This window comes from Mariniradius sediminis, assembly GCF_021491425.1.
GTDB lineage: Bacteria > Bacteroidota > Bacteroidia > Cytophagales > Cyclobacteriaceae > Mariniradius > Mariniradius saccharolyticus.
Map to the genome: position 1 here is coordinate 1 of NZ_JAKEVZ010000009.1, position 57671 is coordinate 57671.

Here is a 57671-nt window from a genome sequence, read left to right on the forward strand (position 1 = left end):
CTTGGTTCTTTAAACCTGTCAGCTCCAAATATCGGGATAGTGCTCTACTAAGGCTATCGATGGATCGCTGGCAGGTTTTCAATTATACCACCCTTCTTGGTTAAATACAATCGATCAAATCTAAGGTGGCTATCGGTATGTAATTCCACCCTTTTATCAAAACCATCCACGATAGAGATCGGGATGTAATTGGAGCAGATATCCAAATACCGCATTGGAATATAGTTGACACCAAGGTTAATTACAAATTCTCTAAAAAAGAAAGGCGTAATTGGATCCACGACAGCAAACAGGTATGGTTATCGTCGGAAAATCCCTCAGCTACAAAAGCCCCGCCAATTCTCCCTTATTCCTAGGACACTCTCCCGACCGTGTCTTGACCATGTCTTGACAGTGTCCCGACCTCCACCCGAGTATACTCCGTGTTTATTCCGTGTATCAACTTTACACCCTTGCATGGTTGAATCAGGTGATTCATACTCAAGATGGATAGCGCTCCCTCACTTACATATCTTCGCCATCGCATCCAGGGCCTGCTTCAAGCCTGCCTCCGCGGCCTTTTGTAAATCCCGACAGGCCTCAGCCCTTTTCCCCAAATAATGGTAAGCCAAGCCCCTTTGGTAATTGGCCTGCAGCAGGTCGGGTTGGTAGTACAGTGCCAAGGTATAGGCGGCAACCGCATCGAGGTATAGTTGCTTCTGGTACAGGATGTTTCCCTTCGAAAAATAGGCTTGGGCGTCCATGGGATTGAGTCCTATCGCCCGGTTGTACAGCTCCAATGCCTGATCCGCCCGCTTGAGCTTTTGGAGCACATAAGCCTTATACTTCAGTGCTTCGGCGTCATCGGGTTGGATTTCCAGCACTTTGTCAAAGTCTGCGAGGGCTTCAGTCCACTTTTCCGCCCGCAAGCGTTGATAACCCCGCTGTTTGTAGGATAGCGCAAAGTCCGGCTGGTCCTCGATGGCTTGGTCGTAGAATTTCTCCGCACTTTCCCAATCGCCGGTGGCATTGGCCAAGGCAGCCAGGTATTGATGGGCCATCGGGTGATAAGGATTGATCTCGAGCGCTTTCATGAAATCCTCCTTGGCCCGGGCGGTATCACCGGCCATTTCGAAAGCCCTGCCGCGATGCAGGTAGTAATCCGCGGTCCCAGGTGCCAGCGAAATCGCTTGGTCAAAACTCTTTTTCGCTTCCCGCCACTCACCAAGTGCAAGCTGGCAGAGACCAATGTTTTCGAATACATGTGCATTGTTGCCGCTTTGCTGGGTAAAAACACCCGATACACCCGATTGGTAGCCCTTACGCTGGTAGATGATGGTTTGGGTCGGTCCGGGGGGAATATGGAGCAGATTGCTGAAATCCTCCAGGGCGAGCGCGTATTGTCCCAAGCGGTAGCGCATCGTGCCACGCAGGAAGATGCCGTCGTAATGCAAGGGGTCGAGTTCGAGGAGGCTGTTCAGGTCAGTCAAAGCGCCCTCCGTGTCTCCGGCCCTGTCCCGGACCAGGCTTCGGTAGTAGTAGGCTTCGGTCAGGTAAGGCCTATCCTGGATAATCCCGGAAAGAACGGCATGAGCATCCAAATGCTGCCCCTTGTCGGAAAGCCGCATCGCCTCTTCGATCTTCTCCTCAATCCTTTCGTCCTGGCCAAAGGAGGGGGTAATGAACAAAACCCAGGCTATGAAAATCCACCATTTCATAGAATGAATATACGGGTATACGGAATCATAAGTGAACTTGATTTCCAAATTTTCCCCAAAACCATCAATGGTTAATCGACATAAACATTCAATCAAAAAAGCCTCCCGAGTATAATCCCGGGAGGCTTTGGTATGTTGTTGAATTTTTTCCTAATATCTCAAATGCGTTGGATATCCGCCCCAATCGCGTTCAAGCGCTGATCGATATGCTGATAGCCGCGGTCTATCTGCTCGATATTGTCGATGATCGAGGTACCCTCTGCCGACATCGCCGCAATCAGCAGAGAAACACCCGCCCGGATATCGGGAGAGGTCATCCGGATGCCCCGGAGGGGATATTTCCGATCCAAGCCAATCACCGTGGCCCTGTGCGGATCACAAAGAATAATCTGTGCACCCATATCGATCAATTTGTCGACGAAGAACAATCGGCTCTCAAACATTTTTTGGTGTACCAGTACCGTCCCCTTGGCTTGGGTCGCCGTCACCAATACGATGCTTAGCAGGTCAGGCGTAAATCCCGGCCAAATCGCATCCGCGATCGTCAGGATCGATCCGTCAATGAAAGTATCAATTTCGTAGTGCTTTTGGGAAGGAATATGAATATCGTCTCCCCTGAAATCCATCTTGATCCCCATCCGCTTGAAAGTATCGGGAATGATCCCTAGGCGGTGGATTTGGGCATCCTTGATCGTAATGTCGGATTGGGTCATGGCTGCCATGCCGATAAAGGATCCTATTTCGATCATATCGGGCAGCATGGTATGTTCGGTACCCTTGAGTGCTTTGACCCCTTCGATGTGCAGCAAATTGGAACCAACACCCGTGATTTTGGCACCCATGCGGTTGAGCATGTCGCAAAGCTGTTGTAGGTAGGGCTCGCAGGCTGCATTATAAATGGTGGTTTTGCCCTCTGCAAGAACCGCTGCCATGACGATATTGGCTGTACCGGTCACGGAAGCCTCGTCCAAGAGCATGTAGGCCCCTTTCAGGTTTTTGCCATCGATATGGTAAATCTCGCGCTTGCTGTCGTAGTGGAACTCGGCTCCGAGTTTTTGGAAGCCAAAGAAGTGCGTATCCATCCGTCGGCGGCCAATCTTGTCACCTCCAGGCTTAGAGAGACGCCCATGTCCAAAGCGCGACAACAAGGGGCCCAAAATCATCACGGAACCGCGCAGTGCCGAAGCTTTTTTCAGGAATTCATCCGTATCCAGATATTGGAGGTTCACGTTGTCTGCCTCAAAGCTGTAGGACTCGGGTCCGAGCTTCTCGACTTTGACTCCCATATCCGAAAGCAAGTCGATCAACTTCACGACGTCCCGGATATTGGGGATCTTGTGGATGGTGACTTTTTCGGGCGTAAGCAAGACTGCACAAAGAATCTGCAGGGCCTCGTTTTTGGCGCCTTGGGGAATGATTTCGCCCTTGAGCTTCAGGCCGCCAGTGACTTTGAAAGATGACATTTATCTACGCTTTTTGGGGTGGCCGCCGATTCTTCTTCTGTTGTGGTCAAACTTCCTGCGGTGCTTGGCTGCACGATCCGTTTCTTGCTCGGAAGGAAGCTGGAAATCACGTCTGGTATTGGTTTCGAAAAGGCCCATTTCACGGACTTTGTCCAAATCGATATGGAGCTTACCCTTGGACAAGGTTTTGATATCGTCAAGGATAATCCCGTCGTCGAAATTGTCCCTGTTCCAAGTCGAATGGAAACTCCGCATCAGCTGTCCGATATAGATGATCGCAGCTTCTTGCTCTTCATCGTCTTCGATTTCGACAGCCTTCTCGATGAGCTTTTCGATGTTTCGACCATAGTGTTTGAACTTGACTTCTCCTTTCGGATAGCCGACGCGCTTGGGCTTGCGGTCAAGAATCTCGGGTTCGGGTGCGGGATAGGGTCCATCCACATCCAACTTGAAGTTGGACATGATGTGGAGGTCGTCCCAGATTTTTTGGTCATTCTCTGCCTTCATTTGGGGGTTGAGTTGTTTGACCATTTCCACCAGAAGAAAGGCGCTTTGTGTTCTTTTATCCCTATCCTCCATACCAGAAATATGTACGGCAAGACGTTGGATGTTTTTGCCGTATTCCTTCAGGATGACGGACTGTTTATTGGTTTCTGTATTGCTCATGGGGTTGTCCCGTCTAAGTAGTGATCAAGAAAAAAACTTGTATCAGGGATTGTTCAGTCGATGATTCGAAGCTTCGCAAAGCTAAGTAATAATGTTTTCTCTCCAAAATTTTCAAATTGTATCGTGGCTTTTCTGTTAAGTCCCTCAATTTCAATCCTAAGCACCTTCCCATATCCAAACTTCGGGTGCTCCACGAGCATGCCTTCTTTCAGGTTGTTGGTGTTGGATGGTTTGAAGTCGGGACTGGGGCTATGGACTTTGGCGGTGGTCATCGGCCTCACCTGCGGACCTTTGATGCCAATAAAGCCCGAACGGGGTTCGACAGACTCGTTTCTCAATGCCCCTGAAAGCGCGGTACTCATCCGCTTGTTGACCCGGATGGTAGCCGGATCGACTTCTTCCAGAAATCGGCTTGGTTCACAGTTCAGCAATCTGCCAAACCGGTACCGTGTCAAAGCATAGGTCAGGTAGAGCTTTTCCATCGCACGGGTGGTGGCAACGTAAAACAGCCTCCTTTCCTCTTCCAGGTCCTCCCGACTTTGCATCATCATTTGGGAAGGAAAAAGGTCTTCCTCCATGCCCACCACAAACACCTGCTTGAACTCCAGGCCCTTGGAAGAGTGGATCGTCATCAAAGTGACGGCGTCGCTTGTATCCTTGTCCCGGTCATTGTCCGTCAGCAAGGCAATTTCCTGCAAAAACGCTCCCAAGCTTTTATCTTCATTCTCAGGACTATCGACGTATTCCTTGATCGCATTGAGCAATTCCTGGACGTTTTCATAGCGGTTGAGCCCTTCGATGGTCTTGTCCTCATAGAGTTCCTTCAGGAGACCGGATTGCTTGGCAATGGTATTGGCGGCTTCATAGGCATCCTTTCGCTCCACTTCGATCCCAAAACTCTTGATCATCGTGGCGAAATCATCCACGGCATTGGCTGCCCGACCGCCCAGGAAACTATTGGCATTGAGGATCACTTCCCAAAGCGGGATATCATGTTCGTACGCTGCGACGATCATTTTCTCGACCGTACTGTCTCCGATGCCCCTTTTCGGAAAATTGATGATCCGCTTAAAAGCCTCCTCGTCGTCCTTATTGACCACATAGCGCATGTAGGCCATGAGGTCTTTGATTTCCTTTCTCTGGTAAAATGACAATCCGCCAACGATCTTGTAGGTGATGTTCATTTTCCGAAGGGCTTCCTCTATGGCACGGGATTGTGAGTTGGTACGGTACAGGACCGCAAAATCCGCGTTGTTGAGCTTCTTGTTGTTCTTTTCCTCAAAAATCGTGGTAGCCACCAGCTTTCCTTCCTCATTGTCCGAGCTTGCCTTGATCAGCTCGATCTGCTCGCCATGGTGGTTTTGGGTCCAGACTTCCTTTTTGAGTTGGGCCTTGTTTTTGGCAATGATGCTGTTGGCAGCCTGGACAATGTTCTTGGTAGAGCGGTAGTTTTGCTCCAGTTTGACCACAAACAAGTCCGGGTAGTCCCGCTCAAAATTGAGGATGTTTTGGATATCTGCACCTCTGAAGGCATAGATACTTTGCGCATCGTCGCCCACCACGCAGATGTTTTGGTGCACGGCAGCGAGTTTTTTGGTGATGAGGTATTGGGAAAGATTGGTATCCTGAAACTCGTCCACCATCACATACCGAAACCGCTGCTGGTACTTGTTCAACACATCCAAATGATCCCGGAAGAGGACATTGGTATTGAACAGCAGGTCGTCAAAATCCATCGCGCCGGATTTGAAAAGGCGCTTTTGATAAGTCTTGTAGATTTCGCCCATCAGCGGCTTCATCGCAAGCGCATCTTCATTTCTGAGGTCTGCATTTCCAAGATAAGCCTCCCACGAGATCAGTCTGTTTTTGGCACCGGAAATGCGGGAAAGAACCGTACTTGGCTTGTAGACCTTGTCGTCCAGTTTCATTTCCTTGACGATTGCCTTGATCAACGACTTGGAATCGTCCGTATCATAGATCGAAAAATTGGATGGATATCCCAGCAAATGCGACTCAACCCGCAGGATTTTGGCAAATGTCGAGTGGAAAGTCCCCATCCAGGTATTCCTTGCTTCCAGTCCGATCAATTTCTCGATCCGGTGCTTCATCTCACTTGCCGCCTTGTTGGTAAAGGTCAAGGCCAAAATCTGAAAGGGGTCAACGCCTTTGGCATGGATCAAATGCGCGATCCGCATCGTCAGGACACGGGTCTTACCCGAACCGGCACCTGCGATGATCATCAGGGGTCCTTCGGTATGTTCTACAGCTTCTCTTTGGGGGGGATTGAGTCCTTTTAAATAATCCATGCAACAAAACTCCAACAGCTTCCAAAGTTAAGGTTTTTTGTCGGGGGGGAAAGGAGATAACTGAAATGTTGTCCGTCACTGCTGGAAGTTTTTAGGCTAAAAAAATTCAAATTCCAACTTCAGCGTTTGCTTTAAAACAAGGCAGTCACCTGCATCCGTCCGATGTGTACGACCCGATCCAAACCTTCCGAATTCCTACCCTCGTAGACGACATTCATCTGAAGTCCCTCGCCGATCTTTTGCAGCAAGCTCAAGGTCCAAGTAATATTATTTCCCACAGTGAGTGCATTGAGCATCTCGTAACCGACGGGGCTATTGGCAATGCCATTGTACTCGAGGTAGGAATACCTAAGATTGGCATTCAGCGTGGTCTTGATGGCCTTGGCGTAACGGAGTTCCAGTCCTGCTTGGTGCATGATCGACTCTTCGTTGAATTCAGTGTTGGCGACATTTTGCTTGAGCGTGTATTGGTATAGCAAGGTCGTTCTGAACAGACTGCTTGGTTGCCAGGCGAGTTCGGGACCAAGTGCGGATTGTTCTACCCAATAATTCCTGTTTTCCAAAAAGTCCGAGTTGGAGATTCTCCTCCCCTTTTGTCCCAAAAGCCGCAGGTTGATACTTGGGCTGAAGTTATACCGGGTATTGAGTCGCCAGTCCTTTTGTGCCAAATCATCAAAACCCCCTGCGAGCAGTTGCTTGTTTTGGTTGTCAAAGAGAGAAAGGTCGAAGCCATATTTTGCAGAAGAACGATTGAAGAAAAACGTTGAACGAATTACCTGTCGGACGGACAACAAATCCTCCGGTGCAAATCCGCCGACAAACGGATTGACCCGATCCCAAAAATCATCTGAGGTGATTTTCTTCTCAATGCTGACGCTGGTGGTGTTGGAGAACTTCTGGAGAAACTTTTGCATCATTCCCCCATCGCGCCAGTTATCGGGAAACTTGGCATTGAGTCGATAATTGAATATCGTGGTGTAGGCCTGCACAAACTCCGTGGTGGGCACAAACACCTTGATGAAGTTCTTTTCTTCAGGATTGATCGCGAGGAAAAACTCATTGAGCTGCTGGATTCCGTCACCGTTGTCGTCGCGCCATGTATGCGTTCCTTCGCCAGTTGGCACGGGCAGAAACACAAATTCGCGCCTGAATTCCCTGCCATTCCCGAGTGCATAGCTCAATTCGTTTCGGATATTGTTTTTTGCCAAAGTCCCCAAATAATCAACTTTTCCAAGTACGGTCGTCTCCCTGCCGGCTCCTGTTCTGATCAAATCCAATTCACGATAGGTAAAGGTAGCGCTGAGATCGTGGTTATTGAACCGCCGTTTGAAACCGAAGTTGGTTTGCCGCGCTTCGGTATCCCGGACCATTACGCCATCGATCGGAAAATCATCCGCACGTACCGAAGCGTTGACAAATGCTGAAAAGGGAAGCGTGTCGTTGGTCTGCAAGTAGGCGAAATGCTCCAAAAAGTTCATCGCGGTACTCACGACCGAATCGCGTTCGATGTCCTTTACGGCATTGCGATCGAGGATCAAACGGTAGCCGGGGACAAGAATCCGGGACTTGTAACGAATGTCACCTGTATAGCGGACCCAAGCCGAATTGAGGCGATTGACGTCGGCATTGAGCCCAAAGAATTCCTGTTTAACAAAAATCCTCCTGCCAATCTGTTGGTTCCACTTCGCCAGGTGCTGCGTCCCTCCGAGCACCTGACCGCGGTTTCTAAGGTTAAAACGGTAGCTAAACTGATTGTCGGCGTCCTTGCTCAATTCGACCTGGGTATTGAAAATCCGCTCATGTGCCGGGACCGACATGTCCTCCTGCTGCAAGCTCCAGTCCCTGTCAAATTCGATGTAGCGCAGGCGGTCAATAAAGCTGAAATGCTGCGAATTGTATTCAAACTCGGTCAAAGACCGAAACTTGTAACCAGAAAAAACACCCAAAACCCTGTTTTCGGATAGTATACCTGACTTTACGCCAAATCCCTGGTTGGTCTCATTCCCCAAGTCGGAGAACAGGTTTTGGTCGGTATTTGAAAATGCCAACTCGGTATAGACCTGTTCATGTTCGGTAATTTTGACTCTGGATCCGGCGGTAAACATCTGCTTTTTGTTCGGTGCCGGCAGCGGGGCAAAAATCGAGTAATTGCCCTGCGGGACGCCTTGGATCGAGGGAACAAACCTAAAGACCGGGCCATTTGACAATTGCCTTTCCCTGACGTAATCGCCTTTTCCCTGTCCCACTTCCGTAAACGCGATCGCGAAATGGGCGACCTGCGGATCTGTCGAATACTCATAGTAGACGATAGGATTGCCAAGGTCATCGACATCTTCCAACTTCCGGTACAATATCCGATTTGGGTCGAAGGCTACACTGTCTACTCGCGGCACGAGGGCACTGCCCACATCGTTTCCCACCGAGGCCAAAAGCCGCTTGTCTTCGTCTGTCATGTCAAAAAACAGCGGTCGATTGCGGTTATCCTGTTCCCGGTAGTAATTCATGTACAATGACACCCGGTCGGTCTCTTGGATATGGTTGGCAGTAAGGATGGATCTCGAATAGTTACGCTCCGCATATTCGAAATCGATCCGAATACGTGTGTATTGGGTAATCAAGACATTGGGAGTGAAGGTGATCTCGCCTTGGTTGTAGTCGATGACATAGTCGTAGTTGAATCCGCGCTGCAGCAGTCTGCCGTCATAAAACACCCGCTCCGAATTGGCCATGATGATGACGAAGCGCTCGTTTTGGGGTCCGGGAATGCGGTAGGGTCCCAAGGTTCCCTCACTGACTTCTAGGACGATGGACGCAAACTTGCCCTTGGCCACTGAAATCCCGCCTTGGGTAGAAGCCTTCCATTTATCTCCGAGGCGATAGTTGGTAGTGGCTTGTGTACCCTGCACGTTTTTGTAATAGCGTAGAAACTCAGACCTGCGTTGCGTCAAAACCACGTCTCCAGCCGCCAAATTGAATCGATCGTTGTACAATTCGACCAACACCCTGTCAAAATCCTGCAACTGTTGGGTGTTTCCTTCCGGCTGAAAGGGTACGTTTTGGTCGGTAATGCTGGCGCGGATATTGAGATTCTCGGCAAGCTGTCCGCTGAGTTGGAGGTTGAGGGAAGAATTGACGAAGAGGTTTTGGGTGTTCCCAAAAGAAACTCCTCGGGTAAGGTTCCCGGATTTGTTGAGGTTGGTACTAGGAAAAAGCTCCTCCCGAAAATCGAATGTCTGCACTGCCTTGCGCCGATTGTCCTTGAACAGTGCCATCGAATCATAATCAGCGGCCAATGTCCTGCGTGCGTATGTCTTGGAAAAATCATACGGAAAAGTCCGATAGCAAATCAGCAGTGAATCGGGGACTTGCTGTGCTTCCAGGCTAATCTTGATCTGCTTGGTAGCCAGCGAATATTGGTAAGGATAGGATTTTTGGCTTTTGTCCGTCACTCGGATACTTTCCTCTGCGACCGGAAGCGAATCCAACACAAATGCCTTTCCCACCTCCTGGGTTGAAACCCAGCGGCATCGTTCCTGCTGGGCCCAAGCGGCAGGACCCAGCAATAGCATGCAACCCAGAAGGGTGAGGAAGAAGGAGGAGCGCATCAAATGGCGAATAAACTCCCTAAGGTACTATTTTCAATAAGAACTAGGCGTGTAGCAGAACACAAAGCATTTTAACGGGTACAAAAGAAAAAAATCCGGGAGCCAAGTCCAATGCTTGCGATCAATGTGGTTCTGTATCAAGGGCTAGATCAAAAGAAAGGAAGAAAGACGTTCCTTTCCCTTCCTCGGTCTCGAACCATATTTTTCCACCCTCAGTCTCCACGCCCCGCTTCGCGATCGCCAATCCAAGACCCGAGCCTTCGGATTTAGTACTGAAGTTTGGCATGAATATCTTCTTTCTCAAGTCTTTGGGAATTCCCTTCCCATTGTCCCTTACCTCCAGGACGACTTGGTTGTCCACTTCCCTCAGAAACACATGTATTACGGGCTTTCTATTCGGGTCATAGGCCTGAAATCCATTGATAATCAAGTTGGCAACTATCCTTCCAAAAAGCTGTTTATCCCCTACGACAGGAAGGGTATCTCGATCCGTAAGATCTCCAAAAATGACCTTCTCATTTTCCCTGTTTTTGAAAAGCTCCAAAGTGCCCGTCACCAATTCCTTGAAATCCATCAATTCCTTCTTCGGCGTCGGCATTTTGGCAAAGTTGGAAAATGAGGTAGCGATGTCACTCAAGGTATCGACTTGATGAATTAAAGTTTCCACCGGTTTCTTGAGCTTTTTCGGATCGTCCAGATTGCCCTCTGCCTGAAGCCTCAGCATATGCTGCAGGGTGAGCTTCATCGGTGTGAGCGGGTTTTTGATCTCGTGGGCTACCTGCTTGGCCATTTCCCGCCACGCGGATTCCTTCTCGGACTCGGCAAGGTCCTTTTTACTTTCCTCCAACTTGTAGAGCATGTTGTTGTATTCGTTGACAAGCATGCCGATCTCATCGTTGGCAGGCCAGTACATCGGTTCGTTGTTATCGAGGCCCGTTGATTTGAGTTTTTGGGTAAGAAGCTTAAATGGAAAAGTCAGGTTTCGGGAAACAAAATAGGAAATGAACAAAAACAGCACGAAGACCAATACGAAGATATTGATAATGTTGCTCAGCACATCCGCAATCAAGAAATCCAGTTCGGTCTCGGACTCGAAAAACGGTACGGCAACAATAGCCTGTACCTCCTGTCCATCTTTGGATCTAATAGCCGAATAAACAGATTTGAAATTAAGATTGCCGATCTTCTCCTCAAGTAACGTGATATTGTTTTGCCCCTCCACCAAATCGACGATTGCCCGAGGATTGATAAACTCGGTAAGGACCTTCTTTTCGAAGATATTGGGTTGCGAAGTGGCCATCAGGTAGCCAAACCGATTGTATAAATTAATGTCTGTGTCCGCGGTTCCCGACAGGTTATTCATCACCTCTTGCAGCTCGTCACGTTCAAGCAAACCCTCTTTGCGTCGCTCGATCACAGGCGTCAGGTTATCCCGCACGAGGGATGCCTTTTGGATATACTGCCTGTGAAGTTCTTCTTGGTAAGAATTTGTGAACAGCCCCACGATGATCAAGCTGATGACGAAAATCGGCACAAAAAAGGCGAAATTCAGGTAGAGTTGGAGCTTGGTCGCATAGGTGAAGTCTACTTTTCCCCTTTTCACCAAAAGCGTCCCGAAAATCATACCGATCAGCGTAAAGATGATAAAACCCAAAAAATACAGGGAAATATCCGCAAGGATATAATAGATCGGGTAAACAGAGGAAGAGACAATCACCACCTTTTGCTCCTGCCTCACCCCAATATGGTGATATCCGCCACGGTAAATCCCCTTTTCGAATAATGCGGGCTGATTGAGCAAATCATCCAAACCCGATGCGCGGTAGTTGAACAATCCGACCCCATATTGCAGCTGTCCATCTTCGTAGACAGCAAAGTCGAACTTCTTCTCATTAATCCCACCCATGAACTTTTGGTCGATCAGCAATTTGGGGAAGACCGAGCCCGGCAGCACCCGTAGTTGGTCGAGCTCCAAGAAAATTGTTCCTAGGTACACGTCCTGCCGAAACATGGGTATAAAAGCAAAATATTGGCTTCCATCCCTTTCAGTGCCTCGTTTTGTAAAATAAAGACCGCGGACGGAAGTGGCATTATCGCTGTTGATATAGCGGCGCTGCAACTCTTCCAAGTTTGCCGTGGAACTCCGATCGAGAATATTCTCTCCCGCAGCGTTGAATGCACTGATTTTCAATAGGTACTGATCAAAATAATTGATCATGTGTATTTTCCTTATCTTTTTGTCGATGGCATCCTTTTGCATCAAAGGATCAGAAAGGGTATTTTTGATGAACAAATCATTCCCGATTCGTTGAATGATGTCGGCAAGGAAAAACTCCGCCAAAACATCGTTTTCCACCAACTGCTCTGTCCCAAAACTCACCTTTGACTTATAATTCCGCTCCAAATACACTTCGTGTGAAGCTACTCCCGTCACTATTGCGGTCATCAGGCAGCCAAAAAAGAAAATCAGAAAGGCGTTTAAACCAATCTTGAAGATGTGGCGGTACAAACTGAAGTTGACAACAACTGCCAAGAGGAGGAAATGTGCTGCGAAAGCAATTGACCACACCCAATCCCAATATGCCAGAAATACCAAAACAGGTATGGCAAATCCAACCAATAGGTAAATAGCATGGGGCTTTTTGAATGGGTTTTTATGGAAAAAAAGACCCAATACCAAAACTGAAAACAGAAAGTAGCCTGCACCTCCCAAATACACGATCGCCAAACTGATGACCATGTACTTGTCCAAAGTTGGAAGGTTCAGAATATTGAGGTCCCATTGGGAGTTGGACAGGATATCGATATACAATCCATAAAATGCTATCAAGCAAAGGGTAGACGCCGTATAGGCCAAAAGCAGGTAAATGCCGTTCTCTTGCGCTATCACCCGGTTTTTCACCCAACTCTTGAACTCATCCTTGGAAAAAAGCGAAAACACCATCCCAAAAACGATCGATGCGCAAACCATGTTCAGGAACAAATCACCCAAACTCGAATTGAACCATGACGAGGCATAACCTGATGGATCGAACAAATCGAAATTGAAGAAGCTCTGGGGAAAGCTGAAAAATATCATCAAAGCCCGAACAACCGTCAATACGAACGTTGCATAGAAGATCGCTTTCCAATAATTTCCTTTGCGCCAATTTAGCCTGACCATCCCAAAGGTAAGGACCGTCAGCAATGCCATCAGCGAAAAGAAGAAAACCAACACAGCAATCTTATTGCCAGGTTCATCGGGCATCATCTCCGGGTCAAACTGAACTGAAAACAGAAACTCTCCACGCTTACCGGTGATATCCAAAAAACCCGGTTCCTGGGTAGCGGAAAGAGTCAGCGGGGGATCATTGAAAACCGCTGAATTGAATCCCGACTCAAGGTATTGGTTTTGAAAGTCTCTTTTTTGGTACAGGGGATACCATTGTACCAACCAATATCCTTGGCTGTTTCTTGAAAACCTGCGGATTTTAGAGTAGTAGATTCCCTTGCTGTTTTCCAAAATACGCTGGGTTTCCTTTGGATTGATCATGTCAAAGGACGGCATGTGTGAAAAATCAGACCAATACACCAAGTCCCCAGCCTCGGAAAAAACATAATAAGGATGAAACGCCTCGACAGTCAGTGTGGTAAAGGTGAGTGGATCTTCGGGACGATTATCGAGCAACAGCCGCAAATAGTCCTGTCCAAATTCATCTTCGATCTTTTGGATCTTTTCGGAAATCGACGCCGCAAGTCTATCCTCCTCTTTTTCCTGAAACAGAAAAAAACTTAACATAAAAAATACCCCCAATCCGAGGAGGGCCAAAAACAAAAAAAATCTGGTGGACTGCTGCATAACCATAAGTTACGCAAAAAGCAAAATCCGTACCCCTACTTTGATCATGAATCAATATTTTTCACCGTGAAAAAGAAATTTCTTCTTCCGGCTCTTTGCATGGCGGTACCACAGGTATCCCAATACCATTGCTATGATGTAGGGCATACTCAGTAGGTACAGAATCCCCATATTCAAGCCAGCACCAATTGTCGTTTCTCCGTTACTGACGTTGTTTTCGATAGTCGTACGGCACATAGCGCACTGGGAATAGGAAATACCATGACTCATCAAAAAGACCAATGCGGAAAAGAATAGGGTTTTGAAGATTTTCATTTTTCCTTGCTATTTGTCAGAAATTATAATAAGGCCTAATCATAAGATAGACAATAACACCAGTCATGGACACATAAAGCCAAATAGGATAAGCAAACTTAACGATTTTTCTATGTTTGGCCCTTTGGTCTGTATGTCCGTAGTAATATGCCAACAGGATCGGAAAAAGGGCTACCGCCGCCAATACAATATGGGTAATGAGGATGAAGTAATAAACTGGTCGTATCCAGCCTTGCCCCCCGAAAGGCGTACTTTCGGCGGAGGCATGGTAGATCACATATGATACCAAAAAAATCGCTCCCAGTCCCATAGCCGTTGTGATAGCAGCCCTATGAAATTCGATATTTCCCTGTTTGATAAATGCCAACCCCAAAATAAGCGATAGCGATGCAGCCGTGTTGATCACTGCGTTAAGGTGTGGGAGAAAGTACACCCAGTCACTTGCTAGGTCCAACTTGGAAGGCATAAACAGTAAGATTGCTACGACAACAGGGACTGCAATCGCAATCGCCACAATCCCCCTGTAAACTTTCTTTTCGTTACCAACAGAAATAGTGCTATTCTTTTCCATGCATTAGAATTTTAATCTCCAATATCAATCTATCAACCTCATCTCGATTCGTACCGCTGTAATATCCACGAATCCTGCCTTCCCCATCTACCAATACAAATTTGTCGCTGTGCACAAAATCCTCTGCCACGCCCATCCCATCGAGCGTTGGGAGGATAAAGCCGCAGCGTGCGAGTTCATAAATCTTTGTTTTGTCACCGGTCAGAAAATGCCATTTTCCAGCAGTCGCATTGTGATCTTTGGCATAAGATGCAAGGATTTCCGACGTGTCATACTCCGGATCAATAGAAATCGAAAATATTTGCACGTCGGATTCATCCCGAAAAGCGGCATCCACACGCTCCATTTCTTTGGACATCACAGGGCATATACTCGGGCAAGAAGTAAAGAAAAAATCCACCACGGTGATTTTGTCCTTCATGTCCTTTCTACCCCGGGTCTTGGCGTCTTGGTCCGTCAGCTCAAAATCAGGAATGTAATGCTGTCCGCTTTCCACGACGTTGCATTCCTTAAAAGGATTTTCCACCCCATCTTGGTAGTAAATCGGGATATCGTACTGGTTGGTACCGAATGTCTTGAGAAACAGGATGATCAGCACTGGAATCATCAGGATACAGAGCAAAACAAGCCCCTGCAATATCCTTAGTCCTTTCATGTTTGTCGATGCTTTGAGTAGTAAACAAAAAAGTAGGTTGAAGTTCTCCCTCCAACCTACTTTTTTTCAAAATTTTATTCTAAAGACAAATCACCACCTGATGTGGAAAATGTCGGTTCCTTCCTTCACTAATGCTATCACCAACCATACCAGGAAAATCAGCGGCACGATGATGGAATAGAACAAGGGCTTAGCCTCATCTCCCAAGTGCATAAATACCATCATGATGTATTTCGCTTTCCAGATCGTCAGTGCGATGAAGATACCATAGAGGAGCAAGCCTCTCGGGATGGTAAACGCAAATACGAATTCGATTGAGGTCAAGATCAAAAGTATGAAAGCTGTTTTCCAAATTTTCTTGATTTTCTCCTCGTCTCTAGGAATTACTTCCAATGCCGGTTTATTTCCGTGTGATGCCATATACAATATATCGTTAGATCAAATAGAAGAATGTAAATACAAATACCCAAACCAAGTCTACAAAGTGCCAGTAGAGACCAATCTTTTCAACCATCTCATAGTGACCTCTCCTCTCGTACACGCCAACGGCAGATTGGTAAAACGCAAGGAACAAAAGGAAAACGCCAATGGTCACGTGGAATCCGTGGAAACCGGTAATGAAGAAAAACAACTGCGCAAATGCCGCTGGACCATATTCATTCACCGAAAGATTCGCCCCATGCACAGTCTCGGTAACCACCTGACCCAGTTTATTGACGTAGGTGATTAATGAACCACCATGAGTTCCATGGATAAAGTGGGTCCATTCCCAAGCTTGGCAGCTCAAGAAGGTAATACCACCAAGAAGCGTCCAAAGTAGCCATTTGGTGACGTCATTTCTGTCATTTCTGTGGCCTGCCTCTACTGCGAGAACCATCGTCACGGAGCTCATGATCAAAATAAATGTCATCAAGCCCACAAAAGCCAACGGAGGATGCACACTGTGGGTGAATGGAATGGCGTCAAACACCATTTCAGGCACAGGCCAGTATTCATTCGAGCCTACAAACTGGTCTGCCGGTCCAGCATACGCCGGATAACTTACCCTGATCGAGGCATAGGTGATCAAAAATGCGGCAAAGGTGAAGATATCCGAGAGCAGGAAAAACCACATCATGAGTTTCCCGTAGCTCGCTTTCAGTGGCTCGTTACCACCTCCCCAGACACCTCTTTTGGGGCTCACCCCAATCGCTGTTGCAGTCGTTGACATATAAATTCAGTTTACTATTAATGGTTCAATAAAAGGAACATAAACAAATAAATCCACAAACCTCCGAGGAAATGCCAATACGTTACCAACATTTCCATCCTATCCATACTCTTTGAATGGACTTCGTACTTGAAGGACGAAATTAATACAATAATCAGAAATATCACACCACTGATCAGGTGCAAGGCATGTAGTCCTGTGAAAACATAAAGAAATGATCCCGCAGGATTACCCACGAAGAATACATCCCGGTCAACTAAGGCGACCCAACTGTACCACTGACCAACAAGGAAAGTGAGACCGAGTACCGTAGTAATGATCATGCCGGTTTTCAAATTACCCAATTCATCCTTTTTTGCTGAAAGATACGACCAATGAAGCGTCACACTACTCAGGATAATCACCCCGGTCGTATACCAAAATATTTCAGGCAAATCAAACTCCAGCCAATTCCCCTCAGACTGTCTCACAATATATGCACTTGTCATCGAGGCGAATATCATAACCACCGTAACGATAAACAGCCACAGTGCGAACTTCTTTGGATGCATCGCTATCGGCTGCTCCGCATTCTCTACAAAGGCAAATTTTTCTTCCATCGTTCCTACACTTTATCCAACAAATATGCAATCTGCACGACAGGCAGGTAAATAAACGAACCAAACATGATCCTCAAAGCTGATTTTCTCGAGCAATCACGCATCAGTGAAAATGTCTGGGCCAAAAACAAAACCCCACAAACAGTCGCGATCACGCCCGAGTTTATCCCTGTTAAACCAAAATAGGTTGGCAACAATCCCAAGGGAAGCAAAAACAGCGTATAGACCATAATCTGTATCGCAGTATTCAGGTCCTGTCCCCCACCGCTAGGCAGCAATTTGAAACCCGCCCTTTTGTAGTCCTCATCACTTACCCACGCAATCGCCCAAAAATGTGGGAATTGCCAGATAAACTGAATCCCAAAAATGATCAGCGCTTCATGGGAAATCATTCCTGTAGCCGCAGTCCACCCCAACAAAGGCGGCATCGCTCCTGGAATTGCACCTACGAACACAGCAATTGGCCCAACCCGCTTCAATGGTGTGTATACAAACACGTACAAAACCATGCTCAGCAAACCAAGCATGGTGGTAAGCGGATTGGTGAATATCCATAGAATCGAAATCCCCAACAAGGCGGTCGCAAACGTGAAAAAGTATGCCTCTGTCAAGGAAATCAACTGTAGTGGAAGAGGACGGTTCTGGGTCCGCTTCATCAGCTTGTCAATATCCCTTTCCCAAATTTCATTCGCAGCACCCGAAGCACCAGAGACCAGAAAGCCGCCGAGCATTAGTCCAAAGAATTTTTCCCAAGAGAAGAAAGTACCAGAATCCCCAAGAATAAACCCAAACATCGCCGAAAACGTCACCAAGGCCGACAAGCGAAATTTGACCAAATCCATGTAGGCTCTCAATCGAACCGACAAATGGCTCAAGACACTTTTATCCGAAATATCAACTGTGTTCATTTCTGACAGAAACCAATTTTAAATTCTTTTGTGAATTCAGCTGCATCAATAACACAAACTGAATCCCGATAATCAAGGATCCAAACAACAAATGAATCGGCTGAAGAAATGCAGGAATCGCGAAATAAGCCATTCCTACACCAGAAACAATCTCCACCAACAACACAAGCACCAATATTTGACTCCACTTATAAATGCCAGCCCTTCTGATTGAATGCTGGTATACCTTCACAAAGAACAAAACATGAACCCCGAGAATCAGAAGGGAATAACTCCTGTGTATCAGAAACTCGAGACCGAGCTGCGCAATCCACTCTCCCCTTACCATATTCCCGAACTCAACCGCCACCATGTCAACCTGTTCCCGAACTTCCGTCCCCAACACGATCTGCCCGAGCATCAACACCAAGCCTAACATCAGCAAATTGTAAAGGAAAGACGACTTTTCCGTTTGGTGAAAAACAGGGTACTTAAGCTTGTAGGCTTTTTGATGAATGAAGAGCAACAATCCTACTATCAAGAGCGCCAACATCATGTGAACCGTAATCATCCAAGGCAACAAATTGGTGGATACTACGATCGACCCTATCCAGCCCTGAAATATCACCAACACGAGTGTAAGTATCGAGATCACCGGTATCGATTTGTCTACTGCAAATAAGGGCAATGATCTCCAAACCGTTAGAATCACCAACATCCCGATTGCGACCCCGATCAACCTGTTGACGTACTCTATCCAAGTTTTCACAGCGTTAAACGGTTGCTCAACAAGGATAGACTTGTCATTCTTGATTTGATCTGCTTTCTCGTTGAAGCCAAGACTTTCCAACTGGGCCACAAAACGGTCGTTTTTTTCAACCCTTTTTGCGGCATAAATCTCTTGATAATTTTTTGGGAGCTGGCTCTCGCTCGTCGGCGGAACCCAGCTCCCAAAACATTTTGGCCAGTCGGGACAGCCCATACCAGAACCGGTACTTCGTACGATCCCTCCGACAAATATGAGGAAATAAACAGCTATCACAGTGACCAAACTGATCCTGCGAAAGCTGCTTATCTGATTAAGATGCTTTTGATTCATTAGCGACCAACAATGTCTCTTCATCAGCGATGATCGCCTTCTCCAATTTCACAAGCTCTTGCTCATGAGGAAGATTGGACTCTGGAGTCGCAGACAAAGGCACAGTTTGAGGAATGAAATCTTCCGGCGCCCCTGGCTTTGAATAATCATAAGGCCATCTGTACACCGCTGGGATCTCTCCAGGCCAGTTACCATGACCCGGATGCAAAGGCGTAGTCCACTCAAGTGTGTTGGATCTCCAAGGATTCAAGGACGCCACACGGCCTCTGTACATGGAATAGAAGAAGTTGAACAAGAATATCAATTGGGCGGCAAATGTTACGATAGCCGCAGCAGACACAAACATGTTCAAATCTGTGTACATATTGGAAAATTCAAAGTTTGTCCAAGTGTAGTACCTTCTTGGGAACCCGGCAATTCCGATATAGTGCATCGGGAAAAACACCATGTACACGCCGATAAATGTCAACCAGAAATGCACATACCCTAGCCTCGCATCCATCATCCTTCCAAACATCTTAGGGAACCAATGATAAACGCCAGCCATCAAGCCAAAGAACGACGCCGAACCCATCACGAGGTGAAAGTGTGCCACCACGAAATAGGTGTCATGAAGTTGAATATCAATTGCCGAGTTTCCTAGGAAAATACCAGTCAGACCACCTGAAATGAAGAATGATACCAAGCCAATAGAGAACAACATACCCGGCGTAAAGATCAGATTACCCCTCCACAGCGTTGTGAGGTAGTTAAAAACCTTCACCGCAGACGGAATCGCGATAATCAAGGTAAGGAACATGAAGATCGATCCAAGGAACGGATTCATTCCAGAAACGAACATGTGGTGCGCCCATACAATGAATGAGAGGATCGTGATACCCAACATGGAAATCACCATTGCCTTGTATCCAAATATTGGCTTGCGTGAATTGGTTGCAATAATTTCGGATGTGATACCCAATGCAGGCAACAAAACAATGTATACTTCAGGGTGTCCGAGGAACCAGAACAAATGCTGGTAAAGCACGGGACTACCGCCAGTGTTTGGCAAAGGTTCGCCACCGATGTAGATATCAGAGAGATAAAAACTCGTACCAAAACTCCTGTCAAACACCAAAAGCAACGCCGCTGAAAACAGCACAGGGAAAGAAAGAAGCCCAATTACCGCCGTAAGGAAAAATGCCCAAATCGTCAACGGTAGTCTGGAGAACGACATACCTTTAGTCCTCAGGTTAATTACCGTGGTGATATAGTTGATACCGCCCAAAAGAGAAGAGGCTATGAAACATGTCATCGCAATCAACCACAAGGTCATACCCAATCCTGAACCAGGAATGGCCTGCTCCAAAGCAGATAAAGGAGGATAAACAACCCATCCACCAGCAGCTGGACCAGTCTCAATGAAGAGGGAAACGAACATAATCACACTGGACAAAAAGAAAAACCAGTATGACAACATATTCATAAATCCAGACGCCATATCCCGGGCACCAATCTGGAGGGGAATCAAGAAGTTGGAGAATGTACCACTCAGGCCAGCTGTCAACACAAAGAATACCATAATGGTACCGTGCATTGTAACCAGAGCCAAATAGAAGTCTGGGTCAAGCTTTCCCTCTGCAGTAATCCATCCACCCAAGATCGGTTTCAAGAATTCCAATTGCATGTCAGGGAAACCCAATTGAAGTCTGAAAATTACTGACAACAAACCACCAATGATTGCCCAAAAGATACCTGTGATCAGAAACTGCTTTCCGATCATTTTGTGATCCTGGGTGAAGATATATTTGGTGATAAAATTATCATGATGCTCATGCTCATGGTGATCATGGGCCGTAGCGCTGTGGGAAGCTGTATGAGCTGTTGCCATAATATTTGATAATTGTTTTACTTGTACTCGCTAATGGTAATATCAGCCAATTCTTTCACATCGGCAGGGAGATTCTCTACCAATGCAGGATTGATGACTATATAGGGTCTCTGCTCGGCCAACCACTTTCTGTATTCGGCAGGCTCAACAACATTGATTACTCTTTTCATAGAAAAGTGTCCTCTTCCGCAGATCTCGGTGCAGGCAATTTCGAATTCAAACTCAGGGTCGTTCAATTCCGCCCTCATTTCTTCTGTTGTCTTGTTGGCAACAAACCAAAATTTAGTCGGCATACCTGGTACAGCATCCATTTTCAGCCTCATGTGTGGAGCGAACACAGAGTGAAGCACGTCACGGGCACGGATCCTAAACAGTACCGGCTCGCCTTTGGGGATCACGACAACAGGAGAAGAGAAATCGTCCAACGCATTCTTGTCTGTAAAGTCAACACCCGAAACGTTCGATGCTGTGGTTAGGCGAAAATCATTTGCACCCAACACGTTATCTACGCCAGGATATCTCACTTCCCAAGCAAACTGATACCCCATCAACTCGACAATGTGAGCGTTCTCCGGGGCTGGCTTTGTGATATCGGACCAAGCTCTCCAACCACCGATCACCAACAATGCCAAAACAATCGCTGGTACCACAGTCCAGATAACCTCCAATTTGTTGTTATCGGGATAAAATGCGGCCTGTTTGTTTTCTTGGTATCTGTATTTGTAAGGGAACCAGAACAAAAGGATATGGGTCACAATGAAAATGAACCCAGTGACTGCCATGGTAATCCAGAACAACTGGTCCGTGACTGCGCCGTGTTCCGAGGCAAGCGGTGGATTGTAGTTGTCAAATTCCTTGATGGAATACCAGAACATCAAGCCGCCACCACCGATCAAGAACAAGAGGAACATGATGGCGTTAACCTTGTTACTTCCCGACGCAACCTTCTTATCACTGCCTTTGACGACAGACACAAGCGTCTGAATCCTGTACACCATCCAAATAATGGACAACAACAAGAGAACACCTACCGCAATTAGAAATCCGTACATAAACTTAGATTTTTCGGATAATTAAATATGATGATGATAACTTTCTTCCAGCATCGGATGGTTCTTAGGAACAAGATTCTGTTTAGCCAAATTGTTTAGCACCACATAAGCAACCACCGAACCATAAACCAACAGCATACCGATTTCCATCAAACCAAATCCACCGTTATGCCCCAAGGTGCCTGGCTGAACCATCAGGAAGAAGTCGAACCAATGCCCCAAGATAATCAAGAAACAAACGACTTTGAGGAAGATCGTATGCCTTTTTGCATCCCTAGTCATCAAAACCAAGAATGGAAGGAAGAAGTTTAAGACAAGGTTTACAATAATAAACGGGCTATACACGTCACTTTGCAGCCTCTCCACAAAGTAAACAGACTCTTCAGGAATGTTGGCATAATAGATCAACAAGAACTGCGAAAACCAGATGTAGGTCCAGAAAACAGAGAAAGCGAATACGAATTTTCCAAGATCATGGATATGGTTTTCATTGACCATCGGAAGGTAACCGTTGTCCTTTAGGAACACAACCACCAAAGTGATCGATGCCAAACCCGCCACGAACCAAGAAGCAAATACATACCAACCAAACATCGTGGAAAACCAGTGTGTGTCGATCGACATCACCCAATCCCATGCAGACACAGAGGAAGATACTGCAAAAAACACCAGGAATAAAGCGGACCAAGTCCTCATTCTTCTCCAATATTCTGTACCTCCATTGAGGTCTTCCGCATAAGAAAGGGACCGAAGCTTGTTGAAAAAGAACACCCAAAAGCCAAAGAAGATGACCATCCTCGCAATGAAGAAAATCGGAAAGGATCCTTTTGCCAATGGCCAAAAGAAGAAGTTACCTTTTCCATCGATTATCTTGTCATATTCCGGGTGGTTTGGATCAAACAACTCAGGATGCGTCCAATGGAAGAATTGGTGTGTAACCAAGAAAAACAGACCCGTGCCAATCATCATGATTGCCGCAAACGGAAGCCAATACCCAAATGACAAGGGAATCCTCAAAACAGGTGCTGACCAACCTGCCTGTGCCGCATATTGAATTGCAAAGAAGAACACTCCAATCACTGCGATTCCAGTAAAATAGACATTGTTGATCCAAAGGTTGGCAAATAACCTCTGATACCAATGAAAGGCGTGCCCACCGGCTTCTCCCCCATGATCATGGCTACCTCCAAACATGGCGAGCACTATACCCGCTCCAAGGATGACAGCACCAATCACCAACACTGTCATGATCGATTTCTTTACACCCGCAGAAAAATCGAATTTCTGATCCAAGTTATAATGTGTAGAACCGTGTCCCATGATTATTGCTTCTGAATTTCTTGTTTAACATAGTGGACAATCTTCCAAATGCGCTCCTGTGGAATCTGAGAGCCATGTGCACCCATTCGGCCTTTGCCTTTCATGATTACGTGAAAGATATGGCCTTCGGGAAGGTTGATGTATGCACCGCCCTTAAGATTAGCAACGCCACCTACAACCTCTCCAGCTTTGCCATCTCCTTCACCGTTGGCACCATGGCAGGCGATGCAATATTGATTGTAAAGTATTTTACCTTGAGCCAAAACCTCGGGAGTTAAAGCAACTGGGTTTTGTATCTTGGCGGCTTCTTCGAGTTCAAATGCTTTCAAGCGGTAAGGCAAAGAACCATCTTTGGTCCTAGGAACAGTGTTCGCAACCGGCTCCCTCATGTTCATCTTGTGAGGGTTGTTGATGTTGCTATTGTAAAACTCTCCCTTTCCGTCTTCACGGTTTGATAACCAACTGCCCTCCTGCTCATTATCAATCTGAGTAAGGGGTTCGTAGGCTACCGAATTGTACATTTGGGGAGCATACTCATACCCAGGGTTATCTGCCCCTGCCCCACATGAGGAAAGCCCGTAGGCTATACCGATCATCGTAAGTGCGTATATGTAATTCTGTATTTTCATAATCACTTATTCAAAGCTTTTCCTATTGACTTCACTAGCGCCAGACGTTTTCAATACCTCTGCCAATTTTGCTTCACCTATTCCACCATTAACTGCCAGATCTATCGCCATGACGTGTTTGTCGTCCGTAATCCTGAGATCGAAAATCCTGGGATTGGCCCAAGGCTTGAGGTTACTCGCAACCATGAACACGCCAACCATTCCAAACGCCGCCAAAAGTACAGTCATTTCAAAGGTTACAGGCACGAAGTCTGGTACAGCAGCGTAGTCCTTGCCACCGATAATCATTGGCCAGTCAAATTTCATCATGTAAAACTGCATGGTCAAGGCCAAAGAAGTGCCCAGCAAGCCGAACAAAAATGCTGCAATCGGTAACCGGCTTCTTTTATAACCAAGGACATCATCGATTCCATGAACAGGAAAGGGTGAGTAGACCTCGTGGATTTTCACTCCACTTTCCCTGATTTTTACTATCGCATCCAACAAAACGTCCTCGTCTTCAAACACCCCGAGGATAAAATTCTTATCTCTTTCCATTCGTTTATTTGGTTACTTTTTCTGAAGAGGATTTTACGATCGATTTAACTTCAGCCATGTTGATCACCGGGAAAAACTTCGCAAACAGGAAGAAAAGTGTGAAGAACAGACCGAAAGTGAAGAAATAAACACCGACATCAGCCCATGTTGGATAAAACATCACCCATGAAGATGGAAGATAATCCCTGTGAAGCGATGTCACGATGATCACGAACCGTTCAAACCACATTCCAATGTTTACAACAAGGGACAGAAGGAACGTTGCAACAATTGATGTCCTTATTTTCTTAAACCAGAAAAGTTGAGGAGAGATCACGTTACATGTCATCATAGACCAATATGCCCACCAATAAGGGCCAAACATCCTGTTGATGAATGCATATTGCTCAGCTGCAACACCAGAATACCATGCAATGAAGAATTCAGTGATATAGGCGATGCCAACGATCGAACCGGTGATAATGATTACGATATTCATCAGCTCAATGTGACCGATTGTGATGTAGTCTTCAAGCTTGTAAACTTTTCTCGTTACAATCATCAAGGTCAACACCATTGCAAATCCAGAGAAAATCGCTCCGGCCACAAAGTAGGGAGGAAAGATCGTTGTATGCCATCCAGGTATTACCGAAGTAGCAAAGTCGAATGATACGATTGTGTGAACTGAAAGTACCAACGGAGTCGCTAAACCAGCCAAGATCAACGCAACGGATTCATAGCGGCTCCAAGTCTTGGCAGCACCGTCCCAACCAAAGGACAAAGCACCATAGATACTCTTCCTGATTCCAGTCGCTCTATCTCTAATAGTTGCAAAATCAGGGATCAATCCAATGTACCAAAATACAAGTGATACCGAAAAATAAGTCGAGATCGCGAATACGTCCCACAATAGGGGCGAGTTAAAATTTACCCAAAGTGAACCGAAAGTATTTGGCAGCGGCAATGCCCAATATGCACCCAACCATGGACGACCCATGTGGATTACGGGGAACATAGCTGCGCAAATGACAGCAAAAATAGTCATTGCCTCAGCAGCCCTGTTGATTGCCATCCGCCATTTTTGTCTGAATAGCAACAATACGGCTGAAATCAGGGTACCTGCGTGACCAATACCAACCCACCATACGAAGTTGGTAATATCCCAGGCCCAACCGACTGTTTTGTTGAGGCCCCACATTCCGATACCCTCCCAAAGTGTGGCTGCCAAGGCTACGAAACCAAGACCCAAAGCACCGACGGATACCAAAAATGCGAGAAGCCACTGCATATTCGGCTTGCTCTCCACATGACGGGAGATGTCCTGCGTGACATCTTTAAGGGTTTTTCCGCCGGTAATCAGCGGTTCGCGTACAGATGAAGTAACCTGCATATCTTAAAATTTAAATTTATGCTTCTGATTTTTCTTTATTCCTGATCTTTGTGAAATACCACACGTTTGGACTCACATTGACTTCCTCCAATACGTGGTAGGCTCTTTCCTCATTGACCTCTTTGAGAGCGGACGTGGTATCCTCCTTGATCTGCAGCAATTGGGTAATCTTGCTGGCTGGATCGTTCATGTCCCCAAACACGATGGCCTCTGTTGGACATGCAGTCTGACATGCCATTTTGATCTCACCATCCTGGACTTTTCTACCTTCTCTCTTAGCAGTGAGCTTACCAGCCTGTATCCGCTGCACGCACATGGAGCATTTTTCAATCACCCCTCTAGCCCTTACAGTTACGTCCGGATTGAGTACCATTTTGCCCATGTCGTCGTTTTGGGCAATATTCACAGCCGCAAAATCCTTATTGTCATGGTATTTGAACCAATTGAATCTTCTCACTTTATAAGGACAGTTGTTGGCACAATATCTAGTTCCGATACACCTGTTGTAAGTCATTTGGTTGAGTCCCTCGGAAGAGTGTGTGGTCGCAGCTACTGGACATACAGTCTCGCATGGAGCATTGTTGCAGTGCTGGCACATCATAGGCTGGAATGTAACCTCAGGGTTTTCAGCAGCCTCTTCAAGTTCCTTGTTGGTAGTAGCCTCTTTTGGAGAAGAATAGTACCTGTCTATCCTGATCCAGGCCATTTCCCTTCTGTTGAGAACCTCTTGTTTTCCGACAACAGACACGTTGTTTTCTACTTGACATGCAACCGTACAAGCTCCACATCCGATACAGGAGTTCATGTCAATCGCCAATCCCCAATGGTGCTGGCTATATTTGTGTCCACTCCAAAGTGATATCTTGGAGGGTTTCACAAACTCACCTTCTTTGTAGATTTTCGGATGATACCTCCCTGCAGATGCATTCTCCTTGTACTCGCCCAAGGTAGCTTCCTGGATTACAAACTCCCTACCCATGTATGTCTGGTGGGTCTGGGTTTGTGCAATCTTATAGACATCCGAAGTTAGCTCCACTGACACACCGTCTGTGACATCATAGTTTACAAAGCCATTTGCCGCGTTCAACAAGTCGTAGGCATTTACACCCAGGCCGTTCGCAACTCTTCCAGCTTTTGATCTTCCATAACCCAAAGCCAAGCCCACGGTTCCATACGCCTGACCAGGCTGAACAAGCACAGGAACGATCAACGACTTTCCACCTACAGTTACTTTGGCTTTCTTGGTGGCACCTTCCACCATTTTCAATCCATTTTCATTGGCCCATTTCTGTGAAACTGTCAGGTAGTTGTCCCAAGTCACCTTGGATATTGGATCTGACATTTCTTGAAGCCAAGGGTTATTGGCAAATGTACCATTGCCGATGCCGACTTTTGTATAAACAGCCAGCTCAGTTCCAGCATTATCTGCTTTGTAGCTTTTAGAAATCGCCGCAGCTGCCGAAGCAACATCAGCATTTCCAACTATTGTCGCCGATTCAGAAGGAATGGAATAAACGCCATTGAAAAGCGATCTATCCCAAAACTCCTGTGCGGATGTCACTGCAGTTTGGGTTCCGATTAGGCTTGCATTCCAGTTAGCTTGTAGGAAATCATAGTAACTAGTCTCAACTCCCGCCCATTTCAAGAATGATTCTTGGGCTTGACGTGTGTCAAACAGAGGTGAAATGGTCGGCTGTGCCAAGCTGTATTCTCCTTTTCTTGGATTGAAGTCGTTCCAAGATTCCAAGAAATGGTGATCCGGCGCGACATACTGTACCAAAGAGGCTGTTTCATCCAATGTACCATTTGTGGCAAGGGAGAATTTTGCTTTGGCTATTCCTTCGGCAATTTCCGCTCCCCGTGGGTGGTCGTATACCGGATTACAGTTATAGAATATCACTCCACCAATAGTTCCCGACTTCAATTCGGAAACAAATTGATTCATGCGGGCATCATTTCCCTTCCTGAAATTAGATGGTTTCGTAAAATCAACAGAAACTCCGTTGTTGCCCAGCAGGTCATTGATTGCGTTGATTACGACTTGTACGTTGGGGTCATTTGAGCCAGAAACTACAATCGACTTCCCTTCGTTAGCCAACAATTCCTTGGCCGCCTGATCCAAATAGGCAACCTCCACTGCAGGCGCAGAAACGGTCAAACCGCCCTTTGCTTTTGCAATTGCATTGTATAAGGACAAAACGGCTAGTCCGCTTTGGGATGGTCGGATAGGCGTACGGTAGTCCGCATTGGCACCAGTAAGGGAAAGATTGGACTCAAATTGGAAATGCCGGGACATATTCGGTTTCGCCTTTGAAATCTTCCTGCCCTGCGCATATTGCTTCGCATATTCAGTTGGAGAAATCCAAGTTCCGAGGAAGTCCGCTCCAAAACTCACGATTACGTTGGCTTTTGAAAAATCATAGGTTGGCAAGACCGCAGAACCATAGGTACTTTCGGCAGCCTTGGTAATGCCATAATTTGACACCGGATCATAAGTTATTATCTCCGCACCGCCATACAGGGCCGCAAATTGCTGAAGAGCCTTCTCAGTCGAAGGTGACAAAATTGTATTGGAAACGATCTTAACCACGCCTGCAGTAGGCAGTTTTGATTTTACCGCTCCATCCAATGTCGCCCAATCAGACTTCTGCCCGTTTACATGGGGCCCTGCCAAGCGTTGTTTGTCATAAAGCGAAAGCACGGAGGCTTCCACAATCGCACTGATACCGCCTTTATTTATTGGAGAAAGTTCATTTCCATCGATTTTGATGGGACGGCCTTCTCTCGTCTTGACGACAATAGATGCGTAGTCACCGCCCGATGCGAAGGTGGACGCATAGTAATTTGGAATAGAAGGGTTGACGTCTACAGGTTTGTTGACATAAGGAATAGCCTTTCTAACCGGAGCCTCACAGGCAGCCAATGAAGCTGCTGCCAAGCTGAATCCCATCAACTTCAGGAAATCCCTCCTCGACGAACCTTCTTCACTACCGTTTACAGGCAGATAATCATGAAACTCTCTCTCGGCATTCTTGACAAACTCAGAATCGTTTGTCAGCTGCTCCAAACCTTTCCAATAGGTCTTTTTATTTTCTTTCATTTTATATCGAAGAAAAGTAAGTTCAGATTAGATATTATCAATAGTGGCATTTTGCACACTCCAAGCCACCGATGTCTTTGACTTTCAGCGCTTGTTTGGATCCGCTGTGTAGCTGAACCAGCTTGTCATAATACTCGTTGCCCTGGGCATTGACATTGGTTGTTCTATGACAATCAATACACCATCCCATTGTCAGGGCACTGTATTGGTAGACTACCTCCATTTCCTGTATTGGCCCATGGCAAGTCTGGCACTCTATACCGCCGACCGCTACGTGTTGTGCGTGGTTGAAGTAAGACAAGTCAGGAAGGTTGTGGATTCGTACCCACTCGATCGGCTGATTGTTGTCAACCGCATTATAGATCTTTTGGATCTCTGTAGAAATCCCTTCTTTTCCACCCACATTTTGGATATGTGCGTGGCAGTTCATACAGATGTTCGCAGAAGGGATATTGGCAGACTTCCCAATCTCCACACCGGTATGACAATATTGACATGGAATCTCGTACTGACCAGCATGCAATTGGTGCGAAAAAGCAATTGGTTGTTTTGGCGCGTAGCCCTGCTGCACACCGACGGTATACAACTCATCGAGCGCTGTCTTTACTACAAATGCGACCAAAAGGGTTGTAAAGATGATAAGGAAGGCATCGGACTTGAAAATTTTCCCGATTTCGAATTTTTGGTTAATAAACTCTTCGTCCGCCGCATCGAGCTTTTGATTGTTGAGATACTTGGTCAAAATGGAGATAATCAATCCCAAAACAACCAAAATCAAAAACAAAACTAGGACCAGCACTCCTAAGATAACAGTCAAATACTCACTTGGGATTCCAGCTCCCGCTGCAGCTGCACCTTCTGTAGCTGTTGGCGCGGCCGCCGCAGCTGGATCCGCCTTGTCACCGTATTCGATGTAAGCCAACAAATTCATCAGGTCATCATCGGTCAGGAATTCATGCGCTGGCATTGCCAAATTGTTGAATTCCTTCGCAATTGCTACCGCTTCCGCATCACCGGATGCGATCAACGCCTGGGAGTTTCTGATAAATCTCTTTGTCCAGTCTATGGAGTGGCGATCCGTGACACCCCTTAGCGCAGGACCCACGTTCTTTTGATCCAGCCTGTGGCATGTCCGACAGTTGGCGTTGAAAATAGTCTTGCCAGCCGAAATGGCTTCCTCACTGTTGGATACATCAGGATTGACCGCATAGACTTGTGTTCCTGTCGTCAAAATGAAGAGCAGCAAAAATGTACTCAACATTCGGGGAACACTTAATAAGGAGCGATTGATCGACATAAATATTACTTAATTAAACAGTTGATTGCAGGTTCTCAAATAACTCTGCAAATGTACTACCCCAATTCAATTTTTCAAATTTGGCCGAAATGACTGAAAGAAGGATCCAGCGTTTAAAAAAAATAATGTAATTATCTGTTTTTCAATTACTTGGATATGTATTCCGAGCGGATCAATTTATTTAGAATCAATATAAATAAAAGAATATTTGGAGATACTTTTGGCCATTTTCAACCTGCGTCAAAAGTGCTATTCGAAACAGTATCACAATCGAAAAATGACCCGAAATAGGCCATCATAGAAAAGTTGAAATAAAAAGATCAAAAATTTGGTTTTTCAGTGACTATAGATATTTTTGTCGTATTAATCCAAGGTCGAGTGGCCGAGTGTAAGGCAAAGGCCCGCAATGCCTTTTACGGTGGTTCGAATCCATCCTCGACCTCTGCGTAAAGAACGAATTTAATCACCCCATTAAACCGTTCCCGTCAATTTTATCATAGAGTGCACACAATATGTCGTTGGCATTTGGTCGGCACTTCACATTCATGGTCGGGTGGCCGAGTGCAAGGCGAGGGTCCGCAAGATTCTACACGGTGGTTCGAATCCATCCCCGACCTCAATTTTGTGAACGAATTTAATCACCCCATTAAACCGTTCCTCTTGAAAACCAAAAGATCGGACGCAAATCCGAGAGTAAAAAAATCCTGCATTAATTTGCAGGGATTTATCATTACAAGGTCGGGTGGCCGAGTGCAAGGCGAGGGTCCGCAAGATTCTACACGGTGGTTCGATTCCATCCCCGACCTCAATCATTTTTCTTTTTCTTGGTAAGAATAAATCCAAGCTTCTGAGAAAATAGTATGTGGTGGATAATGTCCTAAAAAAAATAGCAGCAGTATCCAAAAAAGCAGATTAAAAGGTCGGGTGGCCGAGTGTCAGGCAAGGGTCCGCAAGATTCTATACGGTGGTTCGAATCCATCCCCGACCTCAGAAATTTCAAAGAAATTCTTATTTTTGAAAACCTGAGTCTTTCAAAATCGGTTTATTCAGTACTGAAAACCTATTTGAAGTATCAAACACTTTAGATTGAGGGTTGGATTTAGAAAAAAACGATTTCAGACAATAAGGTCGGGTGGCCGAGTGCGAGGCGAGGGTCCGCAAGACTCTTTACGGTGGTTCGAATCCATCCCCGACCTCATAGAGCCCTCATGAAGTGGGGGCTTTTTCTTTTCACCCGTGTTGGCATGATTTTCAACTATTCTTTCTGGGTGCAAGGGAAATACCACCACAGGTTTTGCAATCAAGGACGAATTACCTACATTTGCATTCCGAAAAACAAAGGGTCGCGTGGCCGAGTGGCTAGGCAGAGGTCTGCAAAACCTTGTACAGCGGTTCGAATCCGCTCGTGACCTCTATAAAAGCATCTGCGAAAGTGGATGCTTTTTTTATTTAGAGATTACCGGAAATACGAACTGTTCAAAGATCGGAAACCAAAAGGAGGCTTTATCTATCCAGTGTCCTGAACGAATTTTCCCTGCCCTTTAAAAAAAAAATGCCGACCTCTCAGCCGGCATTTTTTTATATTAGGAAGAACCATCTTGTGTCCTAGTTCTTTCCTTTTATTTCTAGAAGTTATTTCTTCCCTTCCATTTTCTCCTTCAGCTCAGCCAAAGCATCGATGTCTCCTAAAGTGGATTTCTCGGCAGGAGCAGGAGTCTCTACTTTGCCTTCTTCGCCTTTCTTCTTCACAACTTTCTTGGCACCGGCCGACTTGGCTTCTTCCTTAAACGTTGCAGTGTGGGAAAGTACGATTCGCTTATCGTCTTTTGAGAACTCGGTTACTTTGAAATCGAGAGATTCGCCAACTTCTACGGTTGATCCATCTTCTTTCTCCAAGTTTTTGGAGGTTGCAAAACCTTCAAGACCATAAGGAAGCTCAAGAACTGCGCCTTTGTCATTCTTGGAATTCACAGTGCACTTGTGGACAGAACCAATCGGGAACACTGTTTCAAATGTATCCCAAGGATTTTCCTCCAATTGCTTGTGGCCCAAGGCAAGTCTTCTGTTCTCAACGTCCAATTCCAATACAGCTACTTCGAGCTCATCGCCCACTTTCACAAATTCGGATGGATGCTTGATTTTCTTGGTCCAGGAAAGGTCAGATACGTGTACCAATCCGTCGATTCCTTCTTCCAATTCAAGGAACAATCCGAAGTTGGTCAAGTTTCTAACGACACCTTTGTGCTTGGTACCAACAGCGTATTTGGTCACCATGTCGCCTTTGGTCCATGGATCTTCGGTCAATTGCTTAATGCCCAAAGACATTTTTCTTTCGTCTTTGTCCAAAGTCAAGACAACCGCTTCGATTTCGTCACCAACTTTCACAAAATCAGCAGGGTTTCTCAAGTGCTGAGACCAGCTCATTTCGGATACGTGGATCAAACCTTCTACTCCAGGAGCCAATTCGAGGAACGCACCATAATCGGCCACGTTCACGATTTTGCCTTTCACCCTAGAACCAATTTCGAGTTCAGCTGACAAGGCATCCCATGGATGAGCCGTCAATTGCTTCATGCCGAGAGAGATACGCTTCTTGTCATCATCGAAGTCAAGTACAACAACTTGAACTTTGTCATCCAAGCTAAGCACTTCCTCTGGGTGGTTGATTCTGCCCCAAGAGATATCGGTGATGTGCAAGAGACCGTCTACACCACCCAAATCGATGAACACACCGAAGTTGGTCATGTTTTTGATCACGCCTTCCAATACCTGACCTTTTTCGAGGTTGTTGAGGATCTCGGCTTTTTGTTTTTCGAGGTCTTTTTCGATCAACACTTTGTGCGAAACGACCACGTTATCGTTGGTGTGGTTGATTTTCACCACTTTCACTTCCATCTTCTTACCTACGTAGATATCGAAATCCCTGATAGGTTTCACGTCGATTTGGGAGCCTGGCAAAAAGGCCTCTACACCGTAGATATCCACGATCAAGCCACCTTTGGTCCTTCTCTTCACCAAGCCTTCGATTACGGAATCGTTGGCCAAGGCGTCTTCGATATCGGTCCAAGCCCTTACCATTCTTGCTTTCTTTCTGGAAAGAACCAATTGGCCCAAGGCGTTTTCCTGCTCTTCGATAAATAGTTCGACTTCGTCGCCGATCTTGAGGTTAGGAAGGTCACGGAATTCGGACACCGGCACCAAACCATCAGACTTGAAGCCGATGTTGACGATGACGTCCTTATCATTGATACCAACGACGGTACCTTTGATGACTTCGTGTTCGGTGATTTCCTTCAAAGTACCGGAATAGAGTGCCTCCATTTCGGCTCTTTTTTCCTTGGAATAGCCCTCACCAAAACCTTTGGTGCTGAAATCGTCCCAATTAAAATCTTTTTGTTTAGACATAATATGCAATGACCCTGAAAGGCGACGGCCCTCGGGTCAGGGGGCAGCCGTTTTTTGTTGGACATAAAGCCCCTGAAAATCAATCCAAGAGCCCCGTTCACCCGAACGGACTGCAAAGGTAGGATTTTTTATAGAGACTGGAACGCTGAATTAGAAAAAACTCCTTTTTCCATTAAAATTGCGAAAAATCGAAAACCCCCGAAATGGCTTCCGGGGGTTGTTTGCAAGCGAAGAGTTAGTAAATTGTTAAACGATTGCCCAAAATTAACCAAAGGTTTGCTGTTATGAAAATTGTCTGGTGGATTTATACCATCTACGCGGCTATCTGCTTCGTGTTTTGGATGCTCGTATTCGGCTTGGGAATTGTGATTCCACTATTGGTCAGTCCTCGGGGCGGAAAGGTATCCTTTGTCTTCATCCGACTGTGGGCCCGGATTTGGTCTGCCATGGTCGGTATCCGCTATGAAGTGCACGGAAGGGAACATATTGAGCCACACAAGCCCTACATCTATATTTTCAACCACCGTTCCTTTATCGATGCACCCGTTATCCCCATGGCGATCCATCAGGAAGTGCGCGCCATTGGCAAAAAGGAGCTATCGAAAATCCCCTTGTTCGGTTTCATCGTGTCCCGCGTTGCGGTATGGGTGGATAGGCAAAATCCCGAATCCCGTAAAATCTCTGTCGAAAGATTACTCCAAATCCTCAACCAAGGCATCTCTATCGTGGTCGCCCCGGAAGGCACCCGAAATGACACCAATCAGACATTGCTCCCATTTCAAAAAGGAGCATTTCGCATCTCGGTCGAAACTGGGGTGCACGTCCTACCGATGGCAGTAATCGGCGCGGACCATATCATGCGACGGGGTTCCATGATGATGCGGCCCGGCAAAGTACGGGTCTATCTTTCGGCCGCCATTGATCCAACGCCCTACCAAGCCAGCAACAATTTTGAGGGATTGGCGGAAAAATGCTACAATAGGTTGGAGTCAATGATTATGGTGAATGAGTGACTCTCTAACCTTTTATCCGAAGGCCATGCTATCGGATTCTTTAGAGATTTGGCTGTGGCTGTGTGCCCTAAACCATTTCCAAAGACGAAAAAATAAAAATCCGAGAGATTGACCCTCGGATTTTCGCTTTATTTCTCCGCCATCACCTTCTTGATATAGGCAACACTTTGGGGTATCTGCTGGACTGACCGGGAAGATTCATCTTCGATAATCAGGTATTCGGTGCCCATTTTTTGGGCTTGCTTGATGATGCCACGGATATCTATATCTCCGGTACCCAAGACGACGTTTGTTTCCACATCACCCCGACCATCAAAACTGCCGGGGGTTCCTTTGGCACGATCCTTCAAGTGCAGCAATGGAAATTCCTTTGGATACTTTTTCATGATCGCGAGGGGATCACCACCGCCCATCTGCACCCAATACACATCCATGTTGAAATCGTAATTCTTGGCGTTTTTGATCAATTCATCAAACAACACACCTTTGCCATGCGGCTTGAACTCGTATCCGTGCGGGTGATAGCAAAGCGTGATGCCTGCGTCTTTGAGGATTTTTCCGGCCTTATTAAAAACTTCAATGGCCTCTTGGGTTTCCTTGATGCTAAATTGACCTTGGGTATGCGGAATCCAAAAGCAGGTCGCGTACTTGGCTCCGTAAGCTTTGGCATTGTCGATAATCGCTTGGGGATTTTCCTGCAGCTGCTTGAAATCCGCGCCAACCGCAATCATACTTAATCCAAGACCGGAAAGAAACTGCTTGTACTCGTCAAGCGACATACCGTAAGTTCCTCCCCCTTCGAGGTAGTTGATGCCCATTTTCGGTATCAACGCGTGCGTGCCTTTGACGTCCGTCTTCATTTCGTTTCGAAGACTGTACAATTGAAGGGCGATTTGTTGGGCCTGTGTATAGCCGGCAAATAGCAACAATGCCGCCAACAATAGGAAAGAGATTTTTTTCATAGGTTCTCATGGGTTTAATGGTTATAAGTTAAGCATAAGGCAGTGAGATACATCATTTATTTTGACCAATGGAAAAATCGCCATATGATATTGTTTGTAGAACTTGTTTTTTAACTTCGGAGAAATCAAAATCCATGAAAACCAGCCGCCGTCAATTTATCCAACAAACCGCCCTATCGGGATTATTTATGAGCATCGCACCTTCCCTTTCATTTGCTGAGCACCAAGATTTGATTCTTGGCCATGGAGACTTCAAGTACAAGCTTGATCCAAATTGGGGAAACTTGGATCCAGCCAAATATCCCGTCATCAACTGCCATGAGATGGTGATGGACAAAAAGAAAAGGATGATCATGGTAACGGACGAACCCAAAAACAACATCCTGATCTATGACCAATCCGGAAAACTGCTGGATTCCTGGACGCTCAACTTGCCCGCGGCCCACGGTTTGAGTATTTGCGAAGAAGGTGGAGAAGAATTCCTCTGGATCGTAGACAATGGAGGCAGGGTCATCAAGACTGACCTCAAGGGAAAGGTCATCACGGAGATTCCTTCCCCTGTCAGCGCTGGAATCTACACAGACAAAATGCGCTGGGTGCCCACAGAAACCTGCGTAGCACCCAACGGGGACCTGTACATTACCGATGGATACGGTTCACAATTTGTATTGCAATATGATGCCAAGGGCAATTTTGTCCGGAAATTCGGCGGAGACGGGCATGGCGACGCCCAATTCAAAACAGTGCATGGGATTGCTGTGGATACCAGAAAAGGCGGCAAACCGACCTTGCTGTGCACCTCACGCGGACACAATTCATTCAAGCGTTTCAGCCTGGAGGGAGAATATATTGAGACGATTTTCCTGCCTGGGGCATTCGTCTGCAGGCCAGTAATCCACGGCAAAAACCTCTACGCCGGCGTCTGCTGGTCCAGGGCGAAATACCTCGAGCTGATGGACAATTCCGGATTTGTAACCATCCTCGATGAAAACAACAAAGTAGTATCCAACCCAGGCGGCACTGCCCCAAAATATATCGACGGCGAATTGCAGCTGATGATCCAAAAGGAGCCGGTTTTCAAGCATTGCCACGATGTCTGCATCGATCAGGACGAAAACATCTACGTCTGCCAATGGAATGCCAGCCGGAGTTATCCGATGAAGTTGGTGAGGGTATAATGAGAGGGCAGTGGGCAGTCGCAGTAGGCAGCATGCACCCTACCTTTCACTTTATAAAAAAAATTGAGTGATCTCTGCCAACTGACCACTGATCTCTGCCTGCTACCTACCCAATCCCCTCCAATTCACTCAATTCGAGCCAACGCATTTCGAGGTTCTCAACCTCATGATCGATCGCAACAATGCGCTTTGACCAGTTGGTCATATCAGCGGGGCCACCGCTGCCAGCCTGAATTTTCTCTACCAATTGATCTTTTTCGCGCTGAAGGGATTCTATTTTGTTGCTGGTTTCCTCAAATTCCTTTTTGTCTTTGAAAGTCGCCTTTGGTTTTGACACGGATGCAGCTTCAACCTTCTTAGGTTCAGGCGCCTTCACTTCCGGCTTTTCAAGCTTTGGGGCTAGTTTTTGTTCTTTTTCCCACTCCCTGAAATCGGTATAGTTACCCGGAAAATCCTTGATCTTGCCCTCCCCTTCAAATACAAACAAATGGTCCACCAAACGGTCCATAAAGTATCTGTCGTGGGAAACGATCAGCAAACATCCGGGAAAATCATCCAAAAACTCCTCCAAGGTATTGAGTGTCATGATGTCCAGGTCATTGGTAGGCTCATCGAGGATCAGGAAGTTGGGATTTTTGATCAAAACCATCAGGAGCTGTAAACGCCTGCGCTCTCCACCACTCAGCTTCTCGATCGGTGTAAACTGCTGTTTTGGTGGAAAACCAAACTTGGTTAAAAATTGCGAAACAGAAATCGTGCTTCCTCCCGCGATGGTAACTACTTCGGCAACGTCCTTTACAATGTCGATCAGCCGCTTGGACTCGTCAAACCTGTCCTCTTCCTGTCGGTAATAGCCGATGGCGGTGGTCTGCCCAATGGTTACTTTCCCTAGATCCGGCTCCAACAAGCCCGTAATCATATTCAGAAAAGTGGTCTTTCCGGCGCCATTTGGGCCTACAATTCCGATTTTGTCGCCTTTTTTAAAAATGTATGAAAAATCCTTGATGACTGGCTTGCCGTCGAATGACTTTCCCAATTCGTCGATTTCGATGATTTTATTACCCAACCGCTGGGTGGTCAGTTTCAGCTCAATTTCGCGCTCCTCGCGCTTTTGGAAGGCCTTCTCTTTGGTTTCCTCAAAAGCGTCTACTCTGTATTTCGCCTTCGTACCTCGGGCTTTTGGCTGCCGCCTGATCCATTCGAGTTCCTTTTTGTAGAGGCTCTTGGCTTTGTCAATTTCGGTCGCTTCGATCTCCCGGCGCTCGGCTTTTTTCTCCAGGAAATAGCCATAATTCCCCATGTAGCGATAGATCTGACCATTATCTAGTTCGAGAATTTGGTTGGTGACCTTCTCCAAGAAGTACCGGTCGTGGGTGACCATCAGTAGCGAGAGATTCGCGCGGGAAAGGTAGTCTTCGAGCCACTCGATCGTCTCCAAATCAAGGTGGTTGGTAGGTTCGTCCAGTAGTAGCAAATCCGGCTTTTCCAAAATAGCTTTTGCCAAAGCTACCCGCTTGCGCTGACCGCCTGAAAGGTTTCCCACAGGCTGTTCGGTATCCTTCAGTCCCAATTTCCCCAAGACCTCCTTGACCTCGTATTCATAATCCCAAGCCTGCATGGCGTCCATTTTTACCAAGACCTGTTGCAACAGATCGCCGTTGTCTTTGCCCATTTCGGCATCTAGCATGACTTTGTGGTAGGATTCGATCAGGCCCAAGATTTCATTGGTACTGCCTTCGAAAATGGTTTGGTAAATGCTCAAATCGGCAGCAAAAACCGGGTTTTGGTGGACGTAAGAGACTTTGATCTGTTGGTTGATGCTGAATGTGCCGGAGTCCGCGACTTCAAGGCCCATGATGATTTTCATAAGCGTAGACTTGCCGGCCCCGTTGATGCCGACGAGGGCGATTTTTTGGCCTTGATCGATGCCAAAGGATATATTCTGGAACAACTTCCGCTCCCCAAAAGACTTACTGAGATTTTCTACCGATAAATAATTCATGCCGCAAAGATAGACGGATAAGTATTGGGAAATTGGGGGATTGGAAAATTGGAAAATTAAAAATAGGAAGAATGTGGTGGATGAAAGGTAAAGGCCTGGGTTGCTTCCAGGTGATATTACTCAAATCTCATGTCTCACATCTCACTTCTTCCGCAAGATATCCTTCACAATCTGCTCCGCATGGACGATGGAGTTTTCAATAAAAAATTCCCGGGTATTCAATCCCCCGCAGACAACACCCGCAAGGTAGACGCCAGGCACATTTGATTCCTGATTCGCCTGGTCGTAGCAGGGTTGACGCCTTTCATCCAGACTCAGTTCGACACCCAATTGGTCCAAAAGCGCAAAATTGGGCACATACCCGGTCATGGCAAGCACAAAGTCATTTTCGATGGCAACCACACCCTCGGGCGTTTGGATCAAAACTTCCTTTTCCCGGATTTCAACTACCTTCGAATTGGTGAAGGCCTTGATGGAACCTTCCTTGATGCGGTTTTCGATATCGGGCCTGACCCAATACTTGACGTTGGGATCGACACTATCTCCCAACATGACCATGGTCACTTCTGCGCCTTTTCGCCAAGTCTCCAATGCCACATCGACTGCGGAATTTGCCCCGCCGACGACCAACACTTTCTGAGCGATATAGGGCCAGGGTTCTTTATAGTAATGTGTGACCTTGGGCAAATCCTCGCCCGCCACATGCATCAGGTTGGGCAGGTCATAAAATCCCGTCGCAAGAATCAAGTTGCGGGAAAGGTAGCTGCCTTTGGAAGTGATGATTTCAAAGAGGTCGGCTTTTTTGGAAAGGGTTTTGACTTCCTCGTACAGGTTTACACGAAGTTTCCAAGTCATGTACACACGGCGGTAATACTCCAAGGCCTCGTTGCGGGTGGGTTTGTGGGAAATGGACATGAAAGGAATTCCGCCCATTTCGAGCTTGTCGGAGGTAGAGAAAAAAGTCATGTTCAGGGGATAGTTGAAAAGCGAATTGGTCAAGACACCCTTCTCAACGATCAGATAATCCAAGCCTGCCTTTTTACATTCGATCCCGCAGGCAAGCCCAATCGGTCCGCCCCCGACGATCAATACATCCAAAACCTTTTCCTGAACCTCGGTTTCCATAGACAGTAAACACCCCTAAACCTGTTTGTGTTCGAGCATTTGGAAGCTCAGCGCTTTCTCCTCAGATCTGTTTTCCGCTTGGAAATACCGGATTTCGTTCATTTCTACATTCCCGTCATGGTGCCAAAGCAGTACCGTGGTATTGATGGTGCCGTAGTAGTTGCCGACATTGATAAACTGTGCTGAAAGCAAGCGCTCCTGCTCCAAAGTAGCGCCAGTACTTGGTAATTTATCATCCGATTCGAAATCCCGAGACAGGACAACCTCACGCAATCCAATCGGGTCAAACTGCCGGTGTTCAATTTTCTGGGCCAATTTTTCTTTCGCTTCCAACAGTTTGCGCCAGGGAGTCTCCAAGAGTGCATTGCTGAGGCCATACAGGCCAAAATCCAGGCGGTGGATTCCCTCTTGTTTGTTGGAAAAATAGAAAAGCTCATCCCCCTCCCCTACGAGGAGGTTGAACCCATCGTATTCGTCCTTTTCGGACTGGATTTTCTCCAAGTAATCCTTTGGATGATCCTTTCCCTCGAGGAAGTTTTTCACCAAATCCCCGCGTGATTTATCGTATTTATTCTTGTTGCGCAGGTCGCGGTAATTGGTCAAAGCGGCAAAGCGTCCACTTGGATGGATACCCAGCCAAGTGCCGCCCGCGCGGATATCCTTGCCGGCGTAGAATCCAGCCTCCCATTGGCGCAAGGATTCGGTGGGCCTTTCGAAAAACTCGTCCCGGTTGGCGACCAAGATGAGTTTGTACTTTGGATGATTATTCCAGTTAAATGCTAATAGACACATGGCGCGCAAGATACGAAAAGAGGCTTTAGATTCGAGATACGAGACTGGAGATTTGAGACATGATACTTTAGGTTTGGGACCCGGAATTGGTGGGGACAAGAGCGCACTGTTTTTGTTCTTTGGGTTTCAAAGTCCGCATTTATCTTTAACTTTTGGATCGGAAACCCTTTTCTGCGAACATGGACACAAAACCAAAGCCGATTTTTGACAAACGTATTTTCTGGGATGTGGCGTTTGACCAAATAGACTATGACCAGAAATCCGCCTTCGTCATCACCCGGGTATTTGAACGGGGAGATGTCGAAGATATCAGAAATTGCAGGCGATATTATGGCGATGACCGGATTAGGGAGGTACTTCTTAACGCAAAATTCCTACCTGAAACACGCATGTACCTCGCCGCGGCTGTAATCGATCGAGGGATAACTGATTTCCGATGCTACAAACTCAGACAGTCGAACCCGGAACTTTTTCCATACTAGTCGAACTAAATGAAATTCCTGCTCTGAAGGAATTTGCATTGGTTGGAGGCACTGCATTATCCCTTATTTTTGGCCATCGGATTTCCGTGGACCTAGACTATTTCTCCACTTCAAGTTTTTCGAATGAGGATGTCATTGTTGCGTTGGAAAAAAGATATGGACCTGCCTTTGAAATGGAAAAAAAGCCTCCGCATTTCGGAATATTTTGTTTTATCAAACATACAAAGGTAGATATCGTCAGGCATCCACACCCTTTGATCAGACCGATTCATACAATCGAGGGCCTCCGCTTCTTCTCCTTAGAAGATATCGTAGCGATGAAAGTGCAGGCAATATTGGGAAGGGGGAAAAAGAAGGACTTTTGGGATATCGCCGCGCTGTTGGAACGTTTTTCGGTACGGGATTTTGTGGAGTTCCATCGACTAAAATTCAAAACCAACTATATGGATATCTCGACACCAGAATCATTGACCTATTTTGCCGACGCCGAAGAAGACCAAGATCCCATCAGCCTCAAAGGGCAGACTTGGGAGTCGGTAAAGGATTTTATCCGGGGAAAAGTAAGAGAGTATCTTCTTTGAGCCAACTATTGCTTTATCATTATTTTAACATCTTTTTACGAAAAAAATCGTACCCAATTCTTGCATTACGATGCACTTCGTATAACTTTGTACGAAACGAATCGTATTAACCACTATGCAAGCCAAACCAACAGAATCCGAACTGGAAATCCTCTCCATCCTTTGGGAGTTGAAGACTGCCACGGTGCGGGATATCCACGAACGCCTCGCCCTCACCAAGGACACCGGCTACACGACCACGCTCAAAATCATGCAGATCATGCATGCAAAGGGACTCCTCCTCCGCGACGAGCAAAACAGGACCCATGTGTACCGTCCGGCCGTGGACGAACAGGTTACCCGAAAAGGTCTCGTGAGCGATTTCGTGGCCACGGCTTTTGGCGGAAGCGCAAAAAACCTTGTGATGCAGGCCTTGGGACAAGCCAAACCTTCCCAGGAAGAACTCGATGAAATCCGCGCATTTCTCAACCAACTCGAAAAGGATCAATGATGGAAACGCTCCAAAATCTCGTCCCTGAGAGATATCTATTTGCCTTGGGTTGGATGATCGTCCACGCCATCTGGCAGGTCGCAGGTGTTGGCCTGCTGCTTTGGGTTACTTTGCTTGCTTCCCGACAAAAATCAGCTGCATTCAAGTACCGACTGAGCATTTCAGCACTTGTGTTGATCTCTATGTTGGCTTTGGGAACTTTCATCTATTCTATCCCCGAAGCCGCATCCACGACAGCGGATATGAATGTGCTATCTGTCGCAATCGACAAATCGACTGAAACCAAGGCCGAATACCTCCTTGCAGCGCCCTCCGACTGGATGATCGTTTCCAAAAGGATCGAAAACTGGATCCCGACATTGGTGCAAGTCTGGTTTTTGGGTGCCATGCTGTTTTTGGTAAAGCTCGGCACCTCCCTTGCCGATATCAGGAATCTACGGCATAAAAAGCATGAACCTGCCGATCATATATGGCAGGAAATTCTCGAAAACCAATTGCGCTCCCTTCGTTTGGGAAGTACCGTAAAGCTGCTGAAAAGCATCCATATCGACATGCCTATGACCTACGGCGTGTGGAAACCAGTCATCCTGATTCCTGCAGGGCTATTCTTCCAGCTTTCCCCCCAGCAACTCGAAGCGATCATTGCACACGAACTCGCCCATATCAAGCGGCATGACTACCTCGTCAACCTGTTGCAATCCTTTTTGGAAATCGTGTTCTTTTTCCACCCGATCTTCTGGTGGATCAACAAAATCGCGAAAGAACAAAGGGAAAATGCCTGCGACGACCTGGCCATCAAGATGGGCATAGCACCCAAAGATCTGGCTTATGGCCTTGCCAATGTCCTGAACCATGCGAAAAAACAAAGTCCCGAAATGGCGATGGCCGCCACAGGGAGACCCAAAAACCCGACACTCGACAGGATCAAGCGGATCATGGGAATCAAACCTACTACTTCACAACCAACTACTTTAACCACAATGACGATGATGACAACGCTGATGCTTGGCGCCACCCTACTGGTCGGCGCAAGCGACAAGACATCCAAGGAGTCTTTTGATGACCTGATGGCTACCGAATTGAACCTGACCACAATAGAGGGAGACTGGACCAGCCAATATACATCGGCAAAAAGTGACACGATCCCGCCAAAAGATTCAGTGAGGGTCTATTTGGATTGGGACAAAATGAGCCCCGAACAGCAGGAGAAGTTCAAAAAGGAAATGGAAGCATTCAAAGACATGGGGGTCTTTTTCAAAGACATGAAGCCCCTATTCGAAGGATTGGCGGATATGGGTGGTCTCTTTAAGGAATTTCCGGTAGCGCCATTTAGCATTGAAGGTGCTCCGATTCCCCCGTTTGAGTTTTCTATGCCGCAAATGGAATTTGAAGCGCCACTGGTCCCCTTGTTCGATATGAGTGATATGCCGCAAATGGATTTTGATTTTGCACCAGCGATTGAATTCCCCGCAGACATCTACTTTTTCCCCGATACTGCCAATGGATTCGGGTACTCTTTCCAGTACAAGTTTGACACGACCAAAATGTCCAAGGCCGAAATCGAAAAGAAACGGGCTGAAAGGCAGGCGAAATATGCGGATTACGAAAAAAAGGTAGCCGAAGCGATGGAAAAATGGAACGAGGCCAACAAGGAAAGGATCGAAGAATGGCAAAAAAAGAACGAAGCTTGGGAGAAAGAACTTGCTCCCAAGGTCGAGGAATTCCAAGCGAAAATGAAGGCATGGGAGCAAGAGAATCAGCCACGCATCGAAGAATTTCAAAAGAAAATGGAGGAATGGCAAAAAGCAAACCAACCCAAAATGGAGGAATTCCAGCGAAGAATGGAAGCCTGGCAGCAAGAAAACCAAGTCAAAATGGAGCAGTTTCAGCGCAAGATGGAAGCTTGGCAGCGTGAACACCAGCAGCAGTTGCAGGAACTCCAACGGACACTACAGGAATCAACCAAAAAAGGGGGCAATTGAGCCCCCTTTTTTGTTCGCTTTAGTGTCGAATACCATCCAACAAATTTTACCGATTCCTACATTTCCCAACCGCTTCTGACCGGCTCCTTGATATACTGGTCGGCATCCGGAATTCCTTTCGCTTTCATATTGTCATAATCCCATTCGATGAGCTTTCCTCCCAACCTGAGCGACAACACACCCAAGAGCGTAATCTCGGTCAATCTGGAACCATATTCGAAATTGGCAGAAGACTGTTCTTTGTTTCTAATCGCATCAATCCAATCCTGAAAATGACCCTTTGACCTTGTCAGGCTGGGTTTCGGAACTTTGATATTGTTGCGGAAAGACTCCGGAAACACTTGGGGCTTGCGATTGCTTCCATCATTGATGATAATCCCTTTGGTACCCACAAACATGGATGCCCTTGCCGGATACACATAACCTTTTGGTAAAGCCGGATGCAGGTCTGGCCTCAATCCTCCGGAATACCAGGTGATTTTCATGGCTTTCTGCTGGCCATTGGCAGAAAAATTGAAATAACCAATTTCTCCATAAGGGGCAATTTTCCGGTCGGAATAGCCTGCCGGAAACACCTGCACGCTATCAGGACTTTTAAGATCAAATGCCCAAGTCACCGCGTCTAGGTCATGGCAACCAAAATCCCCCAAAGCACCGCAGCCATAATCCCAAAAATCCCTCCAGGTAACGGGTACATAGTCCTTGTGAAAAGGCACCATTTCCCTTGGACCTATCCATTGATCCCAATCAAAACCAATGGGCATGGTGCTTTGGCCCTGTGGCAAACCCCTCAATCCGGGTAACCAACGGCCCGCAGGTACCCAAGCATGACATTCTTTGACTTCCCCGATTACTCCCGCACGGAGGTACTCTACCGTTTCACGGATTCCGTCAGCCGAGTGGCCCATATTTCCCATCTGAGTCATCAAACCCGTTTCCCGGGTAACCTTCGCAACTTCACGGGCTTCCCAAATATTGTGGGTCAATGGTTTTTCGCAATAGACGTGCTTGCCCATTTTCAAAGCCATCAGGGCAATATAGGCATGGGTATGGTCAGGCGTAGAGATGACGACACCGTCAATGTCGGCGGAGTTTTCCATCAACTTGCGGAAATCCGTGTATTGGGCGACCCTTTTGCTTTCTCCTTTGGCATCATTGTGCGCCTCAATCAGGGCGGCGACCGGGCCTCTGCCTGCCTCTGAGCGATAATAGAAATCAGCCAGGTTCCAGTAGTAGGCTGGATCTGCCACAGCGGCAATGTTGACGTTTTCCACTTTCAAAAAATCCTGGGCATTCTGCTTGCCTTTTCCACCGGCGCCGATGATAGCCAAGTTGACTTTATCACTTGGCGCGGTGTAGCCCGGCCCACCGATCACATGTCGGGGCACAATCATCATTCCTGCGCCGCTGAGCGCAGCTGCTTTTACAAAATCTCTTCTGGAAACGGGTGGTTTTTCGTTTTTCATGGTCATAAGGGTTCAAAAGGTTTTCTATTTCAATTTGGCAATCAGCTCCTTCATCAACTTAAACGCAACCATAGCTGTCATCTGATGATGGTCGCGAATCGGATTGTATTCTACCAAATCTGCTCCGATTACTGGCACTTTGACAGCCAGGAGCAAATCCAGCAATTGCCGGGTGCTCATTCCTCCTGGCTCATAATGCGAAACGCCGGGCGCAAAGGCAGGATCCAAGACATCAATATCCAAGGAAATATACAACGGCCCATCCAAAGCTGAAACGAACTCTAAACTGAAGTCCTTCATTTCGACGATCTTGACCTTGTACTTGGCCGCCTGTTCCCGCTGATGCTGGGTCAAGGTCCTTATGCCCACTTGGGTAAGGGACTGCAGCACACCTTTCTCCAACAATCTCGCAAAGGGCGAAGCATGGGAAAACGGATTGCTCTCGAAATCATGATATAGGTCTCCATGGGCATCCAACTGCAATACATGCATGGGGCCATGTTTCAAGGCATGGGCTTCTATTACGGGATAAGCGATCGAATGATCTCCTCCCAAACTCAGCAGTTTGCTTTCGTCCGCTATGGCTTCGCCGACATATCGTTTGATTTGCTCATAGGCCTTTTGGGAATCCTGGCTGGCAAAAGACAAGTCACCCAAATCCTCATAATCCCTTCCCGCAATGATTTCCTGCCCTTCCTCGGTATAGTTGTTTGCTGATCCTTCCGCAGCCATCAGGCGAATTCTTGGTGGTGCCAAATAGGGGCCCCTCAGGAAAGAACTATTGCTATCAAAAGGAATTCCTAAGACCTTGATCATGGTTTGATTTTTACAGGTTTCAGTTCCTCAAAGAAAATGTCGTCGTTTGGCACCTCGAAATCCATCCCAATAACCTGCAGTTTACCATCCAGGTTGAACTTTACAATCCCGAAGCTGAACCAGGCATGTTTCTCGTCCCACAGGATTTCAAAGGTATCATAGTGCCAATGTCTAAGCGTCGCATTCAATCGTGGCGAATCGGCAAACAGCAGCCTCAAGTTTCCGTCCTTCTCCTCGACGCTGATTTTGCCATAGATATCCGAATGGTAGGTTCCTGCATACACGTTTGAAGGATGTGTCTGCTTGGTGCCCGTAACCTTGGCCTTTTTCAAATCGGCAATTCGGGTATCATTTTTCTCATTCTCATTGGTCCTTTTCAGCATATCGCCCGACCAATCCTTGCTGCCAGTCCCAAGAAATTGGTCCAAAGCATAATAAGTGGCGGCCATGATTGGGCTTTTATGCCCGTTGGTCAGCACCACGACACCCAGTTTTTCCTCTGGGATAAGCGTCACCGCCGTGATCATTCCATCATACCCACCGGTATGCCCGACCATCAGTTTGCCGTGAAAATCACCCACAGTCCAGCCAAGCCCATAGCCGTTGAAGTGGCGCCCAAGGTCGTTTTTGGCAGTGTGGTCAACCGGAAACACATTATGCTGTGTCCAGACAAGGTTGCGGGTAGACCTACTCAGCAAAGTATCTTGCCCGATGATACCATGGTCAAGATTGAAAACCATCCACTTGGCCATATCGTGGACCGAAGAAATGATCCCGCCCGTAGCACCGACATGCTCCCATCCTTCAAATTTGATCGGGAAGTTTTTCCCTTCCTCCCTGCCATGCGGCGTCGTGAAGTTTCCTTTTTTTCCCATATCCGCGATCGTCGTGGTCGTCCTGTCCATACCCAAAGGGGCAAAAATCCGCTCCTGCACCTGTTCCGCCCAAGTCTTGCCACTGACCACACGGATCAGTTCGCCCGCTGTGATGTACATGAGGTTGGAATAGCCGTAGCCCGCCCTGAAGTCATAAGCTTGGGGAAGTTGTCCAGCCATTTTGATAAAATGCTCCGGAGTCGCCTGTGACTTGTACCAAATCACATCCCCACTGAAAGTGCCCAATCCTACCCGATGGCTCAACAAATCCCGCACCGTCACTTGGGACGAAATCCAAGGGTCGCCAAAAAGGCTGAAATACGGGAGGTAATCCTTTACGCGGTCATTCCACTTGAGTTTGCCTTCTTGCACCAGCATGCCGATAATGGCTGAGGTAAAAGCCTTGGAATTGGAGGCAATGGCATAAAGCGTATGCTCATCCGGCTTCTCGGACTTGCCAATTTCCTTGACCCCGTAATTTCCTACAAAAACCAATTTACCATCCTTCACGACACCAATACTCGCACCCGGCACATCCCAATCCTGGACCATTTTCGCGAAGTAGGCATCCAGCTTCTTGGGATCGGGAAGTTTTTGGGCGTATACATTTACCCAGGAAAAAAGAAATAGAAAAGAAATGATCAGGCGCTTGTTCATTAAGTGTGTGGAATCGGTGTCCTGCTAAATTGGCGAAAAAGCGTTGGAAACAAAAAGTGAAATAGAGATCAGCGGCGTGGGAAATGATAAAAAACAAAGGTTGGATGCCAAGCGGAAACCACCGAAAGACATCCAACCGAATTTATTCCCAAAAACGAATTCCCGTTGAATCAGGGATTCAGCCTTGCCAAGATTTCCTTGGCTTCATGCCATTTCAGTCGTGGCCCAAACTGGCTGACGATTTTGGAACTGGCCATGGAGGCAAGTTTCCCGCTGGAAGCATAGCTATGCCCATTGGTAATGCCGTAAAGGAACGCCCCTGCAAACATGTCCCCTGCCCCGTTGCTGTCGATAGCGACGGTTTTGTAAGGTTCGATATCGATAAAGGTATCCCCATCAAAGATCATCGCCCCGTTTTTGCCTTGGGTAATCACGAAATGCTTGGCGGATTTCTTCATTTCTTCCCGTGCTTCCAGGATATTGTCTTTGCCGGTGAAGAGCATCGCTTCTTCCTCGTTGGCGAAAAGCAGATCGACGCTGTAGCCAATCACATCGTCAAATCCTTCCCGAAAGTACTTCACCATCGAAGGATCGGAAAAAGTCAGCGCCACCTTGGTACCCGCAGCCTCCGCAATTCGCTTCGCCTGCATCATCGCCTCTTTGCCATTTGGAGAGGTGATCAAGTAGCCCTCGATGAACAAATACTTGGAGTCCCTGATCGCCCACTCGTTAAGGTCATTGACGGAGAACGTCTGGGTAATGCCCAAAAACGTGTTCATCGTCCTTTCAGAATCACCGGTGACCATGACAAGGCATTTGCCCGTGATGCCCTCCTCGGGCTCTTTTCCTTCGAGACTGTTGTCCACACCTGAATTCTTGAGGTCTTCCAAGTAAAAGTAGCCCAATTCGTCGTTTGCCACCTTGCAGCAATAATAGGATTGTCCACCAAACTGGCTCACCGCGATCACGGTATTGGCCGCGGAACCGCCACATTGCTTTTTCGCCTCGGCGGTGTTGATGACTTTCATGAGTTCGTTTTGGCGGGTTTCATCGACCAGGGTCATGAGGCCTTTTTCCACCCGATTTTCGAAAAGGAACTCGTTCGTTACCTTGAACTCAATATCTACCAAGGCATTTCCTATGCCTGTGACGTCGTATTTTTTCATTGGGAATTAGTTGAATTGTTGATTAGTTGATTTGTTATTGGAAAAAATGCTGACGAATAGAATTCAAGCCGATTTTTCCGCAGATTATGAGAAGATCTTATGGCGCTCAAAGGGTTTTGTCCTGTCAAACAGGTACCTATAAGTATGGTGTGTTTTGTAGATCGTCGCGTTGAGTTGCTCGCAAACCCGCATCATTTTCGGGTTGAAATCCCCAATCCAGTTCATTTCCAAGGTTTCGTATTTGAAACTGCTTTTGAAGGCTATATCATCGCGATATGCCATAATCATCGCACTTTCGACTCCTTTTCCCTGAAAATCAGGAACTACACCAAAAACCAATCCGAGCATCTTTTTGGGCGGATTGAATGTCTTGTGAAAGATGAATTTGAGTTTGCCGATCAGGTCCATCTTGCCGTTGACATATTTGAAAAGCTGATTGATCTCTGGGATATTGATGAAAAACGACACAGGTTCGCCCTTGTAGAATCCAAAATAAATCAACCTCGGATCGATGATCGGCGCCATTTTGGCAAACATCAAGTTCGTCTCTTTCAAAGTCAGTGACTTGCCCATATACTTTGCCCATGCCTTGTTGTAAACCTGCATGAAATATTCCGGAGCCTTGTCCTTGATCTCGCTTTTCTTAATTTGACGAAAAACGAAATCTGGATCCTTTCTGATCGCCTTGGCGCGGTCCTCCATTTTCGGGTCAAAAACAGGGTCCTTCACGCCACGCATGTAGGTAAACTGTTTGAAATAAACCTGGAATCCATAGGATTCGAAGAAATGTTGGTAATAAGGAAAATTCCATGGCATGCCGTAGTTGGGTTCGGTGTACCCATCTACCAACAAGCCCCACCATTTGTCCCTTTCACCAAAATTGACCGGGCCATCCATGGCTTCCATTCCCTCTGATTCCAGCCATTCCTTGGCGGTATCAAACAACAGAAATGCTGCCTTGACGTCGTCAATACATTCAAAAAAACCCACACCACCGGTTGGTTGGGACTCTTTCCATTTTGGGTGCAGAAATGCAGCCACCCTGCCGATGGTTTGCCCCGACTCGTTGTACAGCAGCCATCTTTTAGCTTTTGCTCCTTGTCTGTAAAGCTTGTTTGTCTCGGGATGGAACAGTCCCTCGATATCCTTGTCCAAAGGCCTGATCCAGTTCTTTTCACTTTTGTAAAGCCGGGCGGCCATTTCCAAAAATTCCTTCGCCTGTGCTGGAGTGGTGACTTCCAGAATCTTCATAAGCAGTTGTTTAAACCGTCAAAAATAAGGCAATATTTCAGAAGTCCGACAAGTTGGTTTGTCGGAGAAAAGCTAATAGACCTTTTCTCCCTTATCTACCCAAATGCCCCAAGCGGCATTGTAGGTATGGATTTTTGGTGTCTGCCGATTGCCGGCGTACACAGGCTTGCCCTCATTGACCCAATGGAAAATCCCGCCATACAGATTGTACACCTGCTTGAAGCCTGCTTTCTGCAGCTTTTTCCCAATATCCTGACTCCGCGCGCCGACCGAGCAATACACAATGATGGGTTGGTCTTTGGGGATGTTTTTGACAGATCCCAGCGAAAAAGTATCATAGCCTACCCATTTGGCACCCTTGATGTGACTGACTTCATACTCTTCCTTTTCCCGAGTATCCAACCACACAGCCTTCGAAAATAGCTCCGTTTGATTCAAATAGGCCAAAGGGAAATCGTCATCGTACAATCCGCTGAGCATGGTTTTGTAAGCCAAGCTTTGGGCCGATGCCGTTAAACTGACGAAAAACAAAAATGCCAAGACAGATAAACCCTTTCCCATTTTTACATCTCTTTAAATTCCACCCGACTGATGATATCCAAGGTCAGGTGCAGCATCAAGGTCGCTACCAATACCATTCCGATCGACAAACCCAGCATTCCGTAGACAAACTTGTCCGTGATGAAATAACCGAAAAATCCTGCCGCCACCGAAGGCAGAATCCCAAACAAAATTACCCCTACGACGATGACCGGGCGAATAAGTTTCCGGTCCCAACCTTCATCAAACCCTACTTGGGTAGTAAGGGTAATGGCAAAACCCGTGAGGTAAAAAGCCAAGAGACAAATCGGAAAAAGCAAAATCAAGCCCCAACTCAGACCGGCAATCAACACAGCGGGAAGGATCAAACCTACGCCAAACAAACCAGTCTGGTACAGGTCAAGCTTTATCATGTTGATAAATTTGGAGGTCCAAGTCGCCGGGATAAGGATAAAAAACGGTTTTTTCAGATCGCCCACACTCGTCCTGCCCATCCCGGCAAAGAAATACATCATGATCATCACCCCCAGATATCCATATATAATCTTATGCGAAAACCAATCAAAATTGGACAGGACGGCCATAATGATCGCGATGCCAGCAAAGCCAAGGGCATATAAACCAAACAGCGGATGAAAGTCCTGCCGCGAGCTGTGGACATAATTTCTCCAGTACAAAGCCACCGCACCCGTTCCGAAATCAGGAAGATTGAGTTTCTTTTTCAAATTCAGACTTCCGGTTGACTCCGAGGCTTCTGCCTTTCCCATTGCCTTTTCTTTGACCTCTTCGTTGGATTTGGTGGATTCCAACACGTCTTCATAATAAGCTCCCGCATGTGCGATGACCAAAAACAGGATCAGAAAGAATGAAATGATGTAGACCAAGGAAAAGCCTAGGGGTATCCACACGTTGCCATGGCTGACGTAGGACAAAATGCCCCTACTCCAACCTACGAGCGGGAAGAAATCAAACCAGGGTGAACCAATCCAAGCAAACATGCCCTGCCAAAATTTCTCCGCCATCAATCCTGGAATCATCACCATCAGCGCAAGGACGATTCCGAGGATGAAAATGCCGTTTCGGATATAAGGCAGAATGCCATACTTGGTGTTGAGGGTGTAGATCAAAAAGCGAATCGGGGAAATAATAAAGAAGAAGAACGTAAACCCGAGCGACATGATGATGAGGTTCCATGCATTGAGGTCAAACACGTCGTTGAGCTGCGCGGTACTGTAAAGGATAAAAATCAAGCTCCCACCCAGGGCCGGAAAAATCGACCGGATCATATAATATACGAGCAGATTGGATGGATTTACCGGCGCTGTGAAGACAAAATTGACGTCTGCCATGGTGAAAAAGCTGATATTTTTTTTGGTAGCTCGATAAAGCTGGAACATCAGAAAGGCCAAAGCCAACAGGGTGAGACCTCCCACTACATTTTGCATCGCAAAATCAACCTCCGGTACCTCGCCCGCCGCATCCTGCAGGGTGTCCAGCTGACTGGCGTCCATGTCTTGGCTGCGCCCTCCCCTTCTAAAATAAAAAAAACTGAAATACGCCAACACTGCTGCATAGGGCAGCAAGCGCAGCGGGTTTTTCAGAATCAAACGGATATTGTTGCGGACGATAAAGAAGTCCTTGCGCAACAGAAGCTTAAACTCATTCATCCTTTGTCAATTCTAAAAACAAATCCTCCAAACTCGAATCCCCTTCCGCCCCAAAGTTGCTCTTGAGGTTGGCAAGCGTGTCATTGCCGATGATGTTGCCGTCTTTCATAATCATAATTCTGTCGGCAATGGTCTCCACGCTATCGATCAGGTGCGTACTGACAAGTATGGTTTTGCCTTGTTCTTTCAGGTCCCTGAATACCTTCTTGGTGTTTTTGATCGCCTTGGGATCAAGGCCAATCATCGGTTCATCAAAAAAGAGGATCTGAGGATCAGGAAGCAGCGCACAGCAGATCGATACTTTTTGGCGCATGCCTTTGGAAACGTCCCGGCCCAACTTATCCTGTTTGTCCGACAATTCGTACAAGTCCATCAATGCTTCGGCCTTTTCCTGCCAGTTCTTCACGCCATAGGCCTGCGCAATAAATTGCAGATGCTCCCGCACCGTCAGTAGGTCATACACATGGGGAGTTTCGGGTATATAGGAAAAAAGCTTCTTGGCTTCCACGGTCATATGGTCGTGACCGCCGAGAAAAATCTCCCCCGCATTTTTCCGCAGCAGCCCTACGATACATTTCATGGTGGTACTTTTCCCGGCACCGTTAGGGCCCAAGAGACCAACGACTTCCCCTCCAGCAAGTGAAAAACTGATATTGTTGACGGCGTTTTGCTTTCCGTACTTTTTGACCAAACCTGTTACTTCGAGCATAAATCCACGATTTCGATTCAAACCTAATTATAATCGAAGAAATCGGATAAGAGTTTACATCAGCTCCTTTTTTCTTACATGACCTCCTGCAAAAAATGACAGAAAGAATAACAGAAAACCCCAAGAATTGGGATTAGGGATTTTTTTGGAAAAATGATCTACGGGACTGCGGACAAAATTGCCCCTAAGTACAGGTAACTGTCCAAGCAATAAAATGTGCTTTTCTCCTTTTTTAACCAAATCAATAGTAAAAACAAGGCATCGAAGACGCTCTTTGGAACCCATCGAGGTTAAAACTTACGAACAATGTATGAGTCCCGCGGGTATATCTCCCAAGGCTGTTGGTCGGAAAATCATAGGCATATCCCCCCTTGAAATACTCGCCAAACCTCAAACCTCCCAGCAAACCGATGCTGGATTTATGCTCCCAATTGAACCCGAAAAATGCATTGTTCGAGAAATCAGCAATGACGGAAGTCAAATAACTGGTTGGGGCACCTGTCAGTTTTCTCGCCAGAATGTTTGGAGAGATTGTGACGATATCGCTTACAGGTAAGCGCAAACCTGTCATCAGGAAATAACTCGCATCGCGCACACTGACGCCAAGCTCGAAAGGGTCATACCTGTCAGACAGAAACACACTCGGCGTAGAAAGCCCAAAATAGAAACTTTCCGAAAAGAGGTAGAATCCAAATCCCAAGTTGGGTTGGATCATGTTGAATTGCGTATCTTGAACGATATCTTCATCAGGATCTGAAATGTTCAAGTTTGTGTAATCCATCCGCACCGAATTCATTCCCGCCTTCATCCCAAAAGCCATCCGGAGGTTGGAACTGAAGCGCAGGTAATAGGAGATGTTGGCATTGAACCCTGTTTCCTTTGTAGCCCCAAACTGATCATTGATGAAATCCAATCCCAGGCCAAGGTTACTTTCTTCCCAAAGCCCGTGGGCCGAAAGGTATTGAGTCTTGGGGGCCCCGTCGAAACCCGTAAACTGCGAACTATGGATTCCTATGGCGCTCAGTCCACCACCTGCCCCCGCAAATGCCGGGTTATAAATCAAGGGATTGAAGGTGAAAACCGAAAGCTTGGGATCTATCTGTGCCTGTACTGCGAAAGCAATCGCCAAGTAAAATATTGCAGCAACCGTTATTTTTTTCATGATCATTTCCTTTGGGTGTTGAGAAGATAGAGGTATCCCGTCACGCGGACTGGCAGGGTTGCAGCAGGATTTTTATAAGTCAAGGCATACAGGTAATTGCCAGTTGGGAGCCCAAGTTCGGGCTGCGAAACACCCGGCTGGTTGGATTCACCGTAGAAGAACTTCCCGTCCTTGCCGTAACCGTCAGCTGCCCATACCAGTACTCCATGACGGTTATAGATTTCCAACCGATTTTCTGGGAAAGACTCAATGTTCTTGATCTTCAGGTATTCGTTTTTATTGTTCCCGTCGCGCGTGACCATGTTGAACACTTCCACCTCGCATGGCTGAACAATGGCCCTTACTGCAACCCGGACTGAACTCTCGCATCCACGATTCCCCGAAACGTTCGCCGCATAGTAGGTCTGCCCGTCCTGAAGTCGTTCACTTTCCGAAAGTGGCTGACCACCAGATGGACTGCTGTACCAGCGAATGGTCTCACCCACTGCAAACAGCTTGGCTACTGTGGGCTGGTCGGACTCACAGAATTGCTGTTCCGCGTCCGCCACTGCAGACTGTATCCTAATGATTGAAGCCCTGATTTCCTTTCTGGCACTTTCGCAATTACCGGTCCGCTGGCTCACGAAATAAACTCCTCCATCCTGTATTGGATCATTCGGATTCAGTGTCTCAGGGCCGGAGGCATTTCTGTACCAAACGAGATTAGTGCCGGTCGCCTGAAGTTCGGATACCCTTGCACCCTCGCAGAACTCCTGTTGGGAAGCTCCTCCTGGAATCTGAGGAATGTTGATTCTTACCCTTACTGCAAGTCTTGTTGCGCTTTTACAACTTCCAAGGGTTTGTTCTGCATAGTAGATGTTGCCATCCTGAAGCGGCAGGTTCCCAGCCAATGGGTTTCCACCAGTACCGCTACTAAACCACTGGACTGCTGTACCCGTGGCCTGGAGTTGATCTACAAAAGCTCCGTTGCAGAATTCTTGGTCAGAAAGCCCTGTAGGAGGCGCCACCTGGTTGACGGTCACCTGTACAGCGACAGGCGCACTCTCGCATCCCTCCTGGGTCTGGGTCGCAAAGTAAGTCCTGCCGTTTTCAACCGGACTGTTGGGGCTGAGTGCCGTTGTCAGTTTCTGGTCCGCATACCAACGGACATTTGTGCCGGTGGCTTGGAGATTGCTCACCGTGGCTGCGTTGCAGAAGGCCTGACTTTGCGCCGCAGTAACCTGCGGCACATTGATCACCCTCACCAAAACCTCCCTTCTCGAAGCACTCTCGCAGCCACCTACCGTCTGGGTGGCAAAATAGGTCCTGCCGTCCACCAATAGTGCTGTGTTTGACAACAAATCATTCCCAGTGGCAGAAGCATACCAACGGACATTCTGTCCGGTGATGGCTATATCCGAGATGGATGCGCCGGTACAGAAGGTCTGATTGGCGGAGGCGGTAGGCAAGTCAGCAGAGGATACCGATACTGTCACCGCCAACCGTACGGCACTATTGCAGCTGCCGATGGTCTGCTCGGCATAATAGGTGCTGCCATTTTGAAGCGGAAGATTATTTGGAATTGGGGTTCCTCCGGTAGCGGTGTTGTACCAACGGACATTTGTCCCGGTCGCAACAAGATCCGATACCAGTGCACCAGTACAGAAACCCTGTTCACTATCTCCTTGAGGGGCCGGTACCGCATTGATGGCAACCTGCACAGCAAGGGACGGTCCTTCACATCCTTCTATTGTCTGTGTGGCATAATAGGTAAGTCCATTTTCCAAAGGGCTCGTCGAGGCAAGCAAAGTCGTGAGGCTTTGGTCAGCATACCAACGAATGGCTGTTCCCGTTGCCTGTAGGTTACTTACCGTAGCCGTATTACAGAAGGCCTGACTTTGCGGCGCACTCACCTGAGACACCATCACCACCCTGACCCGAACTGCTCTTCGGGAGACGCTTTCACAGCCGCCGACTGTCTGACTGGCATAATAGATCCTACCGTCCTGTAATGATTCATTGCTTGCAAGGGGGTCATTTTCTGTGGCGGAGGCATACCAACGGATATTCTGGCCCGTGACTGCGATATCTGATACCAAAGCACCCGCGCAAAAAGTCTGTGTCGCTGCTGCGACGGGAATATCTACTGAAGAGACTGTAACCCTCACTGCGAGTCTCGCCGCGCTTTGGCAGTCTCCAATCCGTTGTTCTGCATAATATGTCAAGCCATTCTGCAGCGGCTGTGCACTGGAAAGTGCCGTACCGCCTGTGGCCGCAGCAAACCATTGGATCCCTGCTCCCGAGGCAACCAGGTCCGAGACTTGAGCGCCTAGACAGAACGTCTGTTCGCTTTCACCCTGTGGAATGCTGACAGCATTGACTGCAACCTGTACGGCAAGGGCTGGACCCTCGCAACCATTGATTGTCTGGGTAGCATAATAGGTCCTTCCGTTTTCCAAAGGACTGTTCGGAGTAAGTACGGCCGTGAGACTTTGGTCGCTATACCAGCGGATATTGGTACCTGTCGCCTGAAGATTGGCTACCGTTGATGCATTGCAAAATTCCTGCAGCTGTGGAGCGGTGACTGGAGGGACGGCCAAAAGCGATACCCTGACCTCTTTCCTACTCCCACTTTCACAACCGTCCATAGTCTGGGTGGCAAAGTAGCTTTTCCCATCTTCCAGCTGTGTTTCAGCATCCAAAGGACTTCCTCCACTGGCAACAGCGTACCAAAGTATATTCTGGCCTGTAGCAACCAGTTCTGATACCTTGGATCCGGGACATAGCTCTTGGTTTTCCGTGGCGGTAGGTAAAGGGGGGCCGCTGAGAACGGTCCTAACAGCAGTCCTGTTGCTTTCGCAATCAGCTACTTTGCTCGCCACAAAATAGGTGACATTGTCTGCTACCAAAGTTTCAGCAGAAAGCTCCTCACCTGCTTCCGAGTACCAGATTAGGTCCGTTCCTTGGACCGCAAGGCCAGAAAGGCGTGTGCCTGCACAGATTTCCTGGTTGGCTTCCGCAGTAGGTTGGGTAGGACTGACGAGTTCGACTTGAATACGTAGGCGGGTGGGGTTCACGCAGGTACCGGCCCGGTTTTCCGCATAGTAAAACCTCGAATTCTGCAACAGCGTGCCAGGGGCAATGGGTGTTGTGGAGTTGAGCGTGGGGTACCAGCGAATTTCATCGCCTTCTGCCACCAGATCCTCTACCGTCGCCCCGGCGCAGAATACTTGGCTCTGCTCGCCAGTAGGCGGTTGGGGCTCAAGGATACGGACAGTGACTTCGA

43 protein-coding genes and 6 tRNA genes (1 of these 49 running past the window's edge) are annotated in these 57671 nt (G+C 47.1%); 12 read left to right on the forward strand and 37 right to left on the reverse strand.

The window, feature by feature from the left end; translation table 11 throughout:
* Positions 1-500: 500 nt before the first annotated feature.
* The 22 genes from L0U89_RS12320 to L0U89_RS12425 all read right to left on the reverse strand — a co-directional run bounded on the left by L0U89_RS12320 (position 501) and on the right by L0U89_RS12425 (position 30049).
* Entirely contained in the window at positions 501-1697 is a 1197-nt protein-coding gene (locus tag L0U89_RS12320; protein WP_234861805.1) for a tetratricopeptide repeat protein, read from the reverse strand.
* A 158-nt stretch (positions 1698-1855) separates the two neighbouring features.
* Positions 1856-3160 carry a UDP-N-acetylglucosamine 1-carboxyvinyltransferase gene (murA, locus tag L0U89_RS12325; RefSeq protein ID WP_234861806.1) on the reverse strand — a complete coding sequence of 435 codons (1305 nt, stop codon included), beginning with the start codon at positions 3158-3160 and terminating at the stop codon, positions 1856-1858.
* Positions 3161-3826 carry a DUF4290 domain-containing protein gene (locus tag L0U89_RS12330; protein ID WP_234861807.1) on the reverse strand — a complete coding sequence of 222 codons (666 nt, stop codon included), beginning with the start codon at positions 3824-3826 and terminating at the stop codon, positions 3161-3163.
* 53 nt (positions 3827-3879) lie between these two features.
* The gene (locus L0U89_RS12335) at positions 3880-6132 is read right to left on the reverse strand and encodes an ATP-dependent helicase (RefSeq protein WP_234861808.1); all 2253 of its coding nucleotides are present in this window, start codon (positions 6130-6132) and stop codon (positions 3880-3882) included.
* 131 nt (positions 6133-6263) lie between these two features.
* A complete protein-coding gene (locus L0U89_RS12340; RefSeq protein WP_234861809.1) occupies positions 6264-9737 on the reverse strand; it encodes a DUF8818 domain-containing protein in 3474 nt (1157 codons plus the stop codon).
* A gap of 121 nt (positions 9738-9858) precedes the next feature.
* Positions 9859-13515 (reverse strand): sensor histidine kinase, encoded by a 3657-nt coding sequence (locus L0U89_RS12345; RefSeq protein ID WP_234861810.1) that lies wholly within the window; start codon positions 13513-13515, stop codon positions 9859-9861.
* Between the two features lie 111 nt (positions 13516-13626).
* Positions 13627-13890, reverse strand: coding sequence for a hypothetical protein (locus L0U89_RS12350; protein ID WP_234861811.1), 264 nt, complete (start codon positions 13888-13890; stop codon positions 13627-13629).
* A gap of 16 nt (positions 13891-13906) precedes the next feature.
* Positions 13907-14461, reverse strand: coding sequence for a DUF420 domain-containing protein (locus L0U89_RS12355; protein WP_234861812.1), 555 nt, complete (start codon positions 14459-14461; stop codon positions 13907-13909).
* On the reverse strand, positions 14448-15116 hold the full coding sequence (locus tag L0U89_RS12360; protein WP_234861813.1) for an SCO family protein: 669 nt from the start codon (positions 15114-15116) through the stop codon (positions 14448-14450). Before L0U89_RS12360 ends, L0U89_RS12355 begins: the two co-directional genes overlap by 14 nt.
* Before the next feature lie 90 nt (positions 15117-15206).
* Positions 15207-15536: a cytochrome C oxidase subunit IV family protein gene (locus tag L0U89_RS12365; protein ID WP_040480246.1), complete on the reverse strand. Its 330-nt coding sequence runs from the start codon at positions 15534-15536 to the stop codon at positions 15207-15209.
* 13 nt (positions 15537-15549) lie between these two features.
* Positions 15550-16326, reverse strand: coding sequence for a cytochrome c oxidase subunit 3 (locus L0U89_RS12370; protein ID WP_234861814.1), 777 nt, complete (start codon positions 16324-16326; stop codon positions 15550-15552).
* Positions 16327-16343: 17 nt separating this feature from the next.
* The gene (locus L0U89_RS12375) at positions 16344-16925 is read right to left on the reverse strand and encodes a cytochrome c oxidase subunit 3 (RefSeq protein WP_008627755.1); all 582 of its coding nucleotides are present in this window, start codon (positions 16923-16925) and stop codon (positions 16344-16346) included.
* Positions 16926-16930: 5 nt separating this feature from the next.
* The gene (gene cyoE, locus L0U89_RS12380; RefSeq protein WP_234861815.1) at positions 16931-17833 is read right to left on the reverse strand and encodes a heme o synthase; all 903 of its coding nucleotides are present in this window, start codon (positions 17831-17833) and stop codon (positions 16931-16933) included.
* Positions 17820-18935 carry a COX15/CtaA family protein gene (locus L0U89_RS12385; protein ID WP_008627757.1) on the reverse strand — a complete coding sequence of 372 codons (1116 nt, stop codon included), beginning with the start codon at positions 18933-18935 and terminating at the stop codon, positions 17820-17822. Before L0U89_RS12385 ends, cyoE begins: the two co-directional genes overlap by 14 nt.
* Positions 18892-20781, reverse strand: coding sequence for a cytochrome c oxidase subunit I (locus L0U89_RS12390; protein ID WP_008627758.1), 1890 nt, complete (start codon positions 20779-20781; stop codon positions 18892-18894). Before L0U89_RS12390 ends, L0U89_RS12385 begins: the two co-directional genes overlap by 44 nt.
* A 17-nt stretch (positions 20782-20798) precedes the next feature.
* Complete coding sequence (locus tag L0U89_RS12395) at positions 20799-21833, reverse strand: cytochrome c oxidase subunit II (RefSeq protein WP_234861816.1); 1035 nt, start codon at positions 21831-21833, stop codon at positions 20799-20801.
* A gap of 21 nt (positions 21834-21854) precedes the next feature.
* Complete coding sequence (locus tag L0U89_RS12400; RefSeq protein WP_234861817.1) at positions 21855-23153, reverse strand: quinol:cytochrome C oxidoreductase; 1299 nt, start codon at positions 23151-23153, stop codon at positions 21855-21857.
* A gap of 2 nt (positions 23154-23155) precedes the next feature.
* Positions 23156-23782, reverse strand: a complete 627-nt coding sequence (locus tag L0U89_RS12405; protein ID WP_234861818.1) for a c-type cytochrome — start codon at positions 23780-23782, stop codon at positions 23156-23158.
* 6 nt (positions 23783-23788) lie between these two features.
* On the reverse strand, positions 23789-24319 hold the full coding sequence (locus L0U89_RS12410; RefSeq protein WP_234861819.1) for a DUF3341 domain-containing protein: 531 nt from the start codon (positions 24317-24319) through the stop codon (positions 23789-23791).
* A 4-nt stretch (positions 24320-24323) separates the two neighbouring features.
* Positions 24324-25688, reverse strand: coding sequence for an NrfD/PsrC family molybdoenzyme membrane anchor subunit (nrfD, locus tag L0U89_RS12415; RefSeq protein WP_234861820.1), 1365 nt, complete (start codon positions 25686-25688; stop codon positions 24324-24326).
* A gap of 16 nt (positions 25689-25704) precedes the next feature.
* The gene (locus L0U89_RS12420; protein ID WP_234861821.1) at positions 25705-28788 is read right to left on the reverse strand and encodes a TAT-variant-translocated molybdopterin oxidoreductase; all 3084 of its coding nucleotides are present in this window, start codon (positions 28786-28788) and stop codon (positions 25705-25707) included.
* A gap of 37 nt (positions 28789-28825) precedes the next feature.
* Positions 28826-30049 carry a c-type cytochrome gene (locus L0U89_RS12425; protein ID WP_234861822.1) on the reverse strand — a complete coding sequence of 408 codons (1224 nt, stop codon included), beginning with the start codon at positions 30047-30049 and terminating at the stop codon, positions 28826-28828.
* Positions 30050-30457: 408 nt separating this feature from the next.
* On the opposite strand from L0U89_RS12425, the gene L0U89_RS12430 reads away from it, so the two are divergent.
* The 6 genes from L0U89_RS12430 to L0U89_RS12455 all read left to right on the forward strand — a co-directional run bounded on the left by L0U89_RS12430 (position 30458) and on the right by L0U89_RS12455 (position 31497).
* Positions 30458-30527, forward strand: a tRNA-Cys gene (locus L0U89_RS12430).
* 105 nt (positions 30528-30632) lie between these two features.
* Positions 30633-30702, forward strand: a tRNA-Cys gene (locus L0U89_RS12435).
* 119 nt (positions 30703-30821) lie between these two features.
* Positions 30822-30891, forward strand: a tRNA-Cys gene (locus L0U89_RS12440).
* 112 nt (positions 30892-31003) lie between these two features.
* A tRNA-Cys gene (locus tag L0U89_RS12445) sits at positions 31004-31073 on the forward strand.
* A gap of 138 nt (positions 31074-31211) precedes the next feature.
* Positions 31212-31281: transfer RNA gene (locus L0U89_RS12450), tRNA-Cys, on the forward strand.
* Positions 31282-31426: 145 nt separating this feature from the next.
* Positions 31427-31497, forward strand: a tRNA-Cys gene (locus L0U89_RS12455).
* Between the two features lie 220 nt (positions 31498-31717).
* On the opposite strand, the gene rpsA is transcribed toward L0U89_RS12455, so the two are convergent.
* Positions 31718-33490: a 30S ribosomal protein S1 gene (gene rpsA, locus L0U89_RS12460; RefSeq protein ID WP_234861823.1), complete on the reverse strand. Its 1773-nt coding sequence runs from the start codon at positions 33488-33490 to the stop codon at positions 31718-31720.
* 284 nt (positions 33491-33774) lie between these two features.
* Between rpsA and L0U89_RS12465 the strand changes: the two genes are divergently transcribed.
* A complete protein-coding gene (locus L0U89_RS12465) occupies positions 33775-34503 on the forward strand; it encodes a lysophospholipid acyltransferase family protein (protein WP_234861824.1) in 729 nt (242 codons plus the stop codon).
* Positions 34504-34631: 128 nt separating this feature from the next.
* On the opposite strand, the gene L0U89_RS12470 is transcribed toward L0U89_RS12465, so the two are convergent.
* Positions 34632-35465 carry a sugar phosphate isomerase/epimerase family protein gene (locus L0U89_RS12470; RefSeq protein WP_234861825.1) on the reverse strand — a complete coding sequence of 278 codons (834 nt, stop codon included), beginning with the start codon at positions 35463-35465 and terminating at the stop codon, positions 34632-34634.
* A gap of 134 nt (positions 35466-35599) precedes the next feature.
* Between L0U89_RS12470 and L0U89_RS12475 the strand changes: the two genes are divergently transcribed.
* Entirely contained in the window at positions 35600-36643 is a 1044-nt protein-coding gene (locus tag L0U89_RS12475) for a 6-bladed beta-propeller (RefSeq protein ID WP_234861826.1), read from the forward strand.
* Between the two features lie 106 nt (positions 36644-36749).
* Here the strand turns inward: L0U89_RS12475 and L0U89_RS12480 are convergent, their stop codons facing one another.
* From L0U89_RS12480 to L0U89_RS12490, 3 genes are all read right to left on the reverse strand, one after another.
* A complete protein-coding gene (locus L0U89_RS12480; protein WP_234861827.1) occupies positions 36750-38645 on the reverse strand; it encodes an ABC-F family ATP-binding cassette domain-containing protein in 1896 nt (631 codons plus the stop codon).
* Between the two features lie 141 nt (positions 38646-38786).
* Positions 38787-39770 (reverse strand): YpdA family putative bacillithiol disulfide reductase, encoded by a 984-nt coding sequence (locus L0U89_RS12485; RefSeq protein WP_234861828.1) that lies wholly within the window; start codon positions 39768-39770, stop codon positions 38787-38789.
* Positions 39771-39785: 15 nt separating this feature from the next.
* The gene (locus L0U89_RS12490) at positions 39786-40562 is read right to left on the reverse strand and encodes an NRDE family protein (RefSeq protein ID WP_234861829.1); all 777 of its coding nucleotides are present in this window, start codon (positions 40560-40562) and stop codon (positions 39786-39788) included.
* Between the two features lie 179 nt (positions 40563-40741).
* Here L0U89_RS12490 and L0U89_RS12495 point away from each other — a divergent pair, with 179 nt between their 5' ends.
* From L0U89_RS12495 to L0U89_RS12510, 4 genes are all read left to right on the forward strand, one after another.
* The gene (locus tag L0U89_RS12495; RefSeq protein WP_234861830.1) at positions 40742-41044 is read left to right on the forward strand and encodes a DUF6922 domain-containing protein; all 303 of its coding nucleotides are present in this window, start codon (positions 40742-40744) and stop codon (positions 41042-41044) included.
* Positions 40999-41625 (forward strand): nucleotidyl transferase AbiEii/AbiGii toxin family protein, encoded by a 627-nt coding sequence (locus L0U89_RS12500; protein WP_234861831.1) that lies wholly within the window; start codon positions 40999-41001, stop codon positions 41623-41625. The genes L0U89_RS12495 and L0U89_RS12500 overlap by 46 nt, the downstream gene beginning before the upstream one ends.
* Positions 41626-41740: 115 nt before the next feature.
* Positions 41741-42115: a BlaI/MecI/CopY family transcriptional regulator gene (locus L0U89_RS12505; protein ID WP_234861832.1), complete on the forward strand. Its 375-nt coding sequence runs from the start codon at positions 41741-41743 to the stop codon at positions 42113-42115.
* Positions 42115-44097 (forward strand): M56 family metallopeptidase, encoded by a 1983-nt coding sequence (locus L0U89_RS12510; protein ID WP_234861833.1) that lies wholly within the window; start codon positions 42115-42117, stop codon positions 44095-44097. Before L0U89_RS12505 ends, L0U89_RS12510 begins: the two co-directional genes overlap by 1 nt.
* Positions 44098-44153: 56 nt before the next feature.
* Here the strand turns inward: L0U89_RS12510 and L0U89_RS12515 are convergent, their stop codons facing one another.
* The 10 genes from L0U89_RS12515 to L0U89_RS12560 all read right to left on the reverse strand — a co-directional run.
* Positions 44154-45563, reverse strand: a complete 1410-nt coding sequence (locus L0U89_RS12515) for a Gfo/Idh/MocA family protein (protein ID WP_234861834.1) — start codon at positions 45561-45563, stop codon at positions 44154-44156.
* 24 nt (positions 45564-45587) lie between these two features.
* Positions 45588-46379, reverse strand: coding sequence for an agmatinase (gene speB, locus L0U89_RS12520; protein WP_234861835.1), 792 nt, complete (start codon positions 46377-46379; stop codon positions 45588-45590).
* Positions 46376-47911, reverse strand: coding sequence for a serine hydrolase (locus L0U89_RS12525; protein ID WP_234861836.1), 1536 nt, complete (start codon positions 47909-47911; stop codon positions 46376-46378). The genes speB and L0U89_RS12525 overlap by 4 nt, the downstream gene beginning before the upstream one ends.
* 170 nt (positions 47912-48081) lie before the next feature.
* Positions 48082-49077: an adenosine kinase gene (locus L0U89_RS12530; RefSeq protein ID WP_008623478.1), complete on the reverse strand. Its 996-nt coding sequence runs from the start codon at positions 49075-49077 to the stop codon at positions 48082-48084.
* An 84-nt stretch (positions 49078-49161) separates the two neighbouring features.
* On the reverse strand, positions 49162-50328 hold the full coding sequence (locus L0U89_RS12535) for a hypothetical protein (RefSeq protein ID WP_234861837.1): 1167 nt from the start codon (positions 50326-50328) through the stop codon (positions 49162-49164).
* Between the two features lie 72 nt (positions 50329-50400).
* Complete coding sequence (locus L0U89_RS12540; protein WP_234861838.1) at positions 50401-50889, reverse strand: rhodanese-like domain-containing protein; 489 nt, start codon at positions 50887-50889, stop codon at positions 50401-50403.
* Between the two features lie 2 nt (positions 50890-50891).
* Positions 50892-52535 (reverse strand): putative ABC exporter domain-containing protein, encoded by a 1644-nt coding sequence (locus L0U89_RS12545; protein ID WP_234861839.1) that lies wholly within the window; start codon positions 52533-52535, stop codon positions 50892-50894.
* Positions 52528-53244 (reverse strand): ABC transporter ATP-binding protein, encoded by a 717-nt coding sequence (locus L0U89_RS12550; RefSeq protein ID WP_234861840.1) that lies wholly within the window; start codon positions 53242-53244, stop codon positions 52528-52530. Before L0U89_RS12550 ends, L0U89_RS12545 begins: the two co-directional genes overlap by 8 nt.
* A 241-nt stretch (positions 53245-53485) precedes the next feature.
* The gene (locus L0U89_RS12555; RefSeq protein WP_234861841.1) at positions 53486-54406 is read right to left on the reverse strand and encodes a PorP/SprF family type IX secretion system membrane protein; all 921 of its coding nucleotides are present in this window, start codon (positions 54404-54406) and stop codon (positions 53486-53488) included.
* A 2-nt stretch (positions 54407-54408) separates the two neighbouring features.
* Positions 54409-57671, reverse strand: partial view of an Ig-like domain-containing protein gene (locus L0U89_RS12560; RefSeq protein ID WP_234861842.1) — the 3' portion only. It continues 1003 nt past the right edge of the window; the window shows 3263 of its 4266 coding nt (coding positions 1004-4266); its start codon lies beyond the right edge, outside the window — the gene reads right to left on this strand; the stop codon is at positions 54409-54411.

Excerpts from the sequence above, each read along its gene's own strand:
- L0U89_RS12320 (WP_234861805.1), bottom strand. The coding sequence starts at position 1,697 with ATGAAATGGTGGATTTTCATAGCCTGGGTTTTGTTCATTACCCCCTCC.
- murA (WP_234861806.1), bottom strand. The coding sequence starts at position 3,160 with ATGTCATCTTTCAAAGTCACTGGCGGCCTGAAGCTCAAGGGCGAAATC.
- L0U89_RS12330 (WP_234861807.1), bottom strand. The coding sequence starts at position 3,826 with ATGAGCAATACAGAAACCAATAAACAGTCCGTCATCCTGAAGGAATAC.
- L0U89_RS12335 (WP_234861808.1), bottom strand. The coding sequence starts at position 6,132 with ATGGATTATTTAAAAGGACTCAATCCCCCCCAAAGAGAAGCTGTAGAA.
- L0U89_RS12340 (WP_234861809.1), bottom strand. The coding sequence starts at position 9,737 with ATGCGCTCCTCCTTCTTCCTCACCCTTCTGGGTTGCATGCTATTGCTG.
- L0U89_RS12345 (WP_234861810.1), bottom strand. The coding sequence starts at position 13,515 with ATGTTAAGTTTTTTTCTGTTTCAGGAAAAAGAGGAGGATAGACTTGCG.
- L0U89_RS12350 (WP_234861811.1), bottom strand. The coding sequence starts at position 13,890 with ATGAAAATCTTCAAAACCCTATTCTTTTCCGCATTGGTCTTTTTGATG.
- L0U89_RS12355 (WP_234861812.1), bottom strand. The coding sequence starts at position 14,461 with ATGGAAAAGAATAGCACTATTTCTGTTGGTAACGAAAAGAAAGTTTAC.
- L0U89_RS12360 (WP_234861813.1), bottom strand. The coding sequence starts at position 15,116 with ATGAAAGGACTAAGGATATTGCAGGGGCTTGTTTTGCTCTGTATCCTG.
- L0U89_RS12365 (WP_040480246.1), bottom strand. The coding sequence starts at position 15,536 with ATGGCATCACACGGAAATAAACCGGCATTGGAAGTAATTCCTAGAGAC.
- L0U89_RS12370 (WP_234861814.1), bottom strand. The coding sequence starts at position 16,326 with ATGTCAACGACTGCAACAGCGATTGGGGTGAGCCCCAAAAGAGGTGTC.
- L0U89_RS12375 (WP_008627755.1), bottom strand. The coding sequence starts at position 16,925 with ATGGAAGAAAAATTTGCCTTTGTAGAGAATGCGGAGCAGCCGATAGCG.
- cyoE (WP_234861815.1), bottom strand. The coding sequence starts at position 17,833 with ATGAACACAGTTGATATTTCGGATAAAAGTGTCTTGAGCCATTTGTCG.
- L0U89_RS12385 (WP_008627757.1), bottom strand. The coding sequence starts at position 18,935 with ATGAAGAGACATTGTTGGTCGCTAATGAATCAAAAGCATCTTAATCAG.
- L0U89_RS12390 (WP_008627758.1), bottom strand. The coding sequence starts at position 20,781 with ATGGCAACAGCTCATACAGCTTCCCACAGCGCTACGGCCCATGATCAC.
- L0U89_RS12395 (WP_234861816.1), bottom strand. The coding sequence starts at position 21,833 with ATGTACGGATTTCTAATTGCGGTAGGTGTTCTCTTGTTGTTGTCCATT.
- L0U89_RS12400 (WP_234861817.1), bottom strand. The coding sequence starts at position 23,153 with ATGGGACACGGTTCTACACATTATAACTTGGATCAGAAATTCGATTTT.
- L0U89_RS12405 (WP_234861818.1), bottom strand. The coding sequence starts at position 23,782 with ATGAAAATACAGAATTACATATACGCACTTACGATGATCGGTATAGCC.
- L0U89_RS12410 (WP_234861819.1), bottom strand. The coding sequence starts at position 24,319 with ATGGAAAGAGATAAGAATTTTATCCTCGGGGTGTTTGAAGACGAGGAC.
- nrfD (WP_234861820.1), bottom strand. The coding sequence starts at position 25,688 with ATGCAGGTTACTTCATCTGTACGCGAACCGCTGATTACCGGCGGAAAA.
- L0U89_RS12420 (WP_234861821.1), bottom strand. The coding sequence starts at position 28,788 with ATGAAAGAAAATAAAAAGACCTATTGGAAAGGTTTGGAGCAGCTGACA.
- L0U89_RS12425 (WP_234861822.1), bottom strand. The coding sequence starts at position 30,049 with ATGTTGAGTACATTTTTGCTGCTCTTCATTTTGACGACAGGAACACAA.
- rpsA (WP_234861823.1), bottom strand. The coding sequence starts at position 33,490 with ATGTCTAAACAAAAAGATTTTAATTGGGACGATTTCAGCACCAAAGGT.
- L0U89_RS12465 (WP_234861824.1), top strand. The coding sequence starts at position 33,775 with ATGAAAATTGTCTGGTGGATTTATACCATCTACGCGGCTATCTGCTTC.
- L0U89_RS12470 (WP_234861825.1), bottom strand. The coding sequence starts at position 35,465 with ATGAAAAAAATCTCTTTCCTATTGTTGGCGGCATTGTTGCTATTTGCC.
- L0U89_RS12475 (WP_234861826.1), top strand. The coding sequence starts at position 35,600 with ATGAAAACCAGCCGCCGTCAATTTATCCAACAAACCGCCCTATCGGGA.
- L0U89_RS12480 (WP_234861827.1), bottom strand. The coding sequence starts at position 38,645 with ATGAATTATTTATCGGTAGAAAATCTCAGTAAGTCTTTTGGGGAGCGG.
- L0U89_RS12485 (WP_234861828.1), bottom strand. The coding sequence starts at position 39,770 with ATGGAAACCGAGGTTCAGGAAAAGGTTTTGGATGTATTGATCGTCGGG.
- L0U89_RS12490 (WP_234861829.1), bottom strand. The coding sequence starts at position 40,562 with ATGTGTCTATTAGCATTTAACTGGAATAATCATCCAAAGTACAAACTC.
- L0U89_RS12495 (WP_234861830.1), top strand. The coding sequence starts at position 40,742 with ATGGACACAAAACCAAAGCCGATTTTTGACAAACGTATTTTCTGGGAT.
- L0U89_RS12500 (WP_234861831.1), top strand. The coding sequence starts at position 40,999 with ATGCTACAAACTCAGACAGTCGAACCCGGAACTTTTTCCATACTAGTC.
- L0U89_RS12505 (WP_234861832.1), top strand. The coding sequence starts at position 41,741 with ATGCAAGCCAAACCAACAGAATCCGAACTGGAAATCCTCTCCATCCTT.
- L0U89_RS12510 (WP_234861833.1), top strand. The coding sequence starts at position 42,115 with ATGGAAACGCTCCAAAATCTCGTCCCTGAGAGATATCTATTTGCCTTG.
- L0U89_RS12515 (WP_234861834.1), bottom strand. The coding sequence starts at position 45,563 with ATGAAAAACGAAAAACCACCCGTTTCCAGAAGAGATTTTGTAAAAGCA.
- speB (WP_234861835.1), bottom strand. The coding sequence starts at position 46,379 with ATGATCAAGGTCTTAGGAATTCCTTTTGATAGCAATAGTTCTTTCCTG.
- L0U89_RS12525 (WP_234861836.1), bottom strand. The coding sequence starts at position 47,911 with ATGAACAAGCGCCTGATCATTTCTTTTCTATTTCTTTTTTCCTGGGTA.
- L0U89_RS12530 (WP_008623478.1), bottom strand. The coding sequence starts at position 49,077 with ATGAAAAAATACGACGTCACAGGCATAGGAAATGCCTTGGTAGATATT.
- L0U89_RS12535 (WP_234861837.1), bottom strand. The coding sequence starts at position 50,328 with ATGAAGATTCTGGAAGTCACCACTCCAGCACAGGCGAAGGAATTTTTG.
- L0U89_RS12540 (WP_234861838.1), bottom strand. The coding sequence starts at position 50,889 with ATGGGAAAGGGTTTATCTGTCTTGGCATTTTTGTTTTTCGTCAGTTTA.
- L0U89_RS12545 (WP_234861839.1), bottom strand. The coding sequence starts at position 52,535 with ATGAATGAGTTTAAGCTTCTGTTGCGCAAGGACTTCTTTATCGTCCGC.
- L0U89_RS12550 (WP_234861840.1), bottom strand. The coding sequence starts at position 53,244 with ATGCTCGAAGTAACAGGTTTGGTCAAAAAGTACGGAAAGCAAAACGCC.
- L0U89_RS12555 (WP_234861841.1), bottom strand. The coding sequence starts at position 54,406 with ATGAAAAAAATAACGGTTGCTGCAATATTTTACTTGGCGATTGCTTTC.